The organism is Nostoc sp. C96 (assembly GCF_059384975.1).
This window is the reverse complement of sequence record NZ_CM182020.1, coordinates 6,451,229-6,508,899: the sequence shown is the minus strand read 5'-3', so window position 1 is coordinate 6,508,899 and position 57,671 is coordinate 6,451,229. Positions and strand designations below refer to the sequence as shown.

The window sequence follows — 57,671 nt, the reverse complement described above, 5'->3', positions numbered from 1 at the left end:
ATGATTATTTCCGGCATTTTAGGGGCAGCGATCGCCTTTGCTGGAATTTATCTCAGTTACTACTTAGATATTGCTTCTGGTGCAAGTGTGGTTCTGCTGTCAACCTTCATTTTTGGCTGCGTACTAGTTTGCAAAAGTATTCAAAGTCGGCGTAAACGCTATATACCACCTCTTTCCACCCAACATTATCAAGGCTAATAGTCTTGTAATATCGCCTCCGGTGCAAGATGGATGATTAATACCAAATAGAAGTCTGAGCATGAGTTTTGGGAAAAATTGATTATTACCTCATAAACTTCCCATACATTCATGTCGCGATCGCAACTTAGAAAGCTGTTGATTGGTGAACTCAGTTGGAAACGGCTAGTTCGCTCATTGTTGTTTATTTACGGCTTTTTCGCATTTTATGTCTTTTTTAGAGCAGATAGCATGATTTTTCTGCCTCAACCTGCTACTTATCAAGACAATGCCAGTATTTTGAAAGTACCCGTTACTGACAAACAGAAGATTTCGGCGGTGTATTTACCTAATCCCAGAGCAGAGTATACAATGCTCTACATCCACGGCAATGCCGAAGATATTGGTGATGTTCAGCCGTTTTTAGAACGTCTACATCAATGGGGATTTAGCGTTTTTGCTTATGACTATCGCGGTTATGGCACTAGCGATGGCAAACCTGGCGAATCGAATGCTTACCAAGATGCTGAAGCTGCATACACCTATCTAATTCAGCAGCTAAAAGTCCCACCGAAGAAAATTATCGTCTATGGACGTTCTGTTGGTGGAGGATCAGCAGTTGATTTAGGAACTCGTCATTCTGTTGCTGGCTTGATATTGGAGAGTACATTTACATCTGCTTTTCGAGTTGTTGTACCTTTTCCCTTACTTCCCTTCGATAAATTTTCTAACCTGAAAAAACTTCCGCAAGTCAATTGTCCAATCTTAGTTATGCACGGTCAAGCTGACCAAACTATTCCTATTCAACACGGATATACACTATACTCAGCCGCACCTGATCCTAAAATGTCATTGTGGGTAGATGGTGCAGGCCATGATGATTTTACTTGGATTGCAGACAAGCAACATCAAAAAACTTTAGCAGCCTTTGAGCAACTGATTGAGAAACAAAATATGAATTAGGCGATCGCATTTAACCATTCTCATCAACTACTATTGTGTAACTACTCAAATTGGCTATAGGTGCTAAATTGAGTGTAATTGCAAATTTAATAAAGTCACCTTGATTAGACAAGAGAGTAATAGCTAATGGGCAAAGCAGAACTCTATGATCAAGACTTCCTAGAATGGACGCAACAACAAGCTGAATATTTACAAAATGGACGTTGGGCAGAATTAGACGTTAAACATTTGGTAGAGGAATTAGAAGCATTGGGGCGCAGTGAACAAAGGGAACTTGGTAGCTACTTACAAGTGCTAATGATGCACTTACTTAAATGCCAGCACCAATCTGAAAAAAGCACAGAAAGTTGGAATAATACACTTTCTAACTGTCGAGATAAAATGCAAGATTGTTTAGAAGATACACCAAGTTTGCAACGTTTGATTCAAGATGTAGAGTGGGTAGATAAATACTATCAACGTGCGCGTAGAGATGCAGCCAAGGAAACGCAAATACAACCAGAAATATTTCCTACTGAATGCCCTTATACAATAGATCAAATTCTCGACCCGAATTTTCTCAGTTGTTAAGTTGAAATAAACTATAATAAAACACTTCAAATGTCTATCGATATTACCTTTCACAAAACAGGCCAAGAGATTAAACAAGCCATAGCACAACGTCAACAGTAACTTCAATCACGGCTTGATAAACGAAATCAGGTGCTAAACATATTCCTGCAAGACATAAAAAAAGTCCGTTCTTACATGATTCGTAGTTCTCGATACGATTATGGTCATGGCGTTAGAAGCGGCTATACTCTCTTCTCGCAAGATGATATTTCTAGCGAGGAAAAACAAGAAATTCAGCAACTTTGTAACCGGATTTTTGAAATTGAACAAGAATTACATCGGCTGGCTTTGATAGCTGCTCACCTGAAGGATGAACAGGTTCTCGAACTCACGCTTGAGGATTTGATTGGTTACGGCTTTAATGCAGGTGGAGTTGAAGGTGAAGATTTATAGGGCTATTCAATAATTCTAAAACTAAGGGCTATATCTGACAAACTACATTTTCATTTTTACAGTAATAGTCTTGCATATTTCTACAAATTTAGTATTAGTTGTCTTAATTTGTAATTAGGAGTAACAGTAAATATTTTCTATTGATAAACTAATTTACCTTCATGTTATAATAAATTAAAATCATTTATTCTGCTATTGAGAATGGTTAGCTTACCACATCCAATTCAATATCAGGGTAGTAAGAGAAAACTTGCATCAGTTATTCTCAATTTTCTGCCTAGTAAAGTGGAGAGATTTTTAGAACCTTTTGCAGGAACAGCAGCAATTAGTATAGCAGTTGCTTCTAAACATATTTCTCAAAATTTTTGGCTTAATGATATTAATAAACCGCTTATTGAATTATTAGAGCTAATTGTAGAAAGACCAGAGGAAATAATAAGTGCTTATTCCAATATATGGAATGAGCAACATCATGATTCTATCAAGCATTACTTTGAAGTTAGAGAAAATTTTAATCAGACTAATGATCCAAAACTTTTTTTGTATTTGTTAGCTAGATGTGTAAAAGGATCTGTTCGGTATAACTCAGAAGGTGTATTTAATCAAAGCCCTGATAAGAGGAGAAAGGGAACTCAGCCTGATAAGATGAGGAAAAATATAAAAGGAGTTTCTGCTTTATTAAAAGGTAGATGTAAATTTACATTTCTGGATTATAGGGAAGTTTTAGCCAAAGCGCAAAGTAGTGATTTTGTTTATATCGACCCTCCCTATCAGGGTGTGTGCGGAGATAAGGATTCAAGATATTTCTCAGGAATTAATTTTGATGATTTTGTTTTATCCATAGAACAATTAAATCAACGTGGAGTAGCGTTTGCGATTAGCTATGATGGAAAGCTTGGTAACAAAACTTTTGGTATGCCATTACCTCAAGAGTTAGGACTCAGGAAGATTGAAATTGAAGTTGGTAGATCATCGCAAGCAACACTACTGGGACGCAAAGAAATAACAATAGAGTCTTTATACTTGTCGCCAAATTTGCTACTTAGAAAACCTTCAAGGCTAGAAAGCTATATTAGCAAAACACCAAGACAGCTTAATCTTTTGGAAAAATATGGATAGTTCTCAGCAGTTACCTGATGATTTTATACAACTTTGTCAGTCAGTAACTGCCAAAAGGCCAAAAGCTGTTATTGATCATATTTTGCAATATGGTTTTATTACAACGGAAGAACTGAAGGACAGATATGGTTATAATCATCCTCCAAGAGCAGCTAGAGATGTTCGAGAACATGGAATTCCTCTAGAAACTTTCCGTGTAACAGGAAGTGATGGAAGAAAGATAGCAGCCTACAGATTTGGAGATGTCAGTAAGGCAAGGTTTTCTAGGTTATCTGGTAGAACAGGCTTATCAAAACAGATTAAAGACGAATTAATCAGGAGATATGGCTGTAAATGCTTTGTCTATTTAGAAAAAGTTGAAGAGCGTGAGTTGCAGATTGATCATCGTGTTCCGTTTGAAGTTGATGGAGAGCCAGAACTAGCACCAGAAAGTTTTATGTTGCTTTGTGGTTCTGCTAATCGAGCTAAGTCTTGGTCATGTGAACATTGTGAAAATTGGACTAGCATTAAGGATAAATCTATTTGTTTGTCATGTTATTGGGCATACCCAGAAAATTACACGCATATCGCAATGCAAGAGATTAGGAGAACAGATTTAATGTGGCAAGGAGAGGATATTGACATTTATGAAAGATTGAAGCAACAAGCTATAAGTCTGGAAAAAGAAATCCCTGAGTTGATCAAGGAAATTATTGAACGCGAAATGAGACAAAACGGCGATATTTCTGCTGGTGAATCCGCCAGCTAATACTGTTTAACTCAACTGTGCGACGAGTTGATTCTCTAACAAAGTATCATTCGTCAACAAATCTTCAACGGAGATTCGTAAAAAGCGTTGCTCATCAACTTGAAACAGGATTTTCACGCGATCGCTCCCTGGATACCCTGGTGGGGTAAGTTGAGCAATGGTTCTCGCGCCTGCACTATCATTCAGAGGTTTAACGGTGGTTTCACCGCTATCTAGACGGCGAGTAATTAAGCGATCGCCATCAAAATAAACTTCGGTGTTACCTGTGTCTGCGCCTAATTCCCCAATAATTAATTCGATGCTAGGCTGATTCTCCACAGATGCGCCTAAAAATAATTCCACCGCTTGATTCATTGGGTAAGCTTGCCCTGATTTAATAATCGGATGCCAACTGTGGCGTTGGTTGCGTCGATCCCAGTAACGAATCCCGTAACTGTGGTAGAGAAAGTCTTTGATTTCTACACCTTGGGATAACTGTAATGCACCTTGGGCGATCGCTTCAAAAGGCTTTTCGCAACGGATTTTTTCTGGTGCAAAATACTGTTTTACCCATGTCTGCACTGCTGGTAGTTGGACAGTTCCCCCAACTAACAACACTGCATTAATATCTGCGAGTTCAATTCCCTGGCGGCGTGCTTGTTGCAACAGATTAGTCATCGACTCGTCTAGGCGCTCAAAAAATCCGTGTTCTTTGAGGATATTTTCTAACTGATCACGGTCTAAATTTAATTCGTAACTGGTAAATGTTTCATCGTCAAAATAAACTTCACTCGCTTGGTTTTGAGTTGATAGCTGAATTTTGACTTTTTCGGCTAATCTTGTTGTCAACGGACTCACCGCCAATTCTTGATTTTTGGCAAAGTAATCAACTACCCAATTATCAATATCTGTTCCGCCTAAATTTTGCCCAGCTTTTGCCAATACACGCGCGGTTTTGACTTTTTGCTTTGAGTCTTCAGCTAAAGATTTATTACCCCATTTGAGCAAAAATCCGATGGGTTTAGTGTTTCCTTGTGCGCCTCTATCCAAGCTGACTAGAGATAAATCTAATGTGCCGCCACCAAAATCAATTACCAAGAGATTTTCTTGATCAGCCAAACCGTAACCCAAGGCGGCGGCTGTGGGTTCATCTAACATCCGCACTTGTTCGACGGGGAGGCTTTGGCAAACTGTACCTAACCAGTGGCGATAAGCTTCAAAACTATCTACGGGGACGGTTAATATGAGAGAGTCTAAGCCGCCTTCTAAGGGTGCTAGTTGTGCAATCACTTGATTGAGAAACCATTGTCCAACTTGTTCAAAGGTGAGGGTTTCTCCATCTAATTCTGGTAAGAAGCCTTGAATTTCTGCACCGATACCGCGTTTGAAGCTGCGAAAAAATCGAGATTCGCCTTTGAGATCTAAACCGCGATCGCGTACTTGTTGCCCTACTAAAACTTTACCCTGTGCGGCTTCTTCTACATACACCAAGCTGGGAATCAGTGGGGGATTGAGACTTTGCTGAATTGATAAACCAGGTAAACTCAGAGTTTCCGCCTGCTGGGTGACGGGATTCCAACGGGCAATGACTGTGTTGCTAGTACCAAAATCGATTGCGATCGCCATAGTCTTTTTATTATTTCATGCCAAAGCGCAAAATTTTCTCAACAAAAATATTATTTTCCCATAAGCCAGCAACTACGCAAATGGGCGATCGCTTCTTCTTTACGTTTGGCTTCCACTTCTATCCACGGTGCTTGATGATAAATATCAGGCATATCGGTAATTAAATCACTGTGTTTTCTATCTTTAAAGGCATTTTCACCGTTGGAAATATGAACTAATTGCCAATCTGGATTTTTCCAAGTTGATCGCGCCGCTTCAAACATAGTAGCCACACTCGGATCATCATAGCTATCTAAATTTTCGTGACAAATATGGTGATGAGCATCAAATACCAGCGGAATTTCGGCTTGTTGGCAGACTGCTAAAATTTCACTAGCACTATAGGCGTATTCGTCGTTTTCTAAAGTTAAGCGACTTTTAATCGCTTCTGGTAATTGGGAAATCACTTTTACCAACTTTTCGGCGCGTTGCGATTTCCCACCATGAATATTCATCAACGACCAAGGCGAACGAGGTAAACCAAGTAAATCTAAGTCTCGCGCGTGTCTGGCTAAGATATTAATACTGGTTTGCACAACTTCTGGTGAATCAGAACTCAACACGACAAATTGATCAGGATGTAGCACCATTCTGATACCAAGTGCAACTGCTCGTTGACCAATTTTGCCCAACTCATCAGCCATTTCTTCTAAGAGATTTTCGCCAATTTGGTCTTCTAAATCATTCATGGGAAATAAATTAGAAGTCATCCGATAGAGGCGAATTTGATTTTGCTCACAAAAAGAAAGAGCATCATGCAACCGCTGCAAGTTATGCTGATAAAGTTGTCGTAATGTGCTTTCCCGTTCCGCCAGGGAGAGTTTTAAGTAACGCGTGCGTGTGATTGTTTTAAAGCGGACTTGTTGAGAAACTGTAATACAAACTAAGCCTAAATTTGGCAGAATAGTTTGCGGCTGTTGCTGTTGATTCGCTAAATTTTGGCACTGGATAGTTGTCATTTTTGCAAATGCTGGAGTCTTAGCTACTTTATTGATTGAACTAATTTCTGCCTTCTCTGCTAAGTCTCTTGAGGATGAATTCTCCAGATAGTTGACTTAGACAACACAAAATTCATCCCAACATCTTTCTTTTTAAATAGGCGTTAGGATGAATAGCAATGGTTATAACGAAACTAAACTTTAGTGCGATCGGTCAAAATTTCATACCCAGTTTCTGTCACCAAAACTGTATGCTCAAACTGAGCCGATAGGGAATTATCTACTGTTACAGCTGTCCAACGGTCAGCTAATGTACGGGTGTGTTTAGAACCTGCGTTTAAAATTGGTTCAATTGCTAAAGTCATTCCCGCACGCAATTTCACATTCGGCATATCTCGTGTGCGAAAGTTAAATACTGAAGGTTCTTCGTGCAAGTTCCGACCAACACCATGTCCGGTGAATTCTTCTACCACGCTATAACCATTGGCTTTTACATGGTCTTCAATCGCTCCGGCCAAGTCAAGGAGATATGCACCAGCTTTAACTTGTTCTATACCTTTATATAAAGCTTCTTCAGCTACACGAATTAAGTTAGCGGCTTCTGGGGTAACTTCACCAACAGCAATCGTAATACAAGAATCGCCGTGGAAACCTTGATAATAAGCGCCTGTATCTACTTTTAATACATCCCCAGCACGGATGACTTTCTTGGGACTGGGGATACCATGTACTACTTCGTTGTTGATACTGGAACAAATAGAGCCAGTAAACCCGTGATATCCTTTAAAACTTGGGGTTGCGTCCATTTCCCGAATGCGTTTTTCCGCGTAAGCATCCAAGTCGGCTGTTGTCATTCCTGGTTTGACTAGTGCAGAAATTTCTTTCAATACCGTTGCAACTATTTTCGCCGATTGCCGCATAATATCAATTTCACGCGGCGATTTGATTTCAATTCCTCGGCGTTGTTTTTTTGCTGGTGTGACTTTAACTGGTTGAGAAAGCAAGTTGCTAAAAATGTTCATGTGCTGATAATAATTACTGATACTTTGTCGCTACGGAGCCTATGCTTTTTCTAGGATAATTGAGAAACTATATCTATATTTAATTTATAACAGGTCATAGGGTTGAAAGACAGTTGTTGTCTATGTTTGATGATTAGTTTATCTCCTCATCTCACAAATGACCCATAACTGATTTTTTCAAGGTAATTACGAATTACCGACAATAATTTCTCCTGTCATCCCAGCTTCAGTATGCCCTGGTATGGTACAGCGTAAACTATATTTTCCGGTTTTTAAAGGGACAAAAACCCATTCAGCTTCAGCACCTGGTTTTAATTCTAGTTCGTGAATGGCTCCTTTAATTTCTACTTTGCCGGCTTCTACTTTTTGTGTCCAAATGCCATCAGCAAAATCTTTAGCAGTAAAGTAGTGTTTTAATTGACTGGGATTTTTGAGTTGTAGTAGATAGCGTTTACCTGCGATGAACTCTAGGTGATTTGGTTCAAACTTGAGTTCGTTGGCAGAATTACTTAAGTTAACTGTAATTTCTGTGGCTGGCTGTTTTAGCAAATCACTAGGTAAATTGGCTGCAATTGCTGAAGGAATGAAATCGGTAAAACTCAGGATTAGTATCAAAGACAATTGAAGTATAAATGCTTTCACTAAAAATTTTTTCATTACTTTTTTGTCCTCGCTAAAAACAAATGACATTGACCATTAATGATTAATGATGATTTTTATCTGCAACAACAGCAGGCCCAGCTGTAACTACCACAATTTTATCTGGGTGGAGTAACTCACGGGCGGCTTGATTAACTTGGGCGAGGGTAACTTGTTTAATTTTATCAGCGAAGGAATTTAGTTCTGTTATGTCCATTCCCCGTACCTGATTCATGAGAATTGTATGTGCTAATTCTTCAGGGTCAGCGAGGGAAATTTTATAGTTGCTAATTAAGGTATTTTTAGCTGTTTCTACATCATTGGCTGTGACACCTTGCTGATGAATTTCTTGTAAGAGTTTGCGGGTACTAGCGATCGCTTTGCTACTATCTTCAGAACTAGTTTGCATTTCAATCCAAAATGTCCCAGAATTTTTTTGCGCTTGCAAGTAGCTATATATACCATAAGTTAAACCTTGGCGATCGCGCACTTCTGCTCCTAAATAACTAGATAATGTATCGCCTCCCAGAATTTGATTTAATACTACAGCTGCATAATATCGTGGGTCTTGACGGCTAATCCCTGTGCTACCCATAAAAGTAATGGCTTGAGTTTTACCTGCAATCACAGGGTTTACACTTAACCCACTATCTGGTAAATTCACCTTTGGATATTGTCGCTGTGGTGGTTGACCACTAACTGGCCAGTCTCCTAGTTCTTGTTGGATGAGCGATCGCACTTGAGTAGGTTCAAAATCTCCCACTATAACTAGCACTGTTGTATCTGGACGATAATATTTTGTCTTAAAAGCAATGACATCCTCACGCTTAATTCTTTGTAGACTCTTTTGAGTAGGGAAAGTATGCAGGGGATGTTGTTTCGGGTAAATTGATTGGACAAAAATTCTTTTAGCTACTTCAGCGGGATCATCGAGTTCTTGTTTGAGGTCTGTTAAAGCTTGCTGACGATTTAATTCCAATTCTTTTTTAGGAAATGTACTGTTTTTCACAGCATCTGCGAAGGTTTGAATCAAAATAGGTAAGTCTGCTGCTAAACTATCACCTTCAATCCTGACACCTTCACGATAAGCGGTAAAATCGAGCGATGCACCTCTTTCTTCTAAGGCTTTAGCCAAAGTTAAGGCATTTTTGGCTTTAGTCCCACTCATTAAGTTATCAGCGACGAAAGATGCTATTCCCGCTTGATTTTCTAAATCAAATTCTGTTCCCGCTTTGATGTGGCCGTTTAAAGTTATGGTAGGAGTACTTTTATCTGGTAATAGTAATACTTGCAGACCGTTAGCTAAGGTGAATTTCTCTGGTAGAGCAGGGTTAGAAGTGTTGTGACTGCCATTGTGAGAAACTTGCTTAATAGCGTCCGTTGTTTCTTCTAATGATGGTAAATATTTATCTACCTCTGATGCGGGTACAGGTGTAGTAGCAGCTAAATTTTCTGTAGTTTGATTGAAGTTGACTTTTTTACCAGTTTCCGTGATTTTTTCCTCAGTTGGCTGGAATAAGCCGACTACACGCATTTCTGGTTTCAGGTATTTGTTAACTACATTAATAATGTCCGCACCTGTAACTTGACTAACAGCTGTTAAATAACGTTCAGTATAACGATAGTCACCAGCGGTTGTTTCATCGTTAGCTAATTGCATTGCTTGGCTGGTAATATCACGATTACTCAAAATCACTCCAGCTTCTACCTGCATTTTAGCCCTAGTAATTTCCTCCGCCTTCACCCCTTTTTGCGCTAAATTAGCGATCGCACGATTTAATACTGTTTCAATCTTTTTCAGATCTTGATGATCATCTGCTGTCACTAACAACTCATACCAGCCAGCATCTCGCAAACTAGCGACAGATGCTGTTACTTCACTCGCTAAACCAGATTCCACCAACGCCTGATAAAGCCGTGAATTCCTTCCCTCTGTCAAAATGTAATCCATCACTTCTAAAGCAGGAATATCTGGGTGATTTAAATTAGGTAATGGATAAACTACTTGTAGCATCGCTGCTGCTCCCTGTTCTCTGAGTAAGATGGGAGTGCTGAGTTTTGACCATTGACCATTGACCGTTGACTCTTGACTCTTGACTCTTGACTCTTGACTCTTCGGTAATTTACCAAATATCTCTTTGACTGTTTCTAGAGTTTTCGTTGTTTGGAAATCTCCGACAATCACTAAAACAGCATTATCAGGAGTATAAAATTTCCGATAATATTCTTGTACTTGTTCAACTTGGAACTTTTCTACATCTGCTTTGTTACCACCAACAGGTAAACCGTAAGCATGGTTAGGAAATACTGCGTGCATTACAGCACGATTGAGGCGATATTCTGGACTATTTTCATAGCCTTGTAATTCTGAAATTACTACCCGTTTTTCACTTGCTAGTTGCTCAGGCTCAATGAGAGAATTTTGCATTCTATCTGCTTCTAGAACTAACAATGCTTTAAGTTTATCTCGTTCTATAGTGCTATAGTAAGCCGTTTGGTCGTAACTAGTAAAAGCATTTGAGTCGCTACCTAAAGCATTAAATAACCTACCAAATTGAACTGGACGGTCTTTTGTACCTTTGAACATCATGTGTTCTAGTTGATGTGCAATACCATTTACTCCTGGTGCTTCATGGCGTGAACCGACTTTGTACCACATTTGCACACTCACAACTGGTGCAGTATGTACTTCTTTTGTTAAAACAATCAGACCATTTTCTAATATGGTTTTACGCACGTTTGCTGTTATGGTTGAAGAATTTATATGAGTTGCAATCAAGTTGGTTTTAATATTTTGAGATTTTAATGTAGCTGTATACTTGCTGTTAGCTGGTTGATCAGCTATCAAAAATACTGTAATTATCCAGAGACTTAACAGTAATAATGACCAACGATATTTATACCCTATAAAAAACCGAAGCATTTTTTTGGTAGATGTATTTATTAAATCTAATTACACACTTATAAGCGTAATTAGTAATAGTCTATTCTTTTTTAGGGATCGCTGAAATCAGCGACACTACCAAAGAAAAATTAGTCTAACAACAAAAAGTATATAAAGAGGCAAGTTTATTTAACCGAGTTTATTTAAAGTCCGAATAAATTCTAAAGGTAAACCATCACTGTCTGCAATAAAAGCTACTTCCCAGATGCGATCGCCTATTTGCTGTTGTGTTGGTTCTAAAAGAACTTTGAGGGGTAATAATTGTTCTGGCTGGCTTTGTGCTGCCAATGCAAAGCGTGTTTTTAAGTCTATCAGCCAGCTAGGTAAATCTGGGGTGACTTCTGTTAAATCAAAGGATAAATGATAGTACCCCACATAATGCTCATCATCAAAAGCATCTGGTGCTGGTTTTGGTTGGGGAATTTGAATGAGTTCAATTCGTCCGCCTAATCCTTCCATCCAACAAGCCAGGGTATAGCCTGTAGTGAAGCGTTCACATACTGTAAACCCCAACAATTCATAAAAAGCGATCGCTTGATGAATATTCGCAGTGCGGATAGAGGCGTGGTGCATAATTTGTCAATAGTCAATTGTCAATGGTCATTTGTCCTTTGTCATTTGCATTTACTCATGACTATTGACCAATGACCACTGACTCTTATTCAAACAACCTGAAATAAGGGTAGCGTACAGGAACCCCCGGCTCTTTTTCCAGATCGAAATTAATCACTTCCCAGCAAGGTTCTGCTGTGGAATCGGGACTAAATTCTACTGGTAAGCCATAAAGTCGCGCTGATGTAGTCTCTGGCTGTCCAGAACGCCAAGGAGTGCTGCGTTCTAAATAACCACTCATCAACTCCTGATAACGTCTGGCAATAATTACCCGTGTCGCTCGGTAGCCTTGGGTATACAGTTTGTCCAAAGCTTCGTGAATTTCAAACCGTATCCCATCAGGATGAGTGTGTTGTCTATACCATTCCCCATTCCATCTGCGCCAATGACGACCTGACTGTAGATGAATTAACTCCTCAGTCGTAGGGTTGGCTTCAAACGCGCCATGACGAGGACAAAGATAGGTATCTGTAAGTGTCAAAGCCGGAATAGTTTGCCGACAATGGGGACACTGAATTTCGTGACCAAATATTGGGTACTGCAAACCTGGATTAATCATGAAGTGCGTACAAACATAATTTCTTCTTCACTAGCACCATTAGGTTCGATTTTACACTTCGGCTCCTCCACTTTGGGCGAATTGTTTGTAACTGCACGGAAACGTATTTGCAGTTTAGAACAATTGTAGACTGTGTTTTCCTCAGTGTAGAGGCCTAACAACATGATATTCTGGTTATGCAACCAGTCCCTCAACGGTTGGAGTTTCTCCAGTGTTCCTGGGTACCATATTCTTATTCTATCGTGTCTACTGCTTCTTACTGGCCATCTCCTGATTTTTCTCCAGCAGCCTTTGTCGCAGATAATGCTGTTGTCATCGGTTCTGTGAAAATCCAAGCAGGAGCCAGTATTTGGTATGGAGCAGTCATTAGGGCAGATGTAGAGCGTATTGAAATTGGTGAATGCACAAATATCCAAGATGGAGCCATTCTCCACGGCGACCCTGGTTTGCCCACCATTTTAGAAGATCATGTGACTGTAGGACATCGTGCTGTGATACATTCTGCCTATATTGAACGTGGCAGTTTGATTGGCATTGGGGCAGTAGTTTTAGATGGTGTCAGGGTGGGCAGCGGCAGTATTATCGGTGCAGGCGCAGTTGTGACAAAAGATGTACCTCCTTTATCTTTAGTCGTGGGCATTCCTGGTAAAGTTTTACGTCAACTAAGCGAAACCGAAGCCGCAGAACTAATCGAACACGCTGAACGTTACAAAAAGTTAGCCTTAGTTCATGCTGGTAAGGGCAATGATCTTGGTTTTCACCAACAGTAAAAGACTAAGAAACATGAAGAATAACAAATGACAAATGACTATTGACAAACAACTATTGACCATTCTGTAATCTTTCTTTACATATAAAGTTGGAAAAAATGCCCACTTCGGCTAAAAATAAAAATTAGAAGAGTTGATAAAACTTTAATTTCTACTTAACAGAGGGGTTCTAAATTATGGATATCGATTTTCGTGTAGCGATCGTTTTAGCGCCTATCGCTGTTGCAGCTGGCTGGGCTGTGTTTAACATTGGTGCAGCAGCTTTGAGACAAGTTCAAAACTTTTTAAACAGAGAAGCCTAAACATAAATTTACATTAGCACCTTCAAACCGACTGTTTCTGGTAAAGGGCAGTCGGTTTTGTTGATAGAAGGCAGAAGGCAGAAGGTTAAAAAATAAAATTTCACACTTCATACTTCATTTGTGAATATCGATTCTTTACTTCAACCCTTGCAACATTTTGGTGTCAATCTGGGACTCTCACGTATTCTCAAACTATTGGCAAACCTTGGCAATCCTCACGATCGCATCTCGGTGATTCATGTTGCTGGTACAAATGGTAAAGGTTCTGTTTGTGCTTATCTGTCTTCAGTGCTGACAGAAGCTGGTTATCGCACAGGGCGTTACATTTCTCCCCATCTCATTGATTGGACAGAACGGATTTGTATCAATGAACAGCCAATTTCTTCAGAGGAATTGAGTCAACTTTTGCAAAAAGTCCAGGCTGCTGTTTCCCCTGATGACGAATATCCCACTCAATTTGAGATTATTACCGCAGCTGCTTGGTTGTATTTTGCCCAGCAACAAGTTGATATTGCAGTAATAGAAGTTGGGTTAGGTGGCCGTTTAGATGCGACTAATGTCTGTTCTGAACCCTTGGTGACAGTGATTACTTCCATTAGCCGCGAACATTGGCAACAATTAGGGCCAACGGTAGCCGATATTGCTAGAGAAAAAGCCGGAATTATCAAGCCTGGGTGTCCGGTTGTCATGGGTTCATTGCCAGCCGATGCCGCAAAAGTTGTGCGATCGCGTGCCGAAGAATTACAATGCCCAATATTTGCACCCCAGCCTGCACTGCCAATCTCTCCAGGCTGGGCAGAATATCAGACAATTCAAAATCCTCGAAATTCAATTCAATATCCTCTACCGTTACAAGGACAAATTCAATTAGCTAATTCCGCTTTAGCCTTAGCAACCTTAGAAATTCTCCAACAACAAGGTTGGCAAATTGCTACATCAGCCATTATCAACGGTATGGCAAAAACCAAATGGCCAGGAAGAATGCAATGGCTAACTTGGCACAACCATAAATTATTAATTGATGGCGCACATAACCCCGCAGCGGCTCAAGTATTACGTAATTATGTTGATAGTTTAAATCATCAAAATGTAACTTGGATCATGGGAATGCTCTCTACAAAAGAGCATAGTGATATTTTTCAAGCTTTGCTAAAAAGCGGCGATAAATTATATTTAGTTCCAGTTCCAGATCCTAATTCAGCCAATCCTCAAGAATTAGCAAATCTAGCTACTAATATTTGTCCTGAACTATCTTTTTGTCAAACAAATCATGATTTAACATCCGCCTTACAATCTGCATTTACTGACACAAATAATTTAGTAGTTTTATGTGGTTCTCTGTATTTAATTGGTCATTTTTTAGGTACATTAAATCCTGCGTAAACAAAAAGATACCCGACTTCTTTAAGAAGTCGGGTATCTGAATCTTGCTAATTTACCGATTATTCCACTGTTGTGCTGCATCTTCAACAGCTTTATCAACAGTTTTCTGATCTAACATAGCCGCTTGCAAATTATCATAAATCGCTTTTTGCAATTTTTTGAAATCTTTTAGTTTTGGTGTTAAAACCTCAGCTTGTTGTAATTGTGTGGCACTAATAACTCTGGCTTTTTCAACTGTAGAAGCATTGGCTGGCATATCTTTAAAGTAACTATCAGATAGTGCTTTAGTAGTTGAAGGTAAAACATTCGCAGCTTTAGCAAAAGCTAATTGATTTGCGTCATTCGTGACAAATAAAGCAAACTTAGTAGCCGCATCAGGATGTTTAGTAGCGCGAGGAATAATTACATTCATCACCGCTACATTTTTTTTACCTGTATCGCCAGTAATTTGTGGTGCTATAGCGGAAGCTTGAGCAATTTTTGGGGCATTATTAGCTATTGTTTTCAGAAATTCCGGCCCCGAAGCTAAAAATACAGTCTCACCAGATTGATATAAATCAATAGCATGACGATGACCTTGGGTTAGTACCTCTTTTGGTAGTAGTCCTTTTTTGTACAAATCAACCCAATATTGAAATGCAGCTTTACCTTGTGGTGAATTAAAAGCTGCTTTACCTTCAGCATCAACTAAAGTCACACCCATTTGTACCAAAGACTCCATCACTTCCCCGGAATCTTGCGGTACAAAAGTGATAAAAAAGGCATATTTACCAGTTTTATTTTTAATTTGTTGTGCTACCTCTGCTAATTCTGCGTATGTAGCCGGTGGTTTACTGATACCTGCCTGTTTTAATAATTCAGTGTTATAAATAGTTAGCCGTGTTGTGAGATACCAGGGAATTCCAAAACTTTTGCCATTAAGTGTACTGGCTTTCCAAATGTTGGGTAAATATGCAGAACGCACATCTTGGGGAATCGTGGTATCTAGGTCTAACCAAGCATTTCGTCCTGCTAGTTGGGATGCAAAATCTGGATTGAGGTTAACAACATCAGGTGGCGTTTTTGCGGAGACAGCTGTTAAAATCTTGTTCTCCATAGCAGACCAAGGCACATCAACCCAGTTAATTTTTACACCGGGATTTTGTGACTCAAAATTAGAAATCAAAGTTTTAAAGTAGTCAGTAAATTGAGGTTGGAGTTGCATAGTCCAAAACTCAATATTGGCTACTTCCGTTGTCGCTTGTTTTGAACTTGTGCCGACGTTACCTGTGCTGCAACTAACAATCCAACTGGTCAATAAACCAATTATTGCCCAAGCTGTTAGTTGTTTGAATTTTTGCAATCGAATCATTTTACCAGTATTTTCACCCTTGATAGAAATGAAAAGCTTATGGAGAATTAACGAGATTATAGGCTAAATCAATTACCCGTAAAGACGCAATATACTGCGTTGACAATTTAAATTTTCAATTTTAGTAGTCCGGCGGAACTGTGGTGAAAAGCTTCAATAGTCTGTTTGGCAAATCTAATAAAGGGGTTGGCATCGAACTTGCTTCAGAACGGGTAAATATCGTTCAGTTACGCAAGATGCGCCAAGGTTTAAAACTAGAATCTTTGACATCTTTACCAGTTCCCGAAGGTGTGGTGACAGATGGTCAAATTACTGACCCCCCAACAATGGCGCAAATTATTCAGCAAGGTTTGGCTGAAAGTAAAATCAAGGCTTCTCGTGTTGCTACCGGTGTACCTGGACGAGATTCTATCGTACGTCTTATCCCAGTGCCAGCTGAGTTAGATGACAAAGAATTACGTGACATGGTGTTAAATCATGAGGCTGGTTTGTATTTACCATATCCCCGTGAGGAGGCTGATGTAGATTATCAAAAACTTGGGTATTTTGTAGATGAGGATGGCATTGAAAAAGTACAGGTATTATTAGTTGCTACTCGCAAGGAAGTGACAGATACATATCTAAGTACGTTTGAGCAGGCAGGATTGCAAATCGATGTTTTAGAGATTAACAGTTTTGCGCTGATTCGGACAATCCGTGACCAACTGCGGCAATTTGGCCCACAGGAAGCGGCGGTACTGGTTGACATTGAGTTTGACAGTACAGAAATTGCCATCATTGTGAATGGAGTTCCACAATTTTCACGGACTGTGCCAATTGGCACTTATCAAATGCAAGAAGCCTTAGCAAGGGCTATGAGTTTACCCACATCACGAGATATGGAACTTTTACAGGAAATGACTATTCCTGCGACTCCTATGGATGGTGGGCAAACTGGGGTTACAGGAATTAACCCTGGTATGGCAGCGATGATGAGAGTTTTGGGAGAACTCACAGATGAACTGCGCCGTTCTATCGATTTTTACTTGAATCAGAGTGAAAATTTAGAAATAGCGCAGATTATTTTAGCTGGGCCAGGTGGCGGACTGCAACAGCTAGACGAGTTCTTTACACAACGCTTGAGTTTGCCAACGACTCAAATAGATCCGGTTGGGGCGTTATCTTTGCTAGTTGACGAACAAAAATATCCAGCTTTACAACGCTCTGGTTTAGCGATTGTACTTGGGCTGGGAATGCGGGAGGTATGACGGAATGTACAGTTTAGATGTTAACTTTCTCAAAGACCGCCCGATTTATCAAAATAAAAGTGACAAAAAAGGGGGTCGAAAACTTCCGGCGGGAGATCCTAAACCAATTTTTTTGGGAGTTGGATTAGGCTTATGTTTACCTATTTTTGCAGGGGCTGGTTGGTGGATACTGCAAAGTAAAAATGGTGAACTAGAGCAGAACATAGCACAGCTACAGCAAGAAGTCACTAAATTAGACACAGAAATAGGAAATGTTAACAAAATCAAGGAAGAAACGAATGCAGTTAAAGGGGAAACCCAAAGTTTAGTAACTGTATTTGACCAAATTCGGCCTTGGTCAGCAATGTTACAAGATTTGCGCGATCGCATTCCCGGTGCAGTACAAATTGAGAACGTCAAACAAATTCCACCCACGCCAGCCGCAGAAGATCCAACCTCCAAGTAATCCAGCTGGTGGGATCGAAATCACCGGAGTAGCGCGGTCTTTTAACGATGTCAATGACTTCTTATTGAGTCTGCAACAGTCTCAATTTTTGAAAGCTTCAGACAGCAGAATTACCACTGCAAGCTTAATAGATGCACCGCTACCACCAACTACGAATACATCTAAAGTTCCCATCAAACCGCCGCAAATAGTTAAATACACCATCCAATCGAGTTTAAGTGATGTTCCAGCTTCCGAATTAGTCAGGGAGTTAGAACAAAAAGGCACGATAGGACTAGTAGCTCGAATTCGCACTATGCAACAAACAGGAGTCATCCCGAAATGACGCTGAGTGAAGATTTGAATTTCGCCGATCAGGGCGAGGAATTTGATTCAGGTGCATCGCCCTACCCCGTAGTGTTTGGTATTAGCTTCACTCCCCAAATTATTGGCATAATCGCGGGAGTAGTGGGGCTGTTTGGGGCTTTATTTATACTGCTCAACATGGTGATGCCAGCATGGGACAACTATCAACAGCAGCAAGCAAAAAGTGGGGAACTACAAGGCCAAATTGACCAGAAAAAAGCCATCCTCAAACAAATCGACCAAGTAAAAAAAGACTTGGCTGATGCAAAACAACAAAAAATTCAGGTTTTAGGCTTGTTTTCTAACGAAAAAACTTTAGATACTTTGCTACTAGATTTAAATCGATTAGTTGAGTCTGGTAATGCTCAAGTTCCACCTAATGCTGTTAAAGCCAAACTCCAAAAGTTTACACCAACGACCAATAAAGCAGAACCGATTACAGATGGCTCTTTGGGTGTAGCAGTCGATAACAAACTGAAACGTATAAGCATAAATGTCGAGTTTGTTGGTACTTATGAGCAAACTCAATCTATTCTGCGAAATATAGAGCGTTTACAGCCTTTGTTAATAGTTAGAGATTATCAGTCAGTATTAGCTCCAGTACAAGCTAATACCCAATCAGGCAAAGTCATACGTCAAGTAGGGCCTCCGCCAATTACTACATCTTTCCAATTACAGGCTTTAATACCACTTACGCCAGAAGAATTGGCTGCGGCCGTGCCTAAAGCGCCGCCTAAATGATAGTGCTGTTAGCGGTAGCGGTGCGTTTAGCTCGTACTGAGTTATGAGTGTTGAGTACTTTGTCTCAACAAGTGTTGCTTAAAAATGTTTATAAAGTGAGGAATGAACTGTGAAACAGCTTCACGGTAATAGATTAATGTTGGGTGCTGCTGCTTTGACATTTTTGGCAGCACAACCAGGGTGGGCGCAGGTAACGCAAGTTAATGATGTCAAGTTAAATGCTGTTGATGGCGGCATTAACGTTGTTTTAAAAACATCTTTAGGTTCTCGCCCACAAGTTTTTACGACTAAAAGAGGTAAAACTTTAGTTTCAGATATTATTAATGCTCAACTACGTTTACCACAAAGGGGTAACTTCCGTCAAGATAAACCTGCATCGGGAATTGCTTCTGTTGAAGTTGTGCAACTAGATGCTAATAGCATTCGGGTGATAGTCACTGGTGACAACGATGCACCAGGTGGCCAACCAGTAGTGCGAAAAGATGACAGAATCACCCTCGGCTTTACCCCATCAACAGGAACCACCGCATCAGCGCCATCTGCAAATGTGCCTGTGCCAGTGCAACCAAATCAAAAGCCAGATGTTCTTGTTCCTAACCCAGAAATTAGTATTGATGGCAGAACTGCTCAAGCCGCTGGCCCTGGTCAACCAGCCAGCCAAGCTCCGCCTTTTTTGCCTAGAGCCGTCGCGCCACCGGTGGGAGATATTGCAGTTTCGGCTACAGATGCTTCTCCGAGTGTGATTGATTTAGGAACCCAAGAACGTGTTCCTAGGTTGGTGCTGCGAGATGCACCAGTGCGGGAAGTTTTATCACTTTTGGCTCGTGCAGCTAATCTGAATTTGGCTTATATCAGTGGTGATCCTGCTGGAGGCCAGCAAGGTGCTGCTCCTACTGCCGCAGGCTCTCAAACAATCTCTTTAGATATAGAGAACGAGCCTGTACAAGATGTGTTTAACTATGTCTTGCGTTTAAGTGGTTTAGAAGCTAACCGCAATGGTCGTACAGTTTTTGTTGGGACTAAACTACCTAATTCAACTCGTGATGTTGTTGTGCGTAGCTTGCGGCTAAATCAGGTAAACGTGGGAGTTGCGTTGAACTTTTTAGTTGGGATGGGGGCTGAAAGTGCAGTCACCAGAGAACGTCAAGTAACCAATGTTACTGCTGTGCCTGTGGGCGCTGGCGCTAACCCAGTTACTCAAAGTCAGACAACAACAGAAACAAGAATTGAACGTCTCACTCTTGATGATTCTAAATACACAACACCTTTATTACGAGGTTTACAGGCATTAGGAGACGAACGAACAAATTCTATAACCTTAATTGGCCCTGCCAAACAGATTGATATAGCAATTTCTCAATTAACACAGCTTGATATTCGTCGTCGTCAAGTGGCAGTTAACGTCAAAATTGTCGATGTTAACCTTTTAAATACTCATAACACTAACACCAGTTTTTCTTTTGGTATTGGCAATAACTTTTTTGTGAATGATGGCGGTGCTGCATCTTTGAATTTTGGGGGTTCTCGACCAGCTACTAGTGCTGAAGCAAGCAGCAGTGTAACTAGTACACCAGTCATTACAAACCCAGTTCAAGGATCGCCCTTCTTAGATCCAAATAATACTGTATCTATTCCAGGAACTAGCCCAGGTACTGTAGTAGTAGACGCAAATGGTAACGTCACCAGAGTAGCTAATTCAGGATCTGCTACCTTCTATCAACCTATTGCACCTACAGGAAACCCTTTACAACCAGGTTTTTCCAATATCACTCCAGCGACAGATACTGTCATTACAAGAAACGCTGATGGTACATCGACGGTTTCACAAGGCGCTCTTGGTACAGCTACTACCTCTTTGCCAACTTTATTTCAATTCCCCAAACGTTTCTTAGCTAGTTTGCAAGCTCAGGTGACAAGTGGTAATGCCAAGATTTTGACAGACCCAACATTAATTGTCCAAGAAGGACAAACTGCTAACGTCAATCTAACTCAAGAAGTCGTAGGAAATATTAAAAATGAAGTAACTCGTGGTGCTGATACTGCCATACAAACAGTTACTGCTGAGAAAACCAGTGTGGGTCTAACTCTAGCTGTGAAAGTTGACAGAATTGATGACAATGGTTTTGTTTCATTATCTGTAGCACCTATTGTCAAAGCTCCACAATCTTCAGCGGAAATTAATCTTGGAGGAAGTAGTAGGCAAACTATATTTTTAGTCTCGGAGCGATCGCTCAATTCTGGGTTGATTCGTTTACGTGATGGTCAGACATTAATTCTTTCAGGGATTATTCAAGACCAAGACAGAGTAACTGTTTCTAAAATTCCTATTTTGGGAGATTTACCACTGATTGGTTCACTGTTTAGAAGAACAAACAAAAATAATCAGCGTAATGAGGTAATTGTGTTACTCACACCTCAAGTTATGGATGATTCGGAGAACTCTTCTTACGGCTATAACTATACTCCTAGCCCAGAGGTGCGGCAAATTCTTGAGCGCCGTGGTTTGAGTGCGCCTAAAAGGTAAGCTGTTAGAAAAACGATAATATCAACGAAAAGCAAAGATATCCGACTTCTTGAAGAAGTCGGATATCTATTTGTTTATGAAGTCAGTCAAAATTGAGTCGATGCAGGAACAGTTTTACGCTGCAACAGACATTCTATCTTGTTCACGAGCATCAACTACCAAAACTAAGCATAAAGCTGCGATCGCTTTTTGCCATTCTTTTCTCACTCGTGCATCTTCTACACCATCAAATAAACTTATCAAGCGGGGAACTGAAGTTTCTAAGGCCGGATGAGGTACTGGACGGTGTAATTCAACTAAGTGAGTTAAACTTTCTTGATTGTTGATAAAACCAATTACCCATGCTGTTGCGTGATCTGGACTTGCGGGAACACGTTTAACGCCTAACTCATTTTTTAGCCAGTTGTAAAAAGGTGGTAATTCTTGGGCTAGAACTGCTCCGGCTGTTGGTAATGTTTGCTTGAGCAAGCTAATATCTAAATCTGCTAATTCTTGTTGTAATTCAGGTAAAACAAGCACTTCATTCAGCGATTTTGACAATATCGATTCTAGTTGTGCTTGGGAAAAATTTAAATGTTGTGCGAACGTTATATGTAGCGAGTTCATGTTTGAAACACCTAGAAATCAATAGTTCAGTTTTGCTGGATTTGGGCAGCAAAGTTATGATTCAAATATAGATAACTTAGAGGTTTTATTTTAGTATCTCAAGGAATATAGGATTGTATTTAAAGGTTATAAAACCGCTATAAAAATGTATTGACTCATTCGTAGACAAAAATATACCCAGCTTCTTCAAAAAGTCGGGTATATAAATCTTTTAAATTGTAATAAATCAAATCGAATCGCTATCTCAATATTTTTTCAGAAAAACCATAGATATTTTGGATGTTGCTAATAAAATACCAGCTAGATGATGCTGTTACTCATGTGAGTGTAGAGCTTTGTTATCTGGTAAATTTCGAGGATTTTCGAGAGGTGGCTGCTTGATGATAGGCGTTTCTACTGGAGTAATTTTGAGAATGCTTTCTGGGGAATAACTACTACTTTGTTGCAAAAATCCGATTTCTCTTTCAAATTTTTCCCTTCCTTCTCTAAAAAAGCTGGATTCTCTAGGATGGTATATTCCATTAGCTACAGTTTCAGGGATCTGTTGAGCATTGACTGGAGTAATTAATGACAATGCTCCTGTCGTGACCAAGGTAGCTATAACGAGGCGGGGGGATATAGAATATTTCATCTTTTTTATGTTGTGCCAAACAGAGCTATATCAATCTGATTTGGTTCCTGAAATTATTTTCTCAGAAGGCAAGAGAGAACAGGAAAAACTTTGGCCGCTGTACGGAATTTTTACAAAAATTCCGTAGGAATCCTATAGACAGGATAGCATATATTGAGCATCGGACTTTTTGTTGTGCAACCAGTTGACTTTACTACCCTTAAATCTGCTTGTAGCGAACTACGCGCTTACTGGCTGCCATCGCGTTTAGAACAAGTTTATCAGCGCGATCGCTACACTATTGCTATTGCATTACGCACCCTGAAACAACGGGGCTGGCTGGAAATTTCTTGGCATCCCCAAGCTGCAAGAATTTGTATTGGTGATCCGCCACCGCGATCGCCTGATACTTTTACTTTTAGCCAACAACTAGTACACCAATTGGGTGGTTTGGCTTTAATCGGTATTGAAGCGATCGCCCCTTGGGAGAGGGCAATTGATTTACAATTTGCTCGTCGTCCGGGAGAATCTGCGCTGTATCACTTGTATGTGGAAATTATGGGCAAATACAGTAATGCCATTCTGACTGATGCCAATAATTTCATCATTACAGCTGCCCATCAAGTTAGTGAGCAGCAATCGAGTGTGCGACCAATTCAAACTGGACAGCTTTACGAATTTCCACCTAAACTGACTGGGCCTGTTCCCAGTTTGAGCGAATCTCCAGGACGTTGGCAAGAACGGGTGAGCTTGGTTCCTGGTGCAATTAAGCGCCAGCTAATCAAAAGTTATAGCGGGTTAAGTGCAGCACTGGTAGATTCTCTACTGTTGGCGGCGAGTATTGCACCAGAAACCACAACTGATCAACTTAACTCTGAAGATTGGCAAAAACTATTTCAATATTGGCAAGAATGGTTACAAGCTTTAGATTTAGATAAATTCCAACCAGCTTGGACAGCAACGGGTTACACGGTAATGGGTTGGGGTGCAGTTGCACCAGTTAAAGATACTCAATCATTGTTGAATAAGTATTATACTGACCAACTAAATCAACAGATATTTAGCCAATTACGCCATCAACTGACCCAGAAGTTACAAAATATTCTGACAAAGCTAAAAATTAAAGCGCAAGCTTTTACAATCCGGTTGCAGCAATCAGATCAAGCTGATGATTATCGCCAAAAAGCAGATTTGTTGATGGCTAACTTGCAAAATTGGGAACCGGGAATGAAAGAAATCACCCTACCTGATTTTGAGACAGGTGAACCTGTGGCGATCGCCCTCCAGCCTGATAAAAACGGTGTGCAGAATGCTCAATATTTTTACAAGCAGCACCAAAAACTCAAACGCGCTCGTTCCGCAGTGGAACCGCTATTGTTAGAAGTGCAGTCAGAGATTGATTATTTAGAGCAAGTAGAAGCTGCGATCGCGCAAATCGAAAACTACGAAACAGCCGAAGATTTGCAAGCTTTAGAAGAAATCCGCGATGAGCTAGTTGGACAAAAATATTTAGAAGACCCAGAATATCGGAATCGCAACGCTAACGAAACTGATATCACCAACTTCCGTCGTTATCGCACCCCTAACGGACGAGAAATCCTAATCGGTCGAAATAATCGCCAAAATGACCAACTAACTTTTCGTGTAGCGGGAGATTATGACTTGTGGTTCCACGCACAAGAAATTCCCGGAAGCCATCTCCTCATGCGTTTAGAACCCGGTACTGTTCCCGACTCAACTGATTTACAATATGCTGCAAACCTCGCCGCCTACTACAGCCGCGCTCGTCAAAGCGACCAAGTACCAGTAGTTTATACTCAGCCAAAACACGTTTATAAACCCAAAGGAGCCAAACCGGGAATTGCTATTTACAAACAAGAGCGTATTCTTTGGGGGAAGCCACAGTTAGTCAAAAGTCAAGGGTCAATGGTCAATGGTCAATCACCATAACCCTTCTATCTTCTGGTTTGTTGAAATATTCTCAAAGATGGAAGCCAAGCCCAAGTGGTTTTATCTTTTTTTAGTAAATTTTTAAGAAAAAACTGTGTTGGCTGTTACAATATTGTTAAGAAAAGTTGCCCGTTGCATTTTTGGGAACGCGCAATCGGGTTTTAACTCTATTGAGAAGACAACGCGAAAAAACATCTTATAGACCAGCTGTGGGAGGCTGGTCTTTTTATTTTTAAATGCTTACTAATAAATCTGTCTTTTGGCACTAGTGAAATAACTGAGAAACAGACCATGATGCTATCTGGAAAATCACTAAAAAGTGTGTAATTGATGACATTTGCAATTAGCAAACATTCATCCAAAACATTATTGAACGGGAGGATACTGCGTGAAAATTGGCGCTCACTACTTAGGTAACGGAGAGTGTGAGTTTACTGTTTGGTCTCCCACTTTAAACAGCATTGCAGTAGAAATTTTAACGCCAGAGCCGCAGTTAATTCCGCTGAAACCGCAGACAGAGGGATACTGGCAGTTAAAAGTAAATGATGTGTATCCAGGTACACTTTATCGATATAGATTAAATGACCAAGAAGCTTTTGCTGACCCAGCTTCGCAGTTTCAGCCCCAGGGTGTTCACGGGGCTTCTCAAGTTATAGATCATGAGTTTGAGTGGACAGATACAACTTGGGCTGGTGTTCCTTTGGAATCGATGATTTTCTATGAACTTCATGTAGGGACATTCACGCCGGAAGGAACTTTCGCAGCAATTATTCCCCGTTTACCAGAACTGCGGGAATTAGGAATTAACGCGATTGAAATTATGCCCATTGCCCAATTTCCAGGCGATACTCATATTCAGCCTGATTTGGCATACCGTAACTGGGGGTATGATGGCGTTTATCTTTATGCAGTACAAAATTCCTACGGTAGTCCAGCAGATTTAAAGCACTTTGTGAATGCTTGTCACGAAAATGGCATTGCTGTGGTGTTAGATGTGGTTTATAACCACTTTGGCCCAGAAGGTAATTATATGGGTCAGTTTGCGCCCTATTTTACGAGAACATATAAGACACCTTGGGGCAACGCAATGAATTTTGATGATGCTCATAGCCAAGGTGTACGCAATTATTTTATTGAAAATGCTTTGTATTGGTTGCGAGACTTTCACATAGATGCTTTGCGCCTAGATGCAATTCAAGCAATTTATGATTTGGGTGCAAAGCATTTTTTGTGGGAACTGGCGGAAGTTGTACATAACTTTTCTGGTGGGGAGACATGGAAACGTTATTTAATTGCGGAAAGTGATCTGAATAATCCACAAATCATCCGTCCGCCAGAATTGGGAGGATATGGAATTGATGCACAGTGGAGTGATGATTTTCACCACGCATTGCACACATTGTTAACAGGCGATCGCCAAGGTTATTATCAAGACTTCGGTAAATGTGCCGATTTAGCTAAAGCTTACCAAGATACTTTTGTCTATGATTGGCGGTATGCGCCACACCGTAAGCGTTTTCATGGGATATCATGCAGCGATCGCCCATTATCTCAGTTTTCAGTCTGTACTCAAAATCATGACCAAATAGGAAATCAAATGAAGGGGGAACGCTTATCTGAGCGAATTTCCTTTGCTGGTTTGAAATTAGCTGCTGGTGCGGTGTTGTTATCACCTTACTTACCGTTACTTTTCATGGGTGAAGAATATGGCGAAACTGCACCTTTTATCTATTTTGTCAGCCACTCTGACCCCGATTTAATTCAAGCTGTGCGTGCTGGACGCAAACAAGAGTTTGAAGCGTTCCACTATGAGGAAGACCCACCAGACCCAGAATCGGCGGAGACTTTTTTACAATGTAAATTGAATTGGGAATTGCGCCATGAAGGCCAGCACAAGGTTTTATGGGATTGGTATCGCCAATTAATTCATTTACGCAAAACTCATCCGGCGTTGTTGAACTATGACCGCAACAGTATTGCAGCAACTAGTGATGAAGACAAAAAATTAGTTGTATTGAGGCGTTGGTGTGAGTCGAAGGAAGTGATATTGGCGATGAATTTTAATTCGTCGTCGGTGGGGGTGAGTTTACCTATTCAGCAACGTGCGCGGAAGTTGTTGGACTCTGGTTGTGAGGCTGCGGAGTATTTGTCTGCGGGGGAAGAGGTTGTGTTAGAGGGTATGAGTTTGGTTTTGTATGAGGTTTAAGAGGTTTTTTTAACGCTGAGGTAGGCGCGGAGGGGCGCGGAGTTTTTTTTGAGTTTATTTATATTTAAGTGAAATTGTATGCGGATACCCAAGGCAACTTATAGGATTCAGTTTACACCCCAGTTTGGGTTTGATGATGCTAGAGCGATCGCAGCCTATTTATCAGATTTAGGTATTTCTGATTTATATGCTTCACCAATTTTTAAGGCGAGGACTGGTAGTACACATGGTTATGATGTGGTAGACGCTACGCAGTTAAATCCGCAATTGGGAACTACGGAAGATTTTGAGGTGTTGGTTGCTCAATTACAGTCTCTTGGTATGGGTTGGCTACAGGATATTGTGCCGAATCATAATGCTTATAGTAGCGAAAATCCCTATTTAATGGATGTGTTGGAGCATGGTGCAGATTCTAGTTATACAGACTATTTTGATGTTTGCTGGAATTCTCCTTTTGCTAATAGTCAAGAGCGCATTCTTGCTCCTTTGTTGGGAGATTTTTATGGTGAAGCTCTGGAAAAGGGAGATATTCAACTGCAATATGAGCAACATGGTTTAACTGTGAACTATTACAGTTTAAAATTACCTTTGCGTTTGGAGTCTTACAGCAAATTTCTGACTTACAATTTAGGGAAACTTACGCGTACACTAGGCAGAAATCATCCTGATTTTATTAAACTTTTAGGCATTCTCTATATTCTCAAAAGTGTTCCCTCGGAAGTTGCGGGGAAGCAACGTCAAGACCAGATTGCTTTTATTAAAGGTTTGATTTGGGAACTCTACAGCAGTAATGATGATATCCAAGAATTCATTACAGAAAATCTGAAAATATTTAATGGAGAGCCAGGTAATTCTGAAAGTTTTAACTTACTAGATGACTTACTCAACGACCAGTTTTATCGTCTCGCTTTCTGGAAGGTTGGCGCGGAGGAAATGAACTATCGTCGTTTCTTTACTGTTAACGAACTTATCTCCGTTAAAGTTGAAGAAATGCGCGTGTTTAACAATACTCATAGTTTAATTCATAAACTTGTCGAAGAGGGCGTATTTACTGGATTAAGAATTGATCATATTGATGGACTATATAACCCGACGCAGTATTTAGAAAGACTGCGGGAAAAAATGGGTGATGTTTATATCACTGTCGAGAAGATTTTAGAACTCACAGAAGATTTACCGAATTATTGGCAGATTCAAGGTACATCAGGATATGACTTTTTGAATTATGTCAATGGTGTATTTTGTCAAGTTCAAAATGAAATCTCATTTGATAAGATATATAGTTCATTTATCGGTTCACGCTTTAATTATTCATCACTTGTGCAAGAGAAAAAACATCTAATTCTCGAAAAGAATTTAGCAGGTGATGTGGATAATTTAGCCAGCTTACTGAAGAATATTGCCAGTAAATATCGCTATGGTAATGATTTTACATTGAATGGATTGAAACGAGCGATCGCCGAAGTCCTGATGTTATTCCCCATCTACCGTACTTATATCACTCCCGATGCAATTCCAGATAGCGATAAAGCCTGCATTCAAACAGTAATTAACACAGCAAGAAAACAAGTACCTCTGTTACAGCATGAAATGAACTTTTTAGAAAAAGTTATGCTGTTGCAGTTTGATGAGTCTCTCACCCAAACAGAAAAAGAACAGTGGATTTATTTTGTCTTGCGGATGCAGCAATATACTGGCCCACTCATGGCTAAAGGTGTTGAAGATACTACTTTATATGTTTATAACCGACTAATTTCGCTCAACGAAGTCGGCGGAAATCCTAGTCATTTTGGAATTACTATCGAGCAATTTCATAACTTTAACCAACAGCATCAAGCGAATTGGCCTCACACCATGAACGCCACCGCTACCCATGACACCAAACGCGGTGAAGATGTCAGAGCTAGGTTAAATGTGTTGTCAGAAATTCCCCAAGAATGGGAACAACAAGTAAATAGATGGAGTGAACTCAATCAACAACATCGTAGCCTTGTTGATCGCAACGATGAATATTTTCTCTATCAAACCCTAGTCGGCACATTTCCCTTTGCGGAACACGAACAAGCCTCTTTTGTCGAACGGGTGCAAGAATATATGATTAAAGCCATCCGGGAAGCAAAAGTTCACACTGCATGGTTGCGTCCTGATGATGAATACGAAGTAGCTTGTACAACTTTTATTCAGAAAATCCTTGACCCCAACTTATCACCGCAATTTCTCGAAAACTTCCGCCCTTTTCAACAGAAAATTGCCGAATATGGCATATTTAACGCCCTTTCTCAAACTCTCCTCAAAATTACTGCGCCTGGTGTCCCCGACTTCTACCAAGGAACAGAACTCTGGGATTTAAGTTTAGTTGATCCAGATAACCGCCGTCCCGTAGATTTTGAATTACGACGTGGTTACTTAAGTACCATCCAGAAGCACATCAAAACCGATATTCTGGGCTTAATTGCAGAACTCCTAACCAATAAAACCGACGGGAGAATCAAACTTTTCTTAACTCTACAAGCACTCACAGCCAGAATAAAATATCTCTCATTATTCCAAAACGGCGAATATCGACCAATAGAAGTTCACGGAACCCACGCCAACCATATCATCGCCTTTGCCAGACAACATAACAATCATACTGCGATCGCCATTGTCCCCCGTTTCCTCACAACTCTCATCCAACCCGGACAACTTCCACTAGGTGAGTCAATCTGGCAAGATACACACCTAAAACTCCCCACCAAAACTTGGCAAAACCTCCTCACCCACCAAACCCTACAAACCGAAAACACCCTACCCATCGCCACCGCCCTCTCCCACCTCCCCGTAGCCCTATTAATTGCTGAATAACTTATACAACCAACGTAATCAAAAAATCTCTCTTTCACCCTCTCCGCGCACCTCCGCGCCAACCTTTGCGTACCTTTGCGTTAAAAAACATGACCCAAAAACTTACCAGCCCACCAATAACCGCCGTCCGTACCTACATCAAACAAACCTGGAAAACCCTCACCCGTTCCCACCACCATTTATTAGAATCAGCCCAAGACACCAAACTAGAACATAAACCCAACACCCCGTGGTTAGTTTACATCTCCCCCCAAGAAGACTGTAATACAGTCAAGTCTGTATTAGAGCGATCGCTATCTGCTAAAGAAATGCAGCAAATAGAAATTCGCACCTTACCCAGCGAAGTCGAAGCCATCGAAGAACACGGGTTGTTATATCTCCCTGGCGCTTATGTTGTTCCTGGCGGGCGTTTTAATGAAATGTATGGCTGGGATAGCTATTTTATTCTGCTCGGTTTACTGCGGGATGAAGAATGGAAACTAGCCCAAAGTCAAGTTGATCAATTACTTTATCAAGTCCAGCATTACGGCACTATCCTCAATGCTAACCGTACCTATATGCTGACGCGATCGCAACCCCCCGTCCTGAGTATGATGGTGCTGGCATTGTTCCAACACACCCAAGACCAAGCATGGTTAAAATCAACCCTGCCATTATTAGAACAATTTTATTACTACTGGGTAGTCCCGCCCCATCTCAATTCGGCAACAGGCTTATCGAGATACTATGCTTTAGGCGAAGGGCCAGCACCGGAAGTTTTGTTTTCGGAACTGGATGAAGCCGGATGTAACCACTATGAACGCGTCAAGGAATATTATCAACAATTTGAAATTGATGACTATGATGTGAGTCTGTTTTATAACCGCGAAACAGACGAACTCACAGACTTATTTTACAAAGGCGATCGCTCTATGCGCGAGTCTGGGTTTGATATCACCAACCGCTTTGGCCCCTTTAGTGTTGATATCATCCACTATGCGCCAGTGTGCTTAAACAGTCTGCTTTATCAAATGGAACAAGATTTAGCAGAAATTCACGAAATTTTAGGGAATCCTGAACTTGGACAACAATGGAGCGATCGCGCCAGTCTCCGGCGTGAGCGTATCAATCAATATTTATGGGATGAAGACAAAGGACTTTATTTAGACTATCACTTCCACAGTGACCAACGTCGTCATTATGAGTTTGCTACTACCTTCTATCCTCTATGGACAGGACTGGCTTCTCCTGCACAGGCTCAACGAATTGTCCAAAATCTGAGTTTATTTACTGCACCAGGGGGAATTTTCACCAGTACCCGTGTTACCGGAAATCAATGGGATGCGCCTTTTGGCTGGGGGCCACTAACATTGATTGCTGTCCAAGGACTTTGCCGTTATGGATATGATGCAGAGGGTCATGATATTGCTGATAAGTTTTTAACTATGGCGATTAAAGAATTTACCCGATGTGGTTTTTTCGTGGAAAAATATGACGTTGAGCGATGTTCTGCTCAAGTTTCTGACGAGATTTGCTTTGGTTACAGTTCTAATGAAATAGGTTTTGGTTGGACTAATGGAGTTATTTTAGAACTTTTGGCGCTGCAATCATTGGACTTAAGGGATTAATCAACCGCAGAGGCGCAGAGTTCACACAGAAAAGCAGTTTGAGAGGTTTTTTGTGTAAGTGATAAACCCCACAAAAAAGTAATTGAGGATAAGTCACTAGCCTATCCTCAATCAAATCATCAAAATTCAGCTTTAGCGTTTTACCACTACTAAAGTCCCTGGCTTCGTCCAGTTGTACAATTTCCGCGCCTGCTTCACTGGCAAATTCACACAACCGTGGCTGACTGGAGTGCCAAAACGGTTATGCCAATAAGCACCATGAATCGCATAGCCTTCATAGAAATACATTGCATAAGGAACATCAGGAATGTCGTAGCCGCTACCCCGCATTCTATTGGTGCGATACTTCGACTGAATATGAAACCTACCAACGGGTGTAGGAGTAGCGCGTTTACCTGTAGATACAGGAAAGTTGTAAACCAGCTTTTCGCCATCCCATGCACGTAAGCGTTGCTGGGATAAATCAATTTCAATCCGGCGAGGTTGGGATACTTGTCTACTGTCAGATATTTGGATGCTGTTGTTATTGAGCGACGCGGCTGTAGCTATCACAGAATTGGGGTCAGCTGTTGGTAGCGCCGAGGAGAAAAAAGTTGCTAACAGCAGCACTACACCTGTACAAAAATTTCCTGAGCGACGAATTCCAACATTACTAGCGTGGGTTCGCATTCTGCATCACCTTCTAACAACGCGAAAAATATGTTGTAGTTTTCATAAACGTTACAAATTGCCAAAACAATTCCTTGTTTATGGAATATCTACGCGGATGTTCCGCCAATACACTAATACCAGTATCAGGTGAGACTAATACAGCAGCTACGTACCAAGGTTGGATCTTTTAACTAGGTCGAAAGAAGTAAGAATGTCAGGTTTTTCCTCACTTATACCCCTACATTTCTATACCTTCGTGCCTAGAGTTGATTTTTCCTCCCACTGCTCAAAACTCTCGAACCTTGGTTTGAGTGTTGACGGCGATTTATTTCACATTTGGAGTTGAAAAAGTGCAAACTACTGAATTTGATATTTGCACTTGGAGTTTTACACAGGACTTACGCAAAAATATATGGGCTGACTAGAGTACTCTAGTCTTCTATTTCTTACTTCAAGTGAAGTTGTTGCGATTCCGGAGCCGGAATCAGTAATGTCTTGATTTGCTGTGATTTGCCTGCTTATACCATTTCACGAAAAAAATGATATAGATTTATAGGTTTTTCATTCTTTCCCCCTGCTCCCTGCTCCCTGCCCCCTGCGGTCTATTTGTATCAAACTTAAAGTGAAACGGTATTACTTGTGGATGACCACAGGGGTTCCTAAAGATGCCCAATTGAATAGCCATTTAGCATGGTTAGGTGCGACGTTGATGCAACCGTGACTTACTGGAGTGCCGAATTTTTTATGCCAGTAGGCTCCGTGAATTCCGTAGTTACCTTGGTAAAACATTGCATAGGGAACGTTGGGAACGTCATAGTCTCTGCCGCGCATTCGGGTTGATTTATGCTTAGATTGAATCTTAAAGCTACCTATCCTCGTGGGAGTAGATTGTTTACCAGTGGAAATAGTAACTGCATAAACAGGTTTTTTTCCTTCCCATGCGGTTAATCTTTGGGTTGACAGGTTAATTTGAATCCAACGTTGGTCTGATTTTTGCAGAGTTTGGATTGTTTGTTTAACTGTCTCGTTTTTGCCACTAGCTGTGACTGTATTTGTGCTAATCCCAATCACGCTCAAACATATTGCCGCACCTATAACCATTTTTTTGAAGTGGCAGATGGGGTGAGAATTAATCAGACTTTTCATGATGTATGCAGTTGCAAGAGGGAGTCTTAAGAATTTTTTCCTTTTTACTTTGTAGCCTAAAAATTCAGTAAGTGTGTATTTTGCTACGCTAAATCCTGTATTAGGTTACTAGCATGTTGAGCGATCGCTTGCCAATTTTCTGCAATCACCAACTTTTTCGGAAATAATTCACTACTCAAGCCCACCGCCACAGCCCCCGCTTGGATAAATTCTGGAGCATTTTCTAGAGTCACGCCACCTGTAGGAATTAAAGGAATATGACCCAATGGAGCTTGTAAACTTTTGATATAACTGGCTCCTCCCAAAGCTTGCACAGGAAACACCTTCACACAACTAGCGCCTTGTTGCCAAGCAGTCACAATTTCTGTAGGAGTCAACGCTCCTGGAATGATCGGCACTTCTTTTGTCACGGCGGCTGCAATCATTTCTAAATCAATATGAGGGGAAAATAAAAATTGCGCTCCAGAAGCGATCGCATCTTGTAACTGCTGCACGTTGAACAATGTACCGGTACCAACTAGACAATCAGGTAATTTCATGCGTAATTTAGCGATCAATTCTGCGGCGCGATCGCTATTCCAGGTAATCTCTATTAGCTGCATTCCCCCAGATGCTACCGCCATTGCCATCTGCTCTCCTAATTCTATTTTTGATGCACGGATAACGGCGATCGCTCTGTTTTTTCGCAACTTTGATAACCAATCTTGATTAGACATTCTCGCTGGGACTTGAAATAAGGCATTAAATTCTTCACTACCAGCGTGACACATCATCCAGGGGAAACGGGGCAAGGTAAATACTCTGCGGAAAACTTGCCTGTTGCCTCAAGCTATGCGATATTTAATATACATCACTAACTCTATCGAAATACCGTATTTAATATCTAGCCGTAAAAGGTAGTAAAAATGGCAATTGCACAGCAAAACACAGCATCCTTGACTATCAGCTTAAATAATTCTCAAAATATTCATCAAATCTGGCAGCCAGCGCTGTTGGGAACAGTATTTATCCGGCGCTTGTGGTGGCACACTAAAAGCTACGGAATAGTTTTCAGCATTATGTTTTTAACCTTAATGAGCCTAATTTTCCTCAGTATTCATTGGTCTTATCGTCACCTGCTGATATTTACCACACCGCCAGATGAATTGGATATGGAGAGTAGTAAGTGAGTGAAAGAACAAAGCTGCGGGTTGTATCTTACTTAGCGCCTAATTGGTTCTGGTTTTACGAAGCTATTGTGGCTTATCTAGGTCGGATTTTGGCAGTAGAAACCCAACTACAAGCAAGTCAATATGACCCACTAGCAGACCCAATACTATTAACAGACCAGCTAGACCTAGCATTTATTTGTGGTTTACCTCTGGTCAGATACGGTCAAGTGGTGGCAAATAGGTTGCAACCTGTAGTTGCGCCAGTTATGGAAGCACCACGCTATCAAAATCGTCCGGTTTACTTTACGGATGTGATTGTCAATGCAAACAGCCATTTATCCAGCTTTGCAGATTTAGCTGGTAAAGTTCTGTGTTACAACGACCCTGGCTCTAATAGTGGCTATAATCTACTACGACATCGGTTATTACAAGACAAACACCCAAAAAACTTTTTTGGACAGACAATACAATCGGGGTTTCATCAGTGTTCAATCCGTTGGGTAATTGATGGACTGGCGGATTGTGCAGGTATTGATAGTGTAGTCTTGGAGCAAGAACTACGAGATTGTCTCGATTTATCTCAGCATATACGAGTAGTAGAATCTATCGGCCCATGTCCGATGCCGCCTTTAGTCGCTGCCCAACATTTAGATCAATCCTTGGTTCAGCAGGTGCAAGCGGCGTTACTTCAACCAGATGCAGAACTCCAAACCGCAATGAAAAAAGTTGGCGTGAAGCGTTTCGCATCTGTGGATTGGTCAGATTATCAAGCGATCGCGAAAATTTACAATACTGCAATTCAGGCAGGTTATGAGGTAATTGGTTAGCGATCGCTAGTAATATACTAAATATTTAAATCACGCAGAGCTAAACGAATTTGTTCTAAACGTCTGCGGTTCACACCAAGATCAGACTGTCCAACGCGAGATGCAGAACGGATATGAATCACTGACTCATCAGTAGGAAAATAAAACTCTACATCATCAATAAATCTAAATATCCGGCTTTTAGAAAGAGCATGGATGTAATTATCTGTCTGTTCTATCACCTCTGTGCGCGGAACAACAGTGAGAACTTTGAGTAAGGTGGCTCGTGCTGTCTCGCGGTCTACATGATAAGCGATCGCATCAATGCTATGTTCGGCATCAGCGTCTTGACTAACAACGCAATTTGGGGAACTCGGACAAGAAGTTAGATGACCATGATCAACTCCCAAGTTAGAAGAGTCTGCCCAAGTAGCCGCAGGTAGGATAAAACTACTAACTATGGTGATAAATAGGACAACAGCCATCTTTAACAGATGTCTTTGGGCGATTGCTGTAAGCGAATGAATCATGATCAATCTAGGCCTCAAGCTGGAAATAGTACTCAATTATTGTCGGTCATTGAGGATACCTGCTACGAGTTGTTGTGAAGTAGTTACCTTTTCTTTTGCAGTAGCAATGGCATAAACCTGAGTTTGTTTTTCACTATGCCAAATTGCATCTCGATATATCTGCTCAAATAAGACTCGTTGAGCATGACTACCACCTATCCGATGCAGTAATGGTAAGACGATTTTTAATTCAGATTTAGCGATGGAATACTCACCTTTTGCATGGGCAATCATCCCTCTGGCTGCCGGAATTGCGACTTTTAACCAGTTCTGACGCAAGTATGGATTAATGCTCTGAGAATGTTTTTGCATACTCAGATACATCTCATTTACCCAGTCAAATCGTCTAGCTCTGGCTAAGGCATAGATATAGTGCAAATCTTGAAAGGGTAAAGCATGTTCATCAATCCGCGGCAACAAATAAGTGCTTAAATCTTGCCAACGATTACCGACATTAACTCCGCGCAACTCTAGCCTTAACAACAATGCGATCGCTCCTACCTGATCTTTGGGAGATTCTTTGGTTGCCCGACCCCACACATGAGTATCGTATATAGCTAATACCTTCTGCATATCACCTCGCTCTAGGTAATAAAGCGCTATATGCCACCAATTGTGTGTGTACAACATAGAGTTGCAGTTTTCCCAGGTATCAGCCAGGCTTTCCATCCAAGCGATACCCTCATCTACTCTGCCTTGAGTTTCCATAACGTGGGCAACTGCATGATGCGCCCAAGGATCATAGCGATTGATGGTGGTTGCTTTTCGACCCATTGCTTCGGCTTGTTCTAGTTGATGGCATTGTTCTAAACCAAAGGCCACCATACCGTATAAATAATGATTTTCTGGATTAGCAATTAGAACGTTTTGGGCAATTTTGAGTAATCTTTCTTTATCGCCTAAATAGAAGTAGTGATATTGTCCCTGCTGTACCGAAATTAAATCACGCGGATAATTTGCGGCTAATTCTTCGTGTAAGGCGATCGCTTGATCAATTGCTCCCATCGCCCAAGCGGCGATCGCTTGAATATACAATCGTTCTCGTTTTGTGATTCCGACTAAATGGCATTGAGCCGCTTGCAAATAAGGTCTAGCTTGCTTCCACGCCTGAGCATTTTCTTGCGTCAGATAATAGGCCGCTGTATAGGCATAAACCATTGCACAACCTGGATCTGCTTTCACACCTTCAAGAATCACAGCTTCAATATCTTTGCCATAACTGAGGGATTGTTCCATAAACTGGTTGATGGCTGCGATCGCTGCTGGTGAATCGGTTGTTACTTCAAGTCCTTGCGCGTCTTTTAGCATTGTTTATTCCTGGCTGTACGGTTAGCAACGGGTCAAACGCTTGTCCACCCGCCAAACTTTCAAAGTCTAAACACCACTAACTCGATAGATTTACCGTATTTATTGTTTTGAGTATGTCACAACAAAGGTAAAAATCGCAAGGCCATATTGAAAGTTTTCTCAGCTACGTCTTTCTCCAGAAAGATTAATCTATCTAGCACCATGCACCATTAGTCAGATGGAAGAGGAGTAAGAAATTTTTATGCTGAAGCAAGCAACGCCATTTACTAGACCTGCCTTGTCTTTGCGCCTTTGCGCCTACCCTGCGGGAAGCCGCTACCGCGTCTATGCGTGAGACAAAAAATATTTATGCAAGTGGTCTAATACCATTTCACGAAAAAAATGAGACAAATTGATGGGTTTTTCATTCTTTCCCCCTGCTCCCCGCCCCCTGCCCCCTGCGGTCTATTTGTATCAAACTTAAAGTGAAACGGTATAAGCGATGAGTCTTAGCTAACACTTGTGAAGAAATGGGTGAACCACCAAAGACTTTTACTTCTACTCTCTAATTTCATCATGGATTCAATCTATGACAGAGAATTTTGATCAGATGAGGATAGGAACCCGGTTAGCAAGAAATTGGTGGACACTCGCATTGCGCGGAACACTCGCTATCATATTTGGCGTAACCGCACTATTTTGGCCGGGAATTACTTTAACAGCTTTGGTATTTCTGTTTGCTGCCTTTGCGCTAGGTGGTGGAATATTATTAGCGATCGCCGGATTTAAAGATCATCTTGGCAATATCCACGGATGGTTGTTGGTAATAGAAGGCGCAATTGGTGTTGCAGTTGGAGTTATGGCATTTATTTGGCCAGGAATCACTGCATTAATTTTGCTTTATTTAATAGCTACTTGGGCAATTATTACTGGCATATTCGAGATTATTGCAGCCAATCAGCTGCGCCAAGACATTGAAAATGAATGGTTGCTCATAGCAGCTGGTATTGCATCCCTAATTTTTGGCGTTCTGCTGATTATTTGGCCTATAGCTGGAGCATTAGCAATTTTATGGATAATTGCTGCTTATGCGATTGTCTTTGGAGTTCTGATGTTGTTGTTGGCTTTAAGGCTACGCAAGTGGGGAGAACAACGCAGACTATTGTAAGCTTGCATAAATATGTAGAGATGCTGCATGACAACATCTCTACATATCGGCAAATCTTCAACCTTTAATTAGGTACAGCCACTGTAGCTGCATCCGCTACTTGCTTATCCTGATGTTCAGAGACAATTTGTCGAAATTGTTCTCCGTCAATTGTTTCTTGCTCAATCAAAGTTTCTACTAAATGGTCAACTAATGTGCGGTTTTCTTGAATCAGGTGTTTTGCGGTGTCGTAGCATTGGCTGACAATTTCCCGCACTTTCCGATCAATTTGAGAGGCAATTTCTTCGGAATATTCGGATTTGTTCATCCAGTCACGCCCCAGAAATACTTCACTGTTGGGAGATTCTAAAGAAAACTGGCCAATTTCCGACATCCCATACTGTGTTACCATCTGTCGCGCTATGGATGTGGCATATTCTAATTTACGGTTTTCGCGCATCCCACCAGTGACTTCCGGTAAACCAAAAATGACTTCTTCGGCGGCTCTACCACCTAAGACAGCGGTAATTCTGGCTTTTAGTTGCGATCGCGACATCAGAAAATGCTCTTCATCAGGGGTGAACCAGGTTAAACCCCGTGACTGTCCCCGCGGAATCAATGATACTTTTTGTACTGGGTCATGGTCTTTGAGCAAGGTTCCAACTATGGCATAGCCAACTTCGTGATAGCCAATTAAGCGTTTAATTTTGCTATCGACTAGGGGTGTACCTTCCATCCCCGCGACTACACGGTCAACTGCATCGTTGATTTCTAAGATGGTGATTGCATCTTTGCGTCTTCTGGCGGTGAGAATTGCTGCTTCGTTGAGTAAGTTGGCTAAATCTGCACCAGTAAACCCAGGTGTACGACGAGCGATCGCATCTAATGACACACTCTCGTCAATTTTCTTATTGCGGGCGTGAACTTGCAATATTTCTAATCGCCCCTTTAAATCTGGTGCATCAACAATTACTTGTCTGTCAAAACGTCCTGGACGCAGTAAGGCTGCATCTAAAACATCGGGACGGTTAGTAGCGGCAATAATAATGATGCCAGTATTACCTTCAAAACCATCCATTTCGGTCAGCAACTGGTTGAGAGTTTGTTCTCGTTCATCGTTACCGCCACCAATCCCCGCACCCCGTTGTCTACCCACAGCGTCGATTTCATCAATAAATATGAGACAAGGTGCATTTTCTTTGGCTTTCTTAAACAAATCACGGACGCGGGAAGCACCCACACCAACAAACATTTCCACAAATTCTGAGCCGGAAATGCTGAAAAACGGTACACTAGCTTCCCCGGCGATCGCTTTGGCAAGTAAGGTTTTACCTGTACCTGGTGGCCCTACTAATAAAACGCCCTTGGGAATACGTGCGCCGACAGCGGTAAATCTTTCTGGCTGCTTCAAAAAAGTAACAACTTCTTGTAGTTCTTCTTTCGCTTCTTCCACACCTGCCACATCGTCAAATTTTACGCCTGTTTTGGCTTCCATTTGAAAACGCGCTCTGGATTTACCAAAGTTCATGGCTTGGCTGGAGGAATTTGTCGAACGACGCAGGAATAGTAACATTAAAGCTACTAAAGGCAAAATCCACATGAGGTTAATTAACAAACCGACTGCGGCTCGACTGTTAGCCGAGGATACCTCACCAAACTCGACGTTTTTCGCTTTGAGTTTATTAATTAACTCTGTATTTTGATTTAAAAGTCTGACTTGTAGGGGTGGTGTATCTGGCTTCTGCCCTTGTAAATATACTTTGGCTGTTTGTTCGGTTTCGTCTAACTCGACTTTTTTGACTTCGCCTTTTTCGGTTCTTCTAATCAACTCACCATAACTTATTTCGCGCTCTGCTCTTTGTGCCAAGGCAGGTGTCCCGCCAACAATATTTGGCAACATCATTAAACTGGCGATTAGCGCCCCAGACCAAGCAACAGATTTTGGCGATCGCTTTTGGTTCATTTTGCCTAACTCTGGCTTGGCCGTAGTTGATTTGATTATGGGCGATCGCTGTTGCATCAATGCCTTTCTCCTGAAAATTTTCATATTATTTACCCTTTGTCTGCTGGCATGAGCTTCGCGCTGGTTTTATGCCTATTTTTCTAGCAAAAATTGTAATAACTGGAAATCACTGTTTTTATCTAGTCTAACTTCATCACCAAACTATTCCCTACTCTCTTTACCCATGCTACTCAAGGAATCCTATCTTAGTCGGATAAATTATACTCCTGGGTAGGATGTTGATAAACAAAGCTTGGCCGACTATAAACATTAGTACAATTTTTATGGCTTTTTTCTCTCTAATAACTCGGTATTAGACAAATTTGACTGCGAAACCATAACTCGCTATGATAAACATAGTCGTAATGACTACGACTTGTAATCATATTTTTGTACTGATGATTCATTAGTATTATTCTTTCTTAATTTCAGACTTCAGACTTCATATTTGTAATGGATGGGGAAATTATGGTCAGGATTGTGGGCATTGCTGGTAGTTTAAGACCTAACTCTTATACACAGTTAGCGTTACAAGTCGCAGCACAAAGGTTACAAGCCATAGGTGCAGATGTAGAAATTTTAGATTTACGGCAATTACAGCTACCATTTTGCAACGGTGAAAAAGAATATCCAGAATACCCAGATGTGCAGCGCTTACGTGAGACTGTCAGTGGTGCTGACGGATTAATTTTGGCGACACCAGAATATCATGGTGGCGTGAGTGGCGTGCTGAAAAATGCCCTTGATTTAATGAGTTTTACAGAACTGTCAGGGAAAGTTACAGGACTAATTAGCGTTTTGGGGGGTCAATCTAATAGCAACGCCCTCAATGATTTACGGTTAATTGTCCGCTGGGTGCATGGTTGGGTAATTCCTGAACAAATTGCCATTGGACAAGCCTGGAGTGCTTTTAACCCGGAAGGTAAGTTGTTAGATGAAAAACTCTCTCAAAGATTTGACGAATTTGCTCAAAGTTTAGTTGATAGTACTCGCAAGCTCAAAGGCATCAATTAAAGTTGTAGGGTGAGCAAAATCTTGCTCACCCTACAGGCTCAAGTCTTGAACATGCTGGTAACTCATTTTTTCAGTTTTATTAATTAAATTTATTTTCTGCTGGGAATCAGCTAATTCTTAATGTATTTTTTGCTACATCTTTAAATTTAAATTACCTGAGTAAGCAGATAGTTTATTTTACTTAAAACTAGGCGATCGCAGTCCCTGTCACCGATATCGCTGGTTTACCATATCTACAGGCGATCGCCCTCTACATCTTAAATTTTGTTGTCTTCAGCCAAGCTGTATTAAAATTAAGTTAAATTTAATTAAGAATCTTTTCATCGGCACATAATTAATGGTGACGCGTGATTAGACATCAAATTAAACAAAATGGATTAATAAACATCCGTTGCAAACTAAATCTAGTCACAAAGTGAGGCCATATCGTGCGGAAGATGATTCCCTTGATAAATGCCAAGCTGTGGAGTCACTAGAAATGATTAATTGTATTGGCAGAGGCAAATTAAGATGAAATTCTCTTGGAGAGTCCTGGTACTCTGGACATTGCCTGCTTTGGTAATTGGCTTTTTCTTCTGGCAAGGAGCATTTGCGAACGCTCCTGCGGATATGGGTAAGAATGCCGCCAATACCCGCATGACGTATGGCCGTTTTCTAGAATACTTGGATGCCGATCGCGTCACTAGCGTAGATCTGTATGAAGGCGGTAGAACAGCAATTGTCGAAGCTATCGATCCAGATATCGAAAATCGCATTCAGCGGTGGCGGGTAGATCTGCCAATTAGCGCTCCTGAGTTAATTAGCAAGCTTAAAGAAAAACAAATTAGTTTTGATGCTCACCCCATGCGTAATGATGGCGCAATCTGGGGATTATTAGGCAATCTTGTTTTCCCAATTTTATTGATAACTGGGTTGTTCTTTTTGTTCCGGCGCTCCAGCAACCTGCCTGGTGGCCCTGGACAAGCCATGAGCTTTGGTAAATCCAGAGCGCGTTTTCAAATGGAAGCCAAAACAGGTGTGAAATTTGATGACGTGGCTGGTATTGAAGAAGCCAAAGAAGAACTACAAGAAGTTGTGACCTTCCTCAAACAACCAGAAAGATTTACCGCTGTCGGCGCACGTATTCCCAAGGGCGTTTTATTAGTAGGGCCTCCAGGTACAGGTAAAACCTTACTTGCCAAAGCGATCGCTGGGGAAGCTGGTGTACCTTTCTTTAGCATTTCCGGTTCCGAATTTGTGGAAATGTTTGTTGGTGTGGGTGCTTCCCGCGTCCGTGACTTGTTTAAAAAAGCCAAAGATAACGCTCCTTGTATCATCTTCATCGATGAAATCGACGCTGTGGGTAGACAGCGGGGTGCGGGGATTGGTGGCGGTAACGATGAACGGGAACAAACCCTCAACCAGTTGCTGACCGAAATGGATGGTTTTGAAGGCAATACTGGCATCATTATTATTGCCGCTACTAACCGTCCCGACGTATTAGATTCAGCCTTGTTACGTCCAGGACGTTTTGACAGACAAGTAACTGTCGATGCACCAGACATCAAAGGCCGTTTGGAAATTCTGCAAGTTCATGCACGCAACAAAAAATTAGACACCAGTGTGTCATTAGATGCGATCGCTCGTCGTACACCTGGGTTTACTGGTGCTGACTTAGCCAACTTACTCAACGAAGCCGCCATTCTCACCGCCAGAAGACGTAAGGAAGCCATCACTCTGCGGGAAATTGATGATGCAGTTGACCGCGTAGTCGCGGGGATGGAAGGTACACCCTTAGTAGATAGCAAGAGCAAACGCTTAATTGCTTACCACGAAATCGGTCACGCTTTGGTGGGTACTTTGCTCAAAGACCATGACCCAGTACAAAAAGTTACTTTGATTCCGCGGGGACAAGCACAGGGTTTAACTTGGTTCACTCCCAACGAAGAACAAGGATTAATTTCTCGCTCTCAACTAAAAGCCAGAATTACTGGTGCTTTAGGTGGTCGTGCGGCGGAAGAAGTAGTTTTTGGTGCGGCGGAAGTGACAACTGGTGCTGGTGGAGACTTGCAGCAATTGTCAGGAATGGCGCGACAAATGGTTACTCGGTTTGGGATGTCTGATTTAGGGCCACTTTCCTTGGAAAGCCAACAAGGCGAAGTATTCCTCGGTCGTGATTGGACAACCCGCTCTGAATATTCAGAGGCGATCGCATCTCGGATTGATGCTCAAGTGCGGGCGATTGTTGAAGAATGCTATGAAAATGCCAAGAAAATCATGCGTGAAAATCGCACTGTGACAGACCGCATCGTTGATTTGCTGATTGAAAAAGAAACAATTGATGGCGAAGAATTTCGTCAGATTGTGGCTGAATATACTGATGTACCTGAAAAACAACAGTATGTACCGCAGCTGTAATTCCTAATCAATAATTTACCAAAATGGGTAAGGTGTAGAACCTTGCCCATTTTTATTTGCATTTAGTGATTAAACAACCCAAGATTGCAAGCCCAAATTATCAGGCGATCGCTTTTATTTTTGATAACTATACTAAGAAATGTACATACATATTCAAATGTATTAATTTACAAACAGTTTGCTAACATAATTTTTGACTATGCGCTCCTTACTCTTGCAAAACTTGAAGCTAACAATTCCCACAGCCTTAGTATTTACAATTCTTGGTTATGCTGTTAGTTTACCAATGAGTTTTCTCTTTAACTCGGAAGCAGCAAGATGGCAATTCCATCTACCTCATTCAATTAGTATTCAGACAGAAAAGCTGGATGAGCTTGGTAGATTTCAAACTAGGGTAGCTCTTGGAGGTACAACGATGGGAATTATTATAGCTCAAGCTACTTTCATCGCTTATGTCTTTGCTCTTAAAAATCGCCAGATTAACAATGAATAATGCTCAAATACCCAAATTAGATACATCTGGCGATGCAATATGCTGACAAAATCCAAAATCTTTAATCAAGCGGGTTTTGGTAAATCTTGTGATGATAAAGAATGACTTGGTAGTTTTGCTATGATTTCTAAGTTTGCAACTTGTTGTTGTAACCAGTTATTAAAAAAATCTCCCATAATTTGCAGACGTAATTGCTCGTTTAATTCTGGTTTAATGATTTCCTCAACGGCAATTATATGTACTCCTTTAGGTGTGACAATTGGTTTAAGAATTTGTGGTGGAGTAGCAGCAAAAACGGCTGCGGCAATTTCTGGTCTAAATTCTGCACGGTTGCGGATTCCTTGATAGCCACCAGCGCGACGAATTTCGGGATTTTCGATGTATTGACGGGCAATTTCTTGAAAACTAATTTCGCCTTCTTGCAAAGCATAAAATAGCTCTAAAGCCAAGTCTTCATCATCTAAGATAACTTCATAAGTTGCGGCTCCATAATATTCAAATTGCCGAGCATAGAAATAGGGTTCAACTTTCTCCGCAAATAAATGCTCGGCCAATTTAGTAGATAAGATGTTAGCTTTAGCTATTTCTTCAAAATCATCTAGTGAGAGATGATGTTTTTCTAACCAAGCCCAAGTATCTTCTGCTCTCAGGAGTTTGTTAGCAAAACGTATACTATCTGCGGCTTGTTGTAGTTCTTCTACTTCGATTGTAATACCGATTTTTTCAACTGTCTCTGCCATAATTTTTTGTGTAGCGATCGCATCCAATATACTAGGTATCTGGCAAGAAAGTTTGATGTAGTCAATAATGTCTTCAACAGCAATATTTAACGGCTTGGACATAATTATTTTCCTCCACTAATTCTGATTAGTGTTTTGTAGTCAGTATCGAAGTGAGCCGCATGTTTATATATGTTGGCTTGAGAGAGTTTTTCTTATCTCTATCTAGTGGAAGTTTCGTTGAATAATTAATATGTTTTGTTAGACATAAAAGTTCAGCAGGTACCTAAGTATCATGAATAAAATTAAAAGTAAAATTAGGGCAGACTATAAAAGCCTACCCTATGCAAAATCAAGATACATGATTATATTTCAAAACAAAGTAGAAATAATAATTACAGTTCTAGCCCGCCCTTTTGCAATTTCTTAAATGGATCTAAGATAAAGTCAATGACACGACGCTGACGAATAATTACTTCAGCATTTGCTGTTTGACCAGGTGTTAAAACAATACGTTTATCACCTGCTTGGATGTAGTTTTTATCTAAAACAATATCCAATTCATAAGTTTCGATAGTGGCTTTGCCTTCGCTATCAGTTTGGACTTTCGAGCTAGGTGAAATCCAATGGACGCGCCCTTGCACAACTCCATAATCTTGGAAGGGATACGCATCAAATTTAACTTTGACGGGCATACCAACTTTCAAGAAGCCACTTTGTTGACTAGGTATTTGGGCTTTGATAATCAACTCACTATTTTTAGGTGCAATTTGAGCCACGATTTGTCCGGCTTCGACTACAGGTCCTGGTTTGGTCACAGGTAATTCAAAGATTGTGCCATCAATTGGCGATCGCACTACGCGTTGCTGTAGTTGCAGTTTGAATGAGGTAATCTGACTCTTGGTTTGGGCTATTTCCGATTGCAGGGTAGTAATTTGGTTCTGCATATCTTTGAGTTGTTCCTGACTTTTCAGCAGCGCCAGTCTCCCGGCTTGCACTACACCTTGATAGCTACTTTGCTGTTCTTCTAGGCGTAGTTTGGCTTGCTGAATATCTGCCCAGGCCTGACTCATGATGGATTGATAACGGCTCACTTCCTCCTTTAAACTTAATTTTGATTGTGTGAGTTCGGCGCTTGCTTGTTCTTGCAAGCGTTGACTTTCTTCCGCCGTCTTTTCTAATTCCACTACTTTAACTTGAGCGATCGCACCTTCGTTTAAAAGTTGACGATAGCGGTCAACTTCTGCGACATCTCGATTAAAACGACTTCGCGCTAATTTTTGGTCAATGTGTGTGGAATTAATTTTCTGTCTAGCCTGCTCAACAGTGGCAAGTTTTTCTAATCTTTGCAGGTTATAGCTGCTGATTTTGGCATCGAGATTTTGCTGTGCTTGGTTAACTTGGGCAACTTTTTCTAAGGCTTGAGCTTGGTTTTGTTGTTCTTGAATATTAATCGCTAACATCAGTTGATTTTTGAGTAATTCCAACTGAGATAGCCGATTGATTGAGCCTTCGAGCTTAGTCTGAGTTTGTTGCAAATCTGTTTGCAATACATCAGAGTCTAGCTGCATTAAAACCTGTCCGGCTTTCACAGTTGCGCCTTCTTGGACATTGACGGCTTTGACTGCACCTGTAACCGGAACGCCTAATTTTTGCGTTGCACCTTTGGGTTCTAAACGCCCTCTGGCGGAGCCTGTTTCGTCTACTTTTGTCAGCATTGTCCAAGGGATAACAATGGCTGCAAAGGCGATGAGCAAGTACAGCATTGAGCGTGTCCAGAGCTTGGGTAAAGCGTCTAGAAGTTCTTCTGTACCGTAATACCAATCATTGATTTGGGCTAACTGTATTGACTCATCGACAACTACATCAGAGTCATCAAACTGGCGAAGTTCATCCTGCTGTTGAGTTAGTACAGATGAGGAATTGGGATAAGAGTTTGGCATAGGTAATTCAACAGTTTACTGTTGAGTGGTAACTGTTTTTATGCAAATTTCCCAGATGCTCAATTTGTTTGCGCCAGTTGTTGCTGGTTGAGGTAAAAATAATGACCTTTTCTGGTAATTAATTCGTCGTGAGTACCGCTTTCGACTAATAAGCCACGATCTAATACCAGAATTAAGTCTGCGTGACGCACGGTGGACAGGCGATGAGCAATGATTAAACTGGTGCGTCCTTTAAGGATGGTTGTCAGGTTATTTTGAATGATGCGTTCAGATTCAGCGTCAAGGTGACTGGTGGCTTCATCTAATAATAATAAACGCGGATTGCCCAATAATGCACGAGCGATCGCCAGACGTTGGCGCTGTCCGCCAGATAACATTCCTCCACCTTCACCAATTTGAGTTTCGTAACCCATTGGTAATTGTTTGATGAAGTCATCGGCTCCTGCTAAACGCGCCGCGTCGATAATTTCTTCTAAGGTGGCTTCTGGGTGAGCAATGCTGATATTTTCGCGGATTGTTCCGCCGAATAAAAAGGTGTCTTGATCAACCACCCCTATTTGAGAACGTAGCGATCGCAAAGATATACTAGTCACATCGTGAGCGTCAATTAAAACTTTGCCATCTGTCGGCAGATATAGCCCCAAAATCAATTTAGATAAGGTAGTTTTGCCCGAACCACTCCGCCCTACTACAGCCACAGTTTGCTGAGGTTTAATTTCAAAACTCAGATTTTCTAAGACATTAATATCACTGTCTGGGCGATAGCGAAAAGTGACATTTTCAAACTTAATATGTCCCTGCAACAGAGGTAAAATCTGCCGGGGTTGATGTTGTAAATCTTCTTCTGGTTCAGCTTCTAAAACATCATTAATTCGCTCAGTGGCAATCATCACTTCCTGGACTTGATTCCACAGCACAACCAGCCGCTGGAATGGGCGAATAATATTACCCAAAAGCATATTAAAAGCCACAAGTTGTCCGATGGTTAGTTGGTTTTGAATGACCAACCATGCCCCAAACCACAGTAATCCTGTACTTACAACTGATTCAATTGTCGCGCTAAAAATTTGTAGTTGATTGCCGACAATTTGTCCACTAAATGTCTTTTTAATCAAATTATTTAGCAGTTCTTCCCAATGCCAACGCACTGTTTGTTCAATCGCCATTGAGCGAATCGAACGAATCCCCGTCAGGGATTGGATTAGATAACTATTTTCGTTGGCTGTGGCATTAAATACCTCACGACTAATTCGGCGTAAAAATGGCGTAGCCACAAGTGCCAGCAGCATAAACGGCGGCACAATACATAAGCTAAGTAAAGCCATTGATGGGCTATACCAAAACATCAACCCGACATAAATAAATACTGTGAGCAAATCTAAGATGATTGATAATGCTTCCCCAGTCAGAAAACGCTGAATTTTTTGATTTTCTTGCACCCGCGAAACAATATCACCCACATAACGAGATTCAAAAAAAGCCAGAGGTAAACGGAAAGTATGCTTGATAAAACCTACCAATAGAGATAAGCTGATGCGATTAGCTGTGTGATCTAAAAGATATTGCCGCAGTCCGTTTATAGCGACGCGGAATAATCCAAAAATTAGCAAGCCTAAACCTATAGCGTTTAAAGTGAGGGTGCTACCTTGGACAATTACTCTGTCTAAAAGTAGCTGAGTAAATAGAGGTGTAACTAATCCAAATAGTTGAATAAACACCGAAGCCGTGAACACCTCTAATAACACTTGCCAATGTGGTTTAACTAAATCAAAAAACTGCCAGAATTGAATATTTTCTGCTTCAGTTTCTTTGAGTAAGGTTGTGGGTTGGAGTAACAAGGCGTAACCAGTCCAACCGGCTTTAAATTCACCTATGGTAAGAGTGCGTTGTCCAACAGCCGGATCACCAATAATTACCCTTTTTTTGCTAATTTCATAGACAACTACGTAATGTTTACCTTCCCAGTGGGCGATCGCAGGTAAGGTTTGTTGTGCTAATTTATCCAAGCTGGCTTTTACTGGACGCGTCGCAAAACCAACACTCTCAGCTGCGGTTGTCAAACCTCGCAAAGAAGCCCCACCACGGCTGACATTAGCTAACTCTCGCAGTCGATTGATACTCAAGCGCTTACCCCAATAGCGGCCGATCATCACCAAACAAGCTGCACCACAATCTGCGGCACTTTGTTGTTCAAAAAAGGGATATCGCTGCGTCAAACGTCCCCACAGATGACTCGCCCTTACCGTCGGGTTAGGAAAGTAAGCTTGACGCGGTTTCTTACGCTTCGGCGGCGCTAGAGACTGAGAAATTCCCCCTGCCCCTTGCCTCCTACCTTCTTCTTCCCTCCTGCCCCCTGCCCCCTGCCCCCTGCCTTCTTCTGCTCTCGCGCCCTCTGCCTCCTGCCTCCTGCCTTCTTCCCCACTCCCAACACCAGCTAAATCAGCCAATTGTGGCCAATGCGCTACAGCAGTTTGCCAATCAGCATTATGCAGACTGTAGACAATTGTTGGTTGTGTTGCTTGCCAACTGCCTTTTTGGGGATATATATAAATGTTGCCTGATGTCAAGATGCGCCCGTCGGCGTGGAGTAGTTTGCCACGACGCAATAACCAGAGTCTCGTATCGTGAAATAATTTAGCTGGGGGTGCGCCACTTTCTAAATTGTGTCGGCGGAAGAGAGATAAAGCCTGAAGCATCTGTTCTACAGAACCATTCAGGGTGATGGGCGCACTTTGACAACATAATAAAAGCAAATTCCAAAGTTCTGCCCGTTTTTGCAGGCGATCGCTCATACCAGGATATTGCTGTAAAATCTCCTGCAACAGTGCTTGCGGCAAATAGCACAGTTTGAGATTAACAGAAGCCCTCGCCACGTAAGAATGAAACTCTTCTTCGGGGAACAAAGTTGATTCACCAAATGATGCCCCAGTTGTCAGGGTGGTGATTAAGTTATTCACACTATCCAGCAGTCTCACTTTCCCAGTGAGAATCATATAAATTCCCGGAATTGCAGTTGTCGCTTGCCAAAATTGTTTAGCGACAGGCGGTTCGACAATTTCTATTCCTGCCAAGCATTTTTCAATATCCTGGCTTGATAATGTTTCGCCCAAAGTATGAGTAATTTGTTGTGCTAACTGTTCTTGAGAAAATCCTGATCGCATATTTTCACCTTCATCAATTGGGAGTTCGATAATCAAAAAAATTAGGGGCTAGGAGCGATTATTAAAACTCCTGCCTCCTGCCCCTTGCCTTCTGCCTCCTATTGATTTGTCTGCATTAAATTAAACGACCAAGGAAAAGTCGGTTCACTATGAGTTTGTAAGTCACCAATCGTAATGTTGTTATCATTTGTCTCAGATGTTTCTGGTTGATTGGAACTTTTACGTTTAGTCGAAAGTCCCATTTGTTTGAGTAAGCGGTTAACGTGGCGATCGCTAATCGAAATACCCAATTCATTTGCTAGATGTTTGCTTAACCATTGGGCTGTCCAGTGAGTAAACGCATAGCCATAATCACGCGGACTATGACTTACCAACTCTTTCAATCTGTCGATATATTGAGCATTAACAATTTTCGGTCTGCCTATTGGGCGCTCATTCCATTTATGTGCAAAACCCGCTTCTGCTATGCCAATCCAGTAGCGTGCCATTTCTTGAGAACAACCAACAATCTCACAAATTTGAGTTTGAGATTTGCCCATATCTGCCAGCAACATAATTTCAATTCGCCGAAGATATTCTGGTTGTAAGTTGCTTTGCAAGTTTTTCAACAAAGCTTTTCTTTGAAAAGGTGTAAGAAATTTGCTATCTTGCGGATCGTAATTTTCCAAACCTTGATATTGGCTAGAATAGTTTGACATAATTACTACCAGTTATTGTTGACAGTCAAGTGTTAATTTTGAAGTCAGAATTATTCAATAATGGAGAGATTATTTCACTCGTTAATCCTTGTTGATTTTGACTTCTGATTTCTGGGTTCTTCTAAATTTGTCCGACGCTGAATGTTTACCCCCTAATCTTGATAAATAATTGGGGGAAATTTTCATATTTCATCTGTTTTGGCAGTCTAGAATTCGGTGTTAATAGTTAGTTCTAGAATCATAAAATTACAAGTATTTCTAGCGCTAACTATTCTACACAAAGAGAAAAATTGTGTTAAAAACTGCGCTCCAAAGCGTGAGCGCAGATAATTGAGCAGTAGTAGTATGTAAATCTGACAAAATATTCAGCCAGCATAGCTGTTGTTTACCTCAATTAACAGCAGTTTCTGGTAAAACACCTAAAAGCAATAAACTATGAACTAGTAACACTGAATAATTGGACAGACTTTCCTATAGTGTGGTGTAACGCTGGTATTAGTTTCACAAAATTGCTTGATGAGTATAGGAAAGTTATCTAGAAGCGACTTTTTACTGAAAAGCGGTAGTTCCTCACTTTGTTAAGTTAGCCTAACTGTTATTCTTTTAAGAATTTTTCTAAATATAGTCAATAGGTTTTATGAAAAAAAGATGAACTTTACATAAACTATATATTATCTTTACTTTATTTTTATAATTAAGTTTTTTGAAATAAAATCATGAATTTTGGCGGACAAAATCTAAATTCAAGAATTACTGTCTTTGAATATATTTACCTAATAATTATCTATCTATAGGATGAAAATTTCTAATTATAAATATGCGTTTCAGACTTTATTGTATGTATCGTCTTAACAGAAAAATACACATAAATCAGTGTTAAAATAAATAGAGATAAATTTTATCTAATCACTCAGTAAAAATATTTTTTTATGGTGCGTTAGATACTGATTTCGAGATATAGGAATCCGATTTGATTTCTGAAAAAATTTCAGTATATGTAGGGTGTGTTAGGCGTAAGCCGTAACGCACCTAAAACTTTACAGTAGATGCGTTACGCTGTCGCTAACACATCCTACGTAGATTTCAGAAATCAATTATTATTCCTATAGTTGTTCACTAAAAATATAATCTTAGTACCTAACGCATATTTTGATATAATGGTGCGTTAGGTTAAAGCCTTAACACACCACTACTGAATATTTATTGAATTCAGAATTAGCTTGTAAGTATTCTATGATTCACTCAGTAACTCTGAATTTAACAGACATTGTATTTCCGTAATTAACCAATGCTGAAACATGTTATTGATAATTTCTTGATATCTTTGGGGTGTTAATTCAGCGGGGATAAATTCTTCCACCAAAAAGAGATGATAACCTTGCTCTGTTTTGTAAGGAACTGTCACCTGTTGCGGTGATGCTCTAAATACAACGGTGGCTATATCTGCTTGAACTGCACAACGATAAACTATACCTTCATATCCACATTTACGCCGACGATGAATATCAATATCATAAATTCGTGCTGCTTGATAAAAGCTGATTTCACCATCTTCAATTTGATAGTAAAGTTCTTGTGCTAAATTTTCTGAGTTAATGATAATTTGATACAAAATAACTTGATCAAATTCTGAGCAATTCTGAGTAAAAAAATTCTCTACTTCATCGGCAAATAATACTTGTGCTAGTTTGTGAGATAATAAGCGATCGCAGATTCCCATTTCCCAATCAGAGGGTGTAATTAATTGATCTGCTAACCATTCCAGTGTATCGGCGGCTCTTTCTAAATGTCTTTCCCGGCGCTGATTTTCTGCTTCCGCTTCAATTTCTTCCTGAGTGATAGTAATACCTCTAGCCTCGGCGGTTTGCCAAATGACTTTGTTCGCTAAAATCTTTTGATATACTTCCTTCAACTTCATTTCTTTTTTGAGGAATTTAACAACTTCCTCTGACTCAATAAATACTTTGGCAAACTCACTCATTGGTATTGATACTTTTAGTTTTTACAGCTAAACCAGCTTAAGTTGAGAGGAAAGGGTTATTTTTCACAAAAAACATAGAACTTATTCTGTTCCCCATTCCCCATTTATTTATACATAAAAAACTGGAAGCTATTTAAGTTTTTAGCTTCCAGCAGTTGCTGTATCCATTCGATGTTATTACAGCAGAGATGATCCTGTTTGGTAGAACTAGGATTAAGAGCATTAAGACAAAAGCGTAGTAGCTATATGCTCCATCAGGCACAAAAACCGTTAACTGTTAGTTTGTCTATTTTCCTTACTACAAAAGTATGGAAGGCTCTACTAAGTTTCTCCCACCATTGAGAAACTGACTAGAGGGCATGTAAAGTTGAAATAGGGGGAATCCACCTCTCTAACTTTTTTTGCTCAGGCTTCCTCGAAAATAGAACTACCAATAGCAACAGTTAGATTGTCTGTCTTGGTTTAAGAGTTATGTACTCTTTGGGATACTGACTGCTTCAGCAAAAACAATCAGTTAAATGTATTTCATAGTCAGATATTCAATGATTTTATCATTGTTGATGAGTGTATTGGTTAATCACCTCTATGTATAATTTAAAGGATATTGAGAGTTCAAATTTGCCATTTTGGCACATTTTGAAATTAAATTTTCTCTCTACCTTGGCTCTTTATACCAGTTCTCAACTTTAAGCTCTACACCTGACAAAGCCAGGGATACAAGCACAAAAACCACCTTGAGAGATTTCCTAAAAGGTAGATAATTCAAGAGGCATTAAGATAGTTAATGTGATATTTTTACATTAATTGAAATAATTAATAACATCAAGTTATTTGCTGCGCGTAAAAATTTTACTTGCGTTTTGTCTAGTGTAACGAGTGACCGATAACCTATCATATCTGAGAGTTGCGATCGCATGATAGGCTACAGAACTCATATTAGATTTTTGAAAACACATAGATATCTGGATATCTGTAAAGTGGGCATTCACTAAAATATTCTAGGTATATTGAGACTTTTACTGAAAATGCCCACCCTACTTGTTACATCCTGTAGAAATATCTAGTAATGCAACAGACAATTTAATTAGCTTCACAAATATTTAAGGAAAAATCTTGAGTGTTGTCGCTGTTTGGTTGATATTTCAGGGTTTGATATTCGGAAATTTCTTGTGTTAAGCATTGCTCCATATTCCCACCACGAATTTCTGCTTTTTGCTTACCCACTACCTCAAGATAATTTAAGTCTTTAATCTTACCTAAGCAGCTAGTCGCTACAGACTTATCTGTAGATGATGGCTTAATTGTTATCGTCTCACGCTCTTGTTGCTGCACTCTACTTGTTGAAGAATTTTCTTTGAGCAATCTGTTATAAGTGCGATAAGGAATGTAATGCAATGGATTATAACCAGCTACACGTAGCATTAACACACATGCCCAAGAATACTTACCTGCCAGAATCGCCTCAACTATTTGGTCAAATTGTTGAGGATTGATACCTTTATTAAAGTTACTGATGCTAGTCATGTTGTGATTCATAGTGTTAATTTTACTGGAAAATTAGGTGTTACAAGTCGTCAATGCTTAATCAATAGCTGTTGTAGTTAAAACTTTCACAACTACCCTAATTTATTTTTATTTTTAGCGATAAACCTGTGGGGAATGACTAAATGTTGCTGTAAGAGCCGTATCATTCCTGGTATGGAGGTTAGAACTGCATGTGTTCTGATGATGATGTCCATGAGCTTGACCTTTGAGTAGAAAGTTGACGGTATTTAATCCAGTAACTAGTTACTTTTCAACCTTTCCTAATGTCATTTCAATGACTATAAAAGTCTGGCTTGGCTCGTGGTAGATGCAGTTTTACCCTCTGTTCATGTTCTAAATACTTAGTTTAATCAACTGCCCTGATAATTCTATCGTATAATCTTTTGCCTTAGTTTTTATGGCAAAAGTTAGGAAAAAAGCTATCATTTTCACTGAGAACATTAAAGTCATTGAGCAAAAGAAATAATAGCTACTTTAGTATTTATACTACGTTTTTTTCTAAATGTCATCTTCTCAATTAAAACTTTAACAGTTAAATTTACTGAGTTTTCTTGATGTCTCCATTTTGATTCTACTACTTTTGGTATTGTCACTGATTTGCTGTTTACTGAGGGGTTTGACCCCTCATTTATTGTTCATTTGAAACTTTTATTTGGTTCAAATTCATATAGAAATTTACCATTAACTTGTCTAATAAACAATCACTAAATATAGTAATTCCAATAGCATTAATAAAAACAAAGTAATTTTATGTAGTTTACGCTGTTAAAAATATTTTAAAAAAAATATAAATTTCATCCGGATCAAGGCAAACCTAATATCATGTCGATTTTTAATATTAGATGTACGGAGGCATAACTGATAATCCATACAGGCTAGAAATGAATCCAGTTCGGATCATCTGATTTTTCTTGTCCTGTTCCCTGTTTTTTGCCTCTATAGAGCATGAGATATCAGTTAATACATAGAAACCCGACTTCTCAAAGAAGTCGGGTTTCTGAGTCTACTAACTTGGGTATAGGTAAAAAAGTAAGATGAGCAAAATTACAGTTGTAATTGCAGTCTAGCCAGAGAGTAGTAAAGACTCTTTGTTTCCATAAGTTTTTCATGAGTGCCTTGTTCAACCAAAATACCTTGGTCAAGCACCAGTATGTGGTCGGTATGGCGCACACTAGAAAGACGATGGGAGATGATAAAAGTGGTGTGATACTGGCTCAAACGAGCTAACTTTTGGTACAGACAACGCTCCGATTCAGGGTCTAGAGCGCTTGTGGCTTCGTCTAAAATTAAAATTTTCGGGTGGGTAATCAATGCACGAGCGATCGCAATTTTTTGTCTCTGACCACCAGAAAGCCGCAAACCCCTCTCCCCGACTGGGGTATTATATCCTAAAGGTAGTTCACGGATAAAGCTGTGGGCTTCGGCTAATTTAGCGGCGGCGATCGCCTGTTCATGGTTAAAATCTTGATTGTAAAGGGTGATATTTTCTAAAATCGTTCCCGAAAACAAAAAGTTATCCTGGGCGATAAACCCGATTTGATTGCGTAACGATGATGGAGATACCGCTGCAATATCTACTCCATCAATTAAAATTCTCCCACTTTCAGGACGATATAAACCAGCCAGTAAATTTACTAAAGTGCTTTTACCACAACCACTCTGACCAATAATCCCGATAGTTTGTTGTGGTCTCACCCGAAAAGAGACATTTTGCAAAACATGACGCTGGTCATAAGGATGATAGCGGAAAAACACATTCTCAAACCGCACTTCACCGCGAATTGTGGGCATTACCTGTAACGGTTGTTGAGAATTTTCTTCTGGCTGAGAGTCTAATACATGATTAACTTGCTCCGCCGCCATGAGTACTGCGGGTAATTCATCCCATAAACCCACCAACGCCAACACAGGATTTGTCACATTACTAATTAGCATATTGAACGCGACAAATTTACCCAGTGACATATCTCCAGTAATCACCAGTTGCAAACCACACCACAACACAACTGTTGTTGCAACGTGACTAATTAAATTCCGCAGCATTTGTAAGACATTGGTTAACTTCTGTCCCCGTAACTGCACTTTGAGCATTTTCAGCAAACCCTCTTGCCAATATGTCTGCACTGCACGTTCAGCGGCGGCGGTTTTGACTGTGACAATTCCAGTGATAATTTCCACTGTGGCAGAATTTTGGCTGGCTGATGTTTGCGATATTTCCCGCAATATTTGTTTAAGGAAAGAATTTGCCACTAAAGTCAAAAGTACAACAGGGACAATTCCACACATCACCAACAAAGTCAGTCGCAGGTTGAAATAAACCATCACCCCTAGATAGACAATAATCATCAAAGCATCTACTATGCTGGTGATGGCGCGACGGGTGATGAATTGTTGAATTTTGCGATTTTCTTGCACACGACTGAGAATATCTTCAACGCGGCGGGAAGTAAAAAACTGCAATGGTAGCTGCAAGGTATGTTTAACGAACCCACCAATTAAATTAATATCGATGCGATTGGCAAAATAGTCGAGGAGATATTGTCGCTGTGCTGTTAAAACAATGCGCCACACACCTAAGCACAAAAAACCGAGTGCAAAAGCATTCAATGTGGAAAAATTTTTCAGCAATAGTATTTGGTCGAGGATGGCTTGGGTAAGTAAGGGAGTCCCTAACCCAAATATTTGGATAACTATGGAGACGAGAATAATGTGCTGAATTAGTTGGTGGTAAGGCTGTAATGTCTGCCAATAGCGACTTAAAGAAAGCTTTTCGCTGTTGAGAGCGTGAAAATTTGCCGTGGGGTTTAATAACAGAGCGTATCCTGTCCAACTAGCTGCAAAATCGCAACGCGACAGCCATTTTTGTCCCATTGCCGGATCAGCAATTAAAATGCGATCGCCTTTGACTTGCCAAACAACTATATAATGATTGCCTTGCCAATGGGCAATCCAAGGAATTCCCTGTGATTCCAACTTAGTCAAACTCGCCCGCACTTGTAGCGCTTCGTATTCTAAGGCTTGGGCTGCACTGGCTAAACCCGCCAAAGATGCACCTGTTCGGTCTACTGCTGCTAAGTTACGCAAAGTATTGATACTGAAGCGTTTACCCCAATACTCGCTAATCATGGCTAAACAAGCCGCACCACAATCTGATGAACTTTGTTGAGGAATGAAGGGATATTTTCGGCGTGACTTAGCTTTGGGCTGAGGTGGAAAATCAATCTCTGATACTGAGGAAATTTCTAGTTGGGAGTATTCTGGTTTGGGAAGGGGGAGTTGGGTAATTTCTGAATGAACAACAGTTGGTTTCTGCTGTGTATCCTGACTGGTAAATAGTTGCGGTGCAAATGCTTGGGCTGATTCCCACTGCTCAATGGGTAGGTGGTAAATGAATAAATCTGTTTCTGCAATTGCATCTGGGGATGTGACATCAGGATAACCCCAGCTATCGCCTAATAATAATGAGGTTGTTGTGCCACCTGCTAACCAAAAACGCCCCGCCGTTGCTGGTGCGACGGTTGTTAAAGATGAACCAGCAGAAATTTTTGTAGTAATTATATAAGATAAGAATTGCTTTAAAGTTGCACTATTGAGCGATCGCAATTCGCTATAACTTTTAAAAAAAATTAGTGCTTGGCGCTCAAATGCTAATTTTTGCCA

General features: G+C 40.6%; 45 protein-coding genes and 1 pseudogene (2 of these 46 running past the window's edge). 23 read left to right on the top strand and 23 right to left on the bottom strand.

What is annotated here, in order from left to right:
• From AC504W_RS27720 to AC504W_RS27695, 6 genes are all read left to right on the top strand, one after another.
• On the top strand, window positions 1-198 hold the final stretch of the coding sequence (locus AC504W_RS27720) for a metal ABC transporter permease (protein WP_494875477.1). Its footprint begins 660 nt before the window's first position; 198 of the gene's 858 nt are visible here — the last part of the coding sequence; its start codon lies off the left edge, out of view; the stop codon is at window positions 196-198.
• 111 nt (window positions 199-309) lie between these two features.
• On the top strand, window positions 310-1,140 hold the full coding sequence (locus tag AC504W_RS27715; protein ID WP_494875475.1) for an alpha/beta hydrolase: 831 nt from the start codon (window positions 310-312) through the stop codon (window positions 1,138-1,140).
• A gap of 126 nt (window positions 1,141-1,266) precedes the next feature.
• On the top strand, window positions 1,267-1,710 hold the full coding sequence (locus AC504W_RS27710; RefSeq protein WP_494875474.1) for a DUF29 domain-containing protein: 444 nt from the start codon (window positions 1,267-1,269) through the stop codon (window positions 1,708-1,710).
• Window positions 1,711-1,842: 132 nt separating this feature from the next.
• Entirely contained in the window at window positions 1,843-2,145 is a 303-nt protein-coding gene (locus AC504W_RS27705) for a hypothetical protein (RefSeq protein WP_494875472.1), read from the top strand.
• Between the two features lie 201 nt (window positions 2,146-2,346).
• Window positions 2,347-3,264, top strand: coding sequence for a DNA adenine methylase (locus AC504W_RS27700; RefSeq protein WP_494875470.1), 918 nt, complete (start codon window positions 2,347-2,349; stop codon window positions 3,262-3,264).
• On the top strand, window positions 3,257-4,012 hold the full coding sequence (locus AC504W_RS27695) for an HNH endonuclease (RefSeq protein WP_494875469.1): 756 nt from the start codon (window positions 3,257-3,259) through the stop codon (window positions 4,010-4,012). Before AC504W_RS27700 ends, AC504W_RS27695 begins: the two co-directional genes overlap by 8 nt.
• A 6-nt stretch (window positions 4,013-4,018) precedes the next feature.
• On the opposite strand, the gene AC504W_RS27690 is transcribed toward AC504W_RS27695, so the two are convergent.
• The 7 genes from AC504W_RS27690 to AC504W_RS27660 all read right to left on the bottom strand — a co-directional run bounded on the left by AC504W_RS27690 (window position 4,019) and on the right by AC504W_RS27660 (window position 12,370).
• Window positions 4,019-5,617: an Hsp70 family protein gene (locus AC504W_RS27690; RefSeq protein WP_494875468.1), complete on the bottom strand. Its 1,599-nt coding sequence runs from the start codon at window positions 5,615-5,617 to the stop codon at window positions 4,019-4,021.
• Between the two features lie 50 nt (window positions 5,618-5,667).
• A complete protein-coding gene (uvsE, locus tag AC504W_RS27685; protein WP_494875467.1) occupies window positions 5,668-6,615 on the bottom strand; it encodes a UV DNA damage repair endonuclease UvsE in 948 nt (315 codons plus the stop codon).
• A gap of 173 nt (window positions 6,616-6,788) precedes the next feature.
• A complete protein-coding gene (gene map, locus AC504W_RS27680) occupies window positions 6,789-7,616 on the bottom strand; it encodes a type I methionyl aminopeptidase (RefSeq protein ID WP_096581846.1) in 828 nt (275 codons plus the stop codon).
• Window positions 7,617-7,802: 186 nt separating this feature from the next.
• On the bottom strand, window positions 7,803-8,273 hold the full coding sequence (locus AC504W_RS27675) for a cupredoxin domain-containing protein (protein WP_494875466.1): 471 nt from the start codon (window positions 8,271-8,273) through the stop codon (window positions 7,803-7,805).
• Between the two features lie 46 nt (window positions 8,274-8,319).
• Window positions 8,320-11,178 (bottom strand): M16 family metallopeptidase, encoded by a 2,859-nt coding sequence (locus AC504W_RS27670; RefSeq protein WP_494875465.1) that lies wholly within the window; start codon window positions 11,176-11,178, stop codon window positions 8,320-8,322.
• 150 nt (window positions 11,179-11,328) lie between these two features.
• On the bottom strand, window positions 11,329-11,772 hold the full coding sequence (locus AC504W_RS27665) for a VOC family protein (protein WP_494875464.1): 444 nt from the start codon (window positions 11,770-11,772) through the stop codon (window positions 11,329-11,331).
• Between the two features lie 85 nt (window positions 11,773-11,857).
• Window positions 11,858-12,370 carry a TIGR02652 family protein gene (locus AC504W_RS27660; protein ID WP_096581840.1) on the bottom strand — a complete coding sequence of 171 codons (513 nt, stop codon included), beginning with the start codon at window positions 12,368-12,370 and terminating at the stop codon, window positions 11,858-11,860.
• A gap of 242 nt (window positions 12,371-12,612) precedes the next feature.
• Between AC504W_RS27660 and AC504W_RS27655 the strand changes: the two genes are divergently transcribed.
• The 3 genes from AC504W_RS27655 (at window position 12,613) to AC504W_RS27645 (ending at window position 14,825) form a co-directional block, all read left to right on the top strand.
• Window positions 12,613-13,140, top strand: a complete 528-nt coding sequence (locus AC504W_RS27655; protein ID WP_494875462.1) for a gamma carbonic anhydrase family protein — start codon at window positions 12,613-12,615, stop codon at window positions 13,138-13,140.
• A 176-nt stretch (window positions 13,141-13,316) separates the two neighbouring features.
• On the top strand, window positions 13,317-13,442 hold the full coding sequence (locus tag AC504W_RS27650) for a photosystem II protein Y (RefSeq protein WP_096581838.1): 126 nt from the start codon (window positions 13,317-13,319) through the stop codon (window positions 13,440-13,442).
• A 120-nt stretch (window positions 13,443-13,562) separates the two neighbouring features.
• Complete coding sequence (locus AC504W_RS27645; protein WP_494875461.1) at window positions 13,563-14,825, top strand: bifunctional folylpolyglutamate synthase/dihydrofolate synthase; 1,263 nt, start codon at window positions 13,563-13,565, stop codon at window positions 14,823-14,825.
• Between the two features lie 52 nt (window positions 14,826-14,877).
• On the opposite strand, the gene AC504W_RS27640 is transcribed toward AC504W_RS27645, so the two are convergent.
• Window positions 14,878-16,176: an ABC transporter substrate-binding protein gene (locus tag AC504W_RS27640; RefSeq protein WP_494875460.1), complete on the bottom strand. Its 1,299-nt coding sequence runs from the start codon at window positions 16,174-16,176 to the stop codon at window positions 14,878-14,880.
• A gap of 140 nt (window positions 16,177-16,316) precedes the next feature.
• Here AC504W_RS27640 and pilM point away from each other — a divergent pair, with 140 nt between their 5' ends.
• The 4 genes and pseudogenes from pilM (at window position 16,317) to AC504W_RS27620 (ending at window position 21,478) form a co-directional block, all read left to right on the top strand.
• Entirely contained in the window at window positions 16,317-17,423 is a 1,107-nt protein-coding gene (gene pilM, locus AC504W_RS27635; protein ID WP_494875458.1) for a type IV pilus assembly protein PilM, read from the top strand.
• Window positions 17,424-17,427: 4 nt separating this feature from the next.
• Window positions 17,428-18,193 (top strand): annotated as a pseudogene (locus AC504W_RS27630) (PilN domain-containing protein).
• Window positions 18,190-18,954 carry a pilus assembly protein PilO gene (locus AC504W_RS27625; protein WP_494875457.1) on the top strand — a complete coding sequence of 255 codons (765 nt, stop codon included), beginning with the start codon at window positions 18,190-18,192 and terminating at the stop codon, window positions 18,952-18,954. The pseudogene AC504W_RS27630 and the gene AC504W_RS27625 overlap by 4 nt, the downstream one beginning before the upstream one ends.
• A gap of 109 nt (window positions 18,955-19,063) precedes the next feature.
• Complete coding sequence (locus AC504W_RS27620) at window positions 19,064-21,478, top strand: secretin GspD/PilQ domain-containing protein (RefSeq protein ID WP_494875456.1); 2,415 nt, start codon at window positions 19,064-19,066, stop codon at window positions 21,476-21,478.
• Between the two features lie 114 nt (window positions 21,479-21,592).
• Here AC504W_RS27620 and AC504W_RS27615 read toward each other — a convergent pair whose 3' ends face one another.
• Entirely contained in the window at window positions 21,593-22,084 is a 492-nt protein-coding gene (locus tag AC504W_RS27615; RefSeq protein WP_494875455.1) for a hypothetical protein, read from the bottom strand.
• 313 nt (window positions 22,085-22,397) lie between these two features.
• A complete protein-coding gene (locus AC504W_RS27610) occupies window positions 22,398-22,715 on the bottom strand; it encodes a hypothetical protein (RefSeq protein ID WP_494875454.1) in 318 nt (105 codons plus the stop codon).
• Between the two features lie 174 nt (window positions 22,716-22,889).
• Between AC504W_RS27610 and AC504W_RS27605 the strand changes: the two genes are divergently transcribed.
• The 4 genes from AC504W_RS27605 to AC504W_RS27590 all read left to right on the top strand — a co-directional run bounded on the left by AC504W_RS27605 (window position 22,890) and on the right by AC504W_RS27590 (window position 31,301).
• Window positions 22,890-24,644: an Rqc2 family fibronectin-binding protein gene (locus tag AC504W_RS27605; RefSeq protein ID WP_494875453.1), complete on the top strand. Its 1,755-nt coding sequence runs from the start codon at window positions 22,890-22,892 to the stop codon at window positions 24,642-24,644.
• 388 nt (window positions 24,645-25,032) lie between these two features.
• Window positions 25,033-26,850, top strand: coding sequence for a malto-oligosyltrehalose trehalohydrolase (gene treZ, locus AC504W_RS27600; protein ID WP_494875452.1), 1,818 nt, complete (start codon window positions 25,033-25,035; stop codon window positions 26,848-26,850).
• A gap of 78 nt (window positions 26,851-26,928) precedes the next feature.
• Window positions 26,929-29,694, top strand: a complete 2,766-nt coding sequence (gene treY, locus AC504W_RS27595) for a malto-oligosyltrehalose synthase (protein WP_494875451.1) — start codon at window positions 26,929-26,931, stop codon at window positions 29,692-29,694.
• An 89-nt stretch (window positions 29,695-29,783) separates the two neighbouring features.
• The gene (locus tag AC504W_RS27590) at window positions 29,784-31,301 is read left to right on the top strand and encodes a trehalase family glycosidase (RefSeq protein WP_494875449.1); all 1,518 of its coding nucleotides are present in this window, start codon (window positions 29,784-29,786) and stop codon (window positions 31,299-31,301) included.
• 132 nt (window positions 31,302-31,433) lie between these two features.
• On the opposite strand, the gene AC504W_RS27585 is transcribed toward AC504W_RS27590, so the two are convergent.
• From AC504W_RS27585 to AC504W_RS27575, 3 genes are all read right to left on the bottom strand, one after another.
• On the bottom strand, window positions 31,434-31,970 hold the full coding sequence (locus tag AC504W_RS27585) for a L,D-transpeptidase (protein WP_494875448.1): 537 nt from the start codon (window positions 31,968-31,970) through the stop codon (window positions 31,434-31,436).
• A gap of 615 nt (window positions 31,971-32,585) precedes the next feature.
• Window positions 32,586-33,098 (bottom strand): L,D-transpeptidase, encoded by a 513-nt coding sequence (locus AC504W_RS27580; RefSeq protein ID WP_103123528.1) that lies wholly within the window; start codon window positions 33,096-33,098, stop codon window positions 32,586-32,588.
• Window positions 33,099-33,181: 83 nt separating this feature from the next.
• Window positions 33,182-33,814 carry a bifunctional 4-hydroxy-2-oxoglutarate aldolase/2-dehydro-3-deoxy-phosphogluconate aldolase gene (locus AC504W_RS27575; protein ID WP_494878794.1) on the bottom strand — a complete coding sequence of 211 codons (633 nt, stop codon included), beginning with the start codon at window positions 33,812-33,814 and terminating at the stop codon, window positions 33,182-33,184.
• A gap of 189 nt (window positions 33,815-34,003) precedes the next feature.
• Here AC504W_RS27575 and AC504W_RS27570 point away from each other — a divergent pair, with 189 nt between their 5' ends.
• Together AC504W_RS27570 and AC504W_RS27565 are read left to right on the top strand one after the other, a co-directional pair.
• On the top strand, window positions 34,004-34,267 hold the full coding sequence (locus tag AC504W_RS27570) for a hypothetical protein (protein WP_494875447.1): 264 nt from the start codon (window positions 34,004-34,006) through the stop codon (window positions 34,265-34,267).
• Window positions 34,264-35,076, top strand: coding sequence for a phosphate/phosphite/phosphonate ABC transporter substrate-binding protein (locus AC504W_RS27565; RefSeq protein WP_494875445.1), 813 nt, complete (start codon window positions 34,264-34,266; stop codon window positions 35,074-35,076). The genes AC504W_RS27570 and AC504W_RS27565 overlap by 4 nt, the downstream gene beginning before the upstream one ends.
• A 17-nt stretch (window positions 35,077-35,093) precedes the next feature.
• Here AC504W_RS27565 and AC504W_RS27560 read toward each other — a convergent pair whose 3' ends face one another.
• Window positions 35,094-35,585: a DUF1499 domain-containing protein gene (locus AC504W_RS27560; RefSeq protein ID WP_494875444.1), complete on the bottom strand. Its 492-nt coding sequence runs from the start codon at window positions 35,583-35,585 to the stop codon at window positions 35,094-35,096.
• Window positions 35,586-35,621: 36 nt separating this feature from the next.
• Window positions 35,622-36,932, bottom strand: coding sequence for a tetratricopeptide repeat protein (locus AC504W_RS27555; protein ID WP_494875442.1), 1,311 nt, complete (start codon window positions 36,930-36,932; stop codon window positions 35,622-35,624).
• A 568-nt stretch (window positions 36,933-37,500) separates the two neighbouring features.
• Between AC504W_RS27555 and AC504W_RS27550 the strand changes: the two genes are divergently transcribed.
• Entirely contained in the window at window positions 37,501-38,079 is a 579-nt protein-coding gene (locus AC504W_RS27550) for an HdeD family acid-resistance protein (protein ID WP_494875441.1), read from the top strand.
• Window positions 38,080-38,143: 64 nt separating this feature from the next.
• Here AC504W_RS27550 and ftsH read toward each other — a convergent pair whose 3' ends face one another.
• Complete coding sequence (gene ftsH / locus AC504W_RS27545) at window positions 38,144-40,021, bottom strand: ATP-dependent zinc metalloprotease FtsH (RefSeq protein ID WP_494878792.1); 1,878 nt, start codon at window positions 40,019-40,021, stop codon at window positions 38,144-38,146.
• Window positions 40,022-40,528: 507 nt separating this feature from the next.
• Here ftsH and AC504W_RS27540 point away from each other — a divergent pair.
• The 3 genes from AC504W_RS27540 (at window position 40,529) to AC504W_RS27530 (ending at window position 43,964) form a co-directional block, all read left to right on the top strand.
• Window positions 40,529-41,074 carry an NADPH-dependent FMN reductase gene (locus AC504W_RS27540; protein WP_494875439.1) on the top strand — a complete coding sequence of 182 codons (546 nt, stop codon included), beginning with the start codon at window positions 40,529-40,531 and terminating at the stop codon, window positions 41,072-41,074.
• A gap of 510 nt (window positions 41,075-41,584) precedes the next feature.
• Window positions 41,585-43,471, top strand: coding sequence for an ATP-dependent zinc metalloprotease FtsH2 (ftsH2, locus tag AC504W_RS27535; RefSeq protein ID WP_096581799.1), 1,887 nt, complete (start codon window positions 41,585-41,587; stop codon window positions 43,469-43,471).
• A 199-nt stretch (window positions 43,472-43,670) separates the two neighbouring features.
• Entirely contained in the window at window positions 43,671-43,964 is a 294-nt protein-coding gene (locus AC504W_RS27530; protein ID WP_096581797.1) for a hypothetical protein, read from the top strand.
• A 65-nt stretch (window positions 43,965-44,029) separates the two neighbouring features.
• Here the strand turns inward: AC504W_RS27530 and AC504W_RS27525 are convergent, their stop codons facing one another.
• The 7 genes from AC504W_RS27525 to AC504W_RS27495 all read right to left on the bottom strand — a co-directional run.
• Complete coding sequence (locus AC504W_RS27525) at window positions 44,030-44,806, bottom strand: peptidylprolyl isomerase (protein ID WP_494875437.1); 777 nt, start codon at window positions 44,804-44,806, stop codon at window positions 44,030-44,032.
• A gap of 272 nt (window positions 44,807-45,078) precedes the next feature.
• Window positions 45,079-46,626, bottom strand: coding sequence for a beta-barrel domain-containing protein (locus AC504W_RS27520; protein ID WP_494875435.1), 1,548 nt, complete (start codon window positions 46,624-46,626; stop codon window positions 45,079-45,081).
• A 59-nt stretch (window positions 46,627-46,685) separates the two neighbouring features.
• On the bottom strand, window positions 46,686-49,787 hold the full coding sequence (locus tag AC504W_RS27515; protein ID WP_494878790.1) for a peptidase domain-containing ABC transporter: 3,102 nt from the start codon (window positions 49,785-49,787) through the stop codon (window positions 46,686-46,688).
• A gap of 98 nt (window positions 49,788-49,885) precedes the next feature.
• Window positions 49,886-50,485: a helix-turn-helix domain-containing protein gene (locus AC504W_RS27510; RefSeq protein ID WP_494875434.1), complete on the bottom strand. Its 600-nt coding sequence runs from the start codon at window positions 50,483-50,485 to the stop codon at window positions 49,886-49,888.
• A 1,231-nt stretch (window positions 50,486-51,716) separates the two neighbouring features.
• Window positions 51,717-52,466 (bottom strand): peptidylprolyl isomerase, encoded by a 750-nt coding sequence (locus AC504W_RS27505; RefSeq protein ID WP_494875432.1) that lies wholly within the window; start codon window positions 52,464-52,466, stop codon window positions 51,717-51,719.
• A gap of 1,080 nt (window positions 52,467-53,546) precedes the next feature.
• Entirely contained in the window at window positions 53,547-54,002 is a 456-nt protein-coding gene (locus AC504W_RS27500; RefSeq protein WP_096581785.1) for a HetP family heterocyst commitment protein, read from the bottom strand.
• Window positions 54,003-55,055: 1,053 nt separating this feature from the next.
• Window positions 55,056-57,671, bottom strand: the 3' portion of a protein-coding gene (locus AC504W_RS27495) for a cysteine peptidase family C39 domain-containing protein (protein ID WP_494875431.1). Its footprint extends 456 nt past the window's final position; the window shows 2,616 of its 3,072 coding nt (coding positions 457-3,072); its start codon lies beyond the right edge, outside the window — the gene reads right to left on this strand; the stop codon is at window positions 55,056-55,058.

Excerpts from the sequence above, each read along its gene's own strand:
- AC504W_RS27715 (WP_494875475.1), top strand. The coding sequence starts at position 310 with ATGTCGCGATCGCAACTTAGAAAGCTGTTGATTGGTGAACTCAGTTGG.
- AC504W_RS27710 (WP_494875474.1), top strand. The coding sequence starts at position 1,267 with ATGGGCAAAGCAGAACTCTATGATCAAGACTTCCTAGAATGGACGCAA.
- AC504W_RS27700 (WP_494875470.1), top strand. The coding sequence starts at position 2,347 with ATGGTTAGCTTACCACATCCAATTCAATATCAGGGTAGTAAGAGAAAA.
- AC504W_RS27695 (WP_494875469.1), top strand. The coding sequence starts at position 3,257 with ATGGATAGTTCTCAGCAGTTACCTGATGATTTTATACAACTTTGTCAG.
- AC504W_RS27690 (WP_494875468.1), bottom strand. The coding sequence starts at position 5,617 with ATGGCGATCGCAATCGATTTTGGTACTAGCAACACAGTCATTGCCCGT.
- uvsE (WP_494875467.1), bottom strand. The coding sequence starts at position 6,615 with ATGACAACTATCCAGTGCCAAAATTTAGCGAATCAACAGCAACAGCCG.
- map (WP_096581846.1), bottom strand. The coding sequence starts at position 7,616 with ATGAACATTTTTAGCAACTTGCTTTCTCAACCAGTTAAAGTCACACCA.
- AC504W_RS27675 (WP_494875466.1), bottom strand. The coding sequence starts at position 8,273 with ATGAAAAAATTTTTAGTGAAAGCATTTATACTTCAATTGTCTTTGATA.
- AC504W_RS27670 (WP_494875465.1), bottom strand. The coding sequence starts at position 11,178 with ATGCTTCGGTTTTTTATAGGGTATAAATATCGTTGGTCATTATTACTG.
- AC504W_RS27665 (WP_494875464.1), bottom strand. The coding sequence starts at position 11,772 with ATGCACCACGCCTCTATCCGCACTGCGAATATTCATCAAGCGATCGCT.
- AC504W_RS27660 (WP_096581840.1), bottom strand. The coding sequence starts at position 12,370 with ATGATTAATCCAGGTTTGCAGTACCCAATATTTGGTCACGAAATTCAG.
- AC504W_RS27650 (WP_096581838.1), top strand. The coding sequence starts at position 13,317 with ATGGATATCGATTTTCGTGTAGCGATCGTTTTAGCGCCTATCGCTGTT.
- AC504W_RS27640 (WP_494875460.1), bottom strand. The coding sequence starts at position 16,176 with ATGATTCGATTGCAAAAATTCAAACAACTAACAGCTTGGGCAATAATT.
- AC504W_RS27625 (WP_494875457.1), top strand. The coding sequence starts at position 18,190 with ATGACGCTGAGTGAAGATTTGAATTTCGCCGATCAGGGCGAGGAATTT.
- AC504W_RS27615 (WP_494875455.1), bottom strand. The coding sequence starts at position 22,084 with ATGAACTCGCTACATATAACGTTCGCACAACATTTAAATTTTTCCCAA.
- AC504W_RS27610 (WP_494875454.1), bottom strand. The coding sequence starts at position 22,715 with ATGAAATATTCTATATCCCCCCGCCTCGTTATAGCTACCTTGGTCACG.
- treY (WP_494875451.1), top strand. The coding sequence starts at position 26,929 with ATGCGGATACCCAAGGCAACTTATAGGATTCAGTTTACACCCCAGTTT.
- AC504W_RS27590 (WP_494875449.1), top strand. The coding sequence starts at position 29,784 with ATGACCCAAAAACTTACCAGCCCACCAATAACCGCCGTCCGTACCTAC.
- AC504W_RS27585 (WP_494875448.1), bottom strand. The coding sequence starts at position 31,970 with ATGCGAACCCACGCTAGTAATGTTGGAATTCGTCGCTCAGGAAATTTT.
- AC504W_RS27580 (WP_103123528.1), bottom strand. The coding sequence starts at position 33,098 with ATGAAAAGTCTGATTAATTCTCACCCCATCTGCCACTTCAAAAAAATG.
- AC504W_RS27575 (WP_494878794.1), bottom strand. The coding sequence starts at position 33,814 with ATGTCTAATCAAGATTGGTTATCAAAGTTGCGAAAAAACAGAGCGATC.
- AC504W_RS27570 (WP_494875447.1), top strand. The coding sequence starts at position 34,004 with ATGGCAATTGCACAGCAAAACACAGCATCCTTGACTATCAGCTTAAAT.
- AC504W_RS27560 (WP_494875444.1), bottom strand. The coding sequence starts at position 35,585 with ATGATTCATTCGCTTACAGCAATCGCCCAAAGACATCTGTTAAAGATG.
- AC504W_RS27555 (WP_494875442.1), bottom strand. The coding sequence starts at position 36,932 with ATGCTAAAAGACGCGCAAGGACTTGAAGTAACAACCGATTCACCAGCA.
- AC504W_RS27550 (WP_494875441.1), top strand. The coding sequence starts at position 37,501 with ATGACAGAGAATTTTGATCAGATGAGGATAGGAACCCGGTTAGCAAGA.
- ftsH (WP_494878792.1), bottom strand. The coding sequence starts at position 40,021 with ATGAACCAAAAGCGATCGCCAAAATCTGTTGCTTGGTCTGGGGCGCTA.
- AC504W_RS27540 (WP_494875439.1), top strand. The coding sequence starts at position 40,529 with ATGGTCAGGATTGTGGGCATTGCTGGTAGTTTAAGACCTAACTCTTAT.
- ftsH2 (WP_096581799.1), top strand. The coding sequence starts at position 41,585 with ATGAAATTCTCTTGGAGAGTCCTGGTACTCTGGACATTGCCTGCTTTG.
- AC504W_RS27530 (WP_096581797.1), top strand. The coding sequence starts at position 43,671 with ATGCGCTCCTTACTCTTGCAAAACTTGAAGCTAACAATTCCCACAGCC.
- AC504W_RS27525 (WP_494875437.1), bottom strand. The coding sequence starts at position 44,806 with ATGTCCAAGCCGTTAAATATTGCTGTTGAAGACATTATTGACTACATC.
- AC504W_RS27520 (WP_494875435.1), bottom strand. The coding sequence starts at position 46,626 with ATGCCAAACTCTTATCCCAATTCCTCATCTGTACTAACTCAACAGCAG.
- AC504W_RS27515 (WP_494878790.1), bottom strand. The coding sequence starts at position 49,787 with ATGCGATCAGGATTTTCTCAAGAACAGTTAGCACAACAAATTACTCAT.
- AC504W_RS27510 (WP_494875434.1), bottom strand. The coding sequence starts at position 50,485 with ATGTCAAACTATTCTAGCCAATATCAAGGTTTGGAAAATTACGATCCG.
- AC504W_RS27505 (WP_494875432.1), bottom strand. The coding sequence starts at position 52,466 with ATGAGTGAGTTTGCCAAAGTATTTATTGAGTCAGAGGAAGTTGTTAAA.
- AC504W_RS27500 (WP_096581785.1), bottom strand. The coding sequence starts at position 54,002 with ATGAATCACAACATGACTAGCATCAGTAACTTTAATAAAGGTATCAAT.